The sequence below is a fragment of the Acinetobacter sp. 'aerobic (ED)' genome, from assembly GCF_904886855.1.
In the GTDB taxonomy this organism is placed as follows: Bacteria; Pseudomonadota; Gammaproteobacteria; order Pseudomonadales; family Moraxellaceae; genus Acinetobacter; species Acinetobacter courvalinii.
The window spans coordinates 1-56226 of record NZ_CAJHGI010000002.1 but is presented as its reverse complement, the minus strand read 5'-3'; the positions used below and the strand labels follow the sequence as shown (position 1 = coordinate 56226).

General features: G+C 42.5%; 62 protein-coding genes, 1 other RNA gene and 1 pseudogene (1 of these 64 only partly in view). 28 read left to right on the top strand and 36 right to left on the bottom strand.

Features of this window, described 5'->3' with window-relative positions; translation table 11 throughout:
* A protein-coding gene (locus JO943_RS03785) for a LysR family transcriptional regulator (protein WP_199950317.1) crosses the window boundary here: on the bottom strand, positions 1–878 show its 5' portion. 22 nt of this gene lie to the left of the window's left edge; only the first 878 of its 900 coding nucleotides appear in the window; it begins with the start codon at positions 876–878; its stop codon lies off the left edge, out of view.
* An 88-nt stretch (positions 879–966) separates the two neighbouring features.
* On the opposite strand from JO943_RS03785, the gene aceI reads away from it, so the two are divergent.
* The gene (aceI, locus tag JO943_RS03780) at positions 967–1395 is read left to right on the top strand and encodes a chlorhexidine efflux PACE transporter AceI (protein WP_202740034.1); all 429 of its coding nucleotides are present in this window, start codon (positions 967–969) and stop codon (positions 1393–1395) included.
* Between the two features lie 284 nt (positions 1396–1679).
* Here the strand turns inward: aceI and JO943_RS03775 are convergent, their stop codons facing one another.
* Positions 1680–2249 carry a DUF4291 domain-containing protein gene (locus JO943_RS03775; protein ID WP_199950318.1) on the bottom strand — a complete coding sequence of 190 codons (570 nt, stop codon included), beginning with the start codon at positions 2247–2249 and terminating at the stop codon, positions 1680–1682.
* 235 nt (positions 2250–2484) lie between these two features.
* Here JO943_RS03775 and mfd point away from each other — a divergent pair, with 235 nt between their 5' ends.
* From mfd to JO943_RS03760, 3 genes are all read left to right on the top strand, one after another.
* The gene (gene mfd / locus JO943_RS03770; protein ID WP_202740033.1) at positions 2485–5943 is read left to right on the top strand and encodes a transcription-repair coupling factor; all 3459 of its coding nucleotides are present in this window, start codon (positions 2485–2487) and stop codon (positions 5941–5943) included.
* Positions 5944–6141: 198 nt separating this feature from the next.
* Positions 6142–6576 (top strand): HIT domain-containing protein, encoded by a 435-nt coding sequence (locus JO943_RS03765; RefSeq protein WP_004771663.1) that lies wholly within the window; start codon positions 6142–6144, stop codon positions 6574–6576.
* 50 nt (positions 6577–6626) lie between these two features.
* Positions 6627–8063: an adenylate/guanylate cyclase domain-containing protein gene (locus JO943_RS03760; protein WP_005229749.1), complete on the top strand. Its 1437-nt coding sequence runs from the start codon at positions 6627–6629 to the stop codon at positions 8061–8063.
* Between the two features lie 12 nt (positions 8064–8075).
* Here the strand turns inward: JO943_RS03760 and JO943_RS03755 are convergent, their stop codons facing one another.
* Positions 8076–8531: an Rrf2 family transcriptional regulator gene (locus JO943_RS03755; protein ID WP_202740032.1), complete on the bottom strand. Its 456-nt coding sequence runs from the start codon at positions 8529–8531 to the stop codon at positions 8076–8078.
* 112 nt (positions 8532–8643) lie between these two features.
* Here JO943_RS03755 and JO943_RS03750 point away from each other — a divergent pair, with 112 nt between their 5' ends.
* A complete protein-coding gene (locus tag JO943_RS03750) occupies positions 8644–9525 on the top strand; it encodes an NAD(P)/FAD-dependent oxidoreductase (protein ID WP_202740031.1) in 882 nt (293 codons plus the stop codon).
* 59 nt (positions 9526–9584) lie between these two features.
* On the opposite strand, the gene fdx is transcribed toward JO943_RS03750, so the two are convergent.
* The 8 genes from fdx to JO943_RS03710 all read right to left on the bottom strand — a co-directional run bounded on the left by fdx (position 9585) and on the right by JO943_RS03710 (position 15710).
* Positions 9585–9923: an ISC system 2Fe-2S type ferredoxin gene (gene fdx / locus JO943_RS03745; protein ID WP_005229757.1), complete on the bottom strand. Its 339-nt coding sequence runs from the start codon at positions 9921–9923 to the stop codon at positions 9585–9587.
* Positions 9924–9940: 17 nt separating this feature from the next.
* On the bottom strand, positions 9941–11800 hold the full coding sequence (hscA, locus tag JO943_RS03740; RefSeq protein WP_202740030.1) for a Fe-S protein assembly chaperone HscA: 1860 nt from the start codon (positions 11798–11800) through the stop codon (positions 9941–9943).
* A 38-nt stretch (positions 11801–11838) separates the two neighbouring features.
* Positions 11839–12357: a Fe-S protein assembly co-chaperone HscB gene (gene hscB / locus JO943_RS03735; protein WP_202740029.1), complete on the bottom strand. Its 519-nt coding sequence runs from the start codon at positions 12355–12357 to the stop codon at positions 11839–11841.
* 86 nt (positions 12358–12443) lie between these two features.
* Positions 12444–12764, bottom strand: coding sequence for an iron-sulfur cluster assembly protein IscA (iscA, locus tag JO943_RS03730; protein WP_004661460.1), 321 nt, complete (start codon positions 12762–12764; stop codon positions 12444–12446).
* Positions 12765–12793: 29 nt separating this feature from the next.
* On the bottom strand, positions 12794–13180 hold the full coding sequence (gene iscU, locus JO943_RS03725; RefSeq protein WP_004639432.1) for a Fe-S cluster assembly scaffold IscU: 387 nt from the start codon (positions 13178–13180) through the stop codon (positions 12794–12796).
* A 91-nt stretch (positions 13181–13271) separates the two neighbouring features.
* Positions 13272–14489: an IscS subfamily cysteine desulfurase gene (locus tag JO943_RS03720; protein ID WP_004771672.1), complete on the bottom strand. Its 1218-nt coding sequence runs from the start codon at positions 14487–14489 to the stop codon at positions 13272–13274.
* A gap of 1 nt (position 14490) precedes the next feature.
* A complete protein-coding gene (locus tag JO943_RS03715; protein WP_004771673.1) occupies positions 14491–14964 on the bottom strand; it encodes an Rrf2 family transcriptional regulator in 474 nt (157 codons plus the stop codon).
* Positions 14965–15071: 107 nt separating this feature from the next.
* Entirely contained in the window at positions 15072–15710 is a 639-nt protein-coding gene (locus JO943_RS03710; protein WP_009508596.1) for a hypothetical protein, read from the bottom strand.
* A 209-nt stretch (positions 15711–15919) separates the two neighbouring features.
* Between JO943_RS03710 and JO943_RS03705 the strand changes: the two genes are divergently transcribed.
* The 3 genes from JO943_RS03705 (at position 15920) to JO943_RS03695 (ending at position 18827) form a co-directional block, all read left to right on the top strand.
* The gene (locus JO943_RS03705) at positions 15920–16375 is read left to right on the top strand and encodes a phasin family protein (RefSeq protein ID WP_004771675.1); all 456 of its coding nucleotides are present in this window, start codon (positions 15920–15922) and stop codon (positions 16373–16375) included.
* Between the two features lie 168 nt (positions 16376–16543).
* Positions 16544–16816: an HU family DNA-binding protein gene (locus JO943_RS03700; protein ID WP_004639426.1), complete on the top strand. Its 273-nt coding sequence runs from the start codon at positions 16544–16546 to the stop codon at positions 16814–16816.
* A 139-nt stretch (positions 16817–16955) separates the two neighbouring features.
* Positions 16956–18827: a SurA N-terminal domain-containing protein gene (locus JO943_RS03695; RefSeq protein WP_150953496.1), complete on the top strand. Its 1872-nt coding sequence runs from the start codon at positions 16956–16958 to the stop codon at positions 18825–18827.
* A gap of 65 nt (positions 18828–18892) precedes the next feature.
* Here the strand turns inward: JO943_RS03695 and JO943_RS03690 are convergent, their stop codons facing one another.
* The gene (locus tag JO943_RS03690) at positions 18893–19747 is read right to left on the bottom strand and encodes a YbgF trimerization domain-containing protein (protein WP_202740028.1); all 855 of its coding nucleotides are present in this window, start codon (positions 19745–19747) and stop codon (positions 18893–18895) included.
* 324 nt (positions 19748–20071) lie between these two features.
* Between JO943_RS03690 and ffs the strand changes: the two genes are divergently transcribed.
* Positions 20072–20168, top strand: an RNA gene (gene ffs, locus JO943_RS03685) — signal recognition particle sRNA small type.
* Positions 20169–20178: 10 nt separating this feature from the next.
* On the opposite strand, the gene JO943_RS03680 is transcribed toward ffs, so the two are convergent.
* The 4 genes from JO943_RS03680 to JO943_RS03665 all read right to left on the bottom strand — a co-directional run bounded on the left by JO943_RS03680 (position 20179) and on the right by JO943_RS03665 (position 23030).
* Complete coding sequence (locus JO943_RS03680) at positions 20179–20661, bottom strand: regulatory protein RecX (RefSeq protein ID WP_005284981.1); 483 nt, start codon at positions 20659–20661, stop codon at positions 20179–20181.
* A 46-nt stretch (positions 20662–20707) separates the two neighbouring features.
* Positions 20708–21754, bottom strand: coding sequence for a recombinase RecA (recA, locus tag JO943_RS03675; protein WP_005229770.1), 1047 nt, complete (start codon positions 21752–21754; stop codon positions 20708–20710).
* A gap of 159 nt (positions 21755–21913) precedes the next feature.
* Entirely contained in the window at positions 21914–22342 is a 429-nt protein-coding gene (locus JO943_RS03670; protein WP_202740027.1) for an RNA-binding S4 domain-containing protein, read from the bottom strand.
* Positions 22326–23030, bottom strand: a complete 705-nt coding sequence (locus JO943_RS03665) for an HAD-IA family hydrolase (RefSeq protein WP_202740026.1) — start codon at positions 23028–23030, stop codon at positions 22326–22328. The genes JO943_RS03670 and JO943_RS03665 overlap by 17 nt, the downstream gene beginning before the upstream one ends.
* Positions 23031–23041: 11 nt before the next feature.
* Here JO943_RS03665 and JO943_RS03660 point away from each other — a divergent pair, with 11 nt between their 5' ends.
* The gene (locus tag JO943_RS03660; RefSeq protein WP_199972581.1) at positions 23042–23899 is read left to right on the top strand and encodes a 3'(2'),5'-bisphosphate nucleotidase CysQ; all 858 of its coding nucleotides are present in this window, start codon (positions 23042–23044) and stop codon (positions 23897–23899) included.
* Positions 23900–23950: 51 nt separating this feature from the next.
* Entirely contained in the window at positions 23951–24682 is a 732-nt protein-coding gene (locus tag JO943_RS03655; protein WP_005284993.1) for a histidine phosphatase family protein, read from the top strand.
* A gap of 138 nt (positions 24683–24820) precedes the next feature.
* On the opposite strand, the gene JO943_RS03650 is transcribed toward JO943_RS03655, so the two are convergent.
* Positions 24821–25237, bottom strand: coding sequence for a hypothetical protein (locus JO943_RS03650; protein WP_032872033.1), 417 nt, complete (start codon positions 25235–25237; stop codon positions 24821–24823).
* A gap of 307 nt (positions 25238–25544) precedes the next feature.
* Between JO943_RS03650 and JO943_RS03645 the strand changes: the two genes are divergently transcribed.
* Entirely contained in the window at positions 25545–28343 is a 2799-nt protein-coding gene (locus tag JO943_RS03645; RefSeq protein ID WP_202740025.1) for a M66 family metalloprotease, read from the top strand.
* A gap of 185 nt (positions 28344–28528) precedes the next feature.
* Positions 28529–29797 carry a hypothetical protein gene (locus tag JO943_RS03640; protein ID WP_202740024.1) on the top strand — a complete coding sequence of 423 codons (1269 nt, stop codon included), beginning with the start codon at positions 28529–28531 and terminating at the stop codon, positions 29795–29797.
* A 47-nt stretch (positions 29798–29844) separates the two neighbouring features.
* Here JO943_RS03640 and rpsT read toward each other — a convergent pair whose 3' ends face one another.
* Positions 29845–30111, bottom strand: a complete 267-nt coding sequence (rpsT, locus tag JO943_RS03635) for a 30S ribosomal protein S20 (protein WP_004771687.1) — start codon at positions 30109–30111, stop codon at positions 29845–29847.
* A 213-nt stretch (positions 30112–30324) separates the two neighbouring features.
* Between rpsT and JO943_RS03630 the strand changes: the two genes are divergently transcribed.
* The 5 genes from JO943_RS03630 (at position 30325) to JO943_RS03610 (ending at position 35420) form a co-directional block, all read left to right on the top strand.
* Positions 30325–30990, top strand: a complete 666-nt coding sequence (locus tag JO943_RS03630) for an NAD(P)H-binding protein (RefSeq protein WP_202740023.1) — start codon at positions 30325–30327, stop codon at positions 30988–30990.
* A 12-nt stretch (positions 30991–31002) separates the two neighbouring features.
* Positions 31003–31515 (top strand): ribonuclease E activity regulator RraA, encoded by a 513-nt coding sequence (gene rraA, locus JO943_RS03625; protein WP_005229783.1) that lies wholly within the window; start codon positions 31003–31005, stop codon positions 31513–31515.
* Positions 31516–31527: 12 nt separating this feature from the next.
* A complete protein-coding gene (locus tag JO943_RS03620) occupies positions 31528–32316 on the top strand; it encodes a glutathione S-transferase N-terminal domain-containing protein (protein WP_202740022.1) in 789 nt (262 codons plus the stop codon).
* Positions 32317–32433: 117 nt separating this feature from the next.
* Positions 32434–32787, top strand: a complete 354-nt coding sequence (locus JO943_RS03615) for a hypothetical protein (protein ID WP_202740021.1) — start codon at positions 32434–32436, stop codon at positions 32785–32787.
* Positions 32788–32912: 125 nt separating this feature from the next.
* Positions 32913–35420, top strand: a complete 2508-nt coding sequence (locus JO943_RS03610) for a tetratricopeptide repeat protein (RefSeq protein WP_202740020.1) — start codon at positions 32913–32915, stop codon at positions 35418–35420.
* Between the two features lie 84 nt (positions 35421–35504).
* On the opposite strand, the gene JO943_RS03605 is transcribed toward JO943_RS03610, so the two are convergent.
* Positions 35505–37040: an acetyl-CoA C-acetyltransferase gene (locus tag JO943_RS03605; RefSeq protein ID WP_005285023.1), complete on the bottom strand. Its 1536-nt coding sequence runs from the start codon at positions 37038–37040 to the stop codon at positions 35505–35507.
* Between the two features lie 223 nt (positions 37041–37263).
* On the opposite strand from JO943_RS03605, the gene JO943_RS03600 reads away from it, so the two are divergent.
* The 3 genes from JO943_RS03600 to JO943_RS03590 all read left to right on the top strand — a co-directional run bounded on the left by JO943_RS03600 (position 37264) and on the right by JO943_RS03590 (position 40908).
* Positions 37264–38655: a 3-oxoacyl-ACP reductase gene (locus JO943_RS03600; protein WP_005229792.1), complete on the top strand. Its 1392-nt coding sequence runs from the start codon at positions 37264–37266 to the stop codon at positions 38653–38655.
* Between the two features lie 65 nt (positions 38656–38720).
* Positions 38721–39575, top strand: a complete 855-nt coding sequence (locus JO943_RS03595; protein ID WP_202740019.1) for a MaoC family dehydratase — start codon at positions 38721–38723, stop codon at positions 39573–39575.
* 79 nt (positions 39576–39654) lie between these two features.
* Positions 39655–40908: a serine hydrolase domain-containing protein gene (locus JO943_RS03590; RefSeq protein WP_202740018.1), complete on the top strand. Its 1254-nt coding sequence runs from the start codon at positions 39655–39657 to the stop codon at positions 40906–40908.
* On the opposite strand, the gene JO943_RS03585 is transcribed toward JO943_RS03590, so the two are convergent.
* Both JO943_RS03585 and JO943_RS03580 read right to left on the bottom strand, forming a co-directional pair.
* Complete coding sequence (locus JO943_RS03585) at positions 40905–41423, bottom strand: GNAT family N-acetyltransferase (RefSeq protein ID WP_202740017.1); 519 nt, start codon at positions 41421–41423, stop codon at positions 40905–40907. The two genes, JO943_RS03590 and JO943_RS03585, sit on opposite strands and share 4 nt — an antisense overlap.
* A gap of 7 nt (positions 41424–41430) precedes the next feature.
* Positions 41431–42021: a TetR family transcriptional regulator gene (locus tag JO943_RS03580; RefSeq protein WP_005229797.1), complete on the bottom strand. Its 591-nt coding sequence runs from the start codon at positions 42019–42021 to the stop codon at positions 41431–41433.
* A gap of 126 nt (positions 42022–42147) precedes the next feature.
* Between JO943_RS03580 and JO943_RS03575 the strand changes: the two genes are divergently transcribed.
* Entirely contained in the window at positions 42148–43638 is a 1491-nt protein-coding gene (locus tag JO943_RS03575) for an MFS transporter (RefSeq protein WP_202740016.1), read from the top strand.
* 42 nt (positions 43639–43680) lie between these two features.
* Here the strand turns inward: JO943_RS03575 and JO943_RS03570 are convergent, their stop codons facing one another.
* Together JO943_RS03570 and JO943_RS03565 are read right to left on the bottom strand one after the other, a co-directional pair.
* Complete coding sequence (locus JO943_RS03570) at positions 43681–44274, bottom strand: Maf family protein (protein WP_202740015.1); 594 nt, start codon at positions 44272–44274, stop codon at positions 43681–43683.
* Positions 44274–44657 carry a DUF2237 family protein gene (locus JO943_RS03565; RefSeq protein WP_005229802.1) on the bottom strand — a complete coding sequence of 128 codons (384 nt, stop codon included), beginning with the start codon at positions 44655–44657 and terminating at the stop codon, positions 44274–44276. Before JO943_RS03565 ends, JO943_RS03570 begins: the two co-directional genes overlap by 1 nt.
* Before the next feature lie 140 nt (positions 44658–44797).
* Here JO943_RS03565 and JO943_RS03560 point away from each other — a divergent pair, with 140 nt between their 5' ends.
* Positions 44798–45985 carry a phosphoglycerate kinase gene (locus JO943_RS03560; protein WP_005229804.1) on the top strand — a complete coding sequence of 396 codons (1188 nt, stop codon included), beginning with the start codon at positions 44798–44800 and terminating at the stop codon, positions 45983–45985.
* Between the two features lie 151 nt (positions 45986–46136).
* Positions 46137–46391 carry a hypothetical protein gene (locus JO943_RS03555; protein WP_005285044.1) on the top strand — a complete coding sequence of 85 codons (255 nt, stop codon included), beginning with the start codon at positions 46137–46139 and terminating at the stop codon, positions 46389–46391.
* Between the two features lie 48 nt (positions 46392–46439).
* Here the strand turns inward: JO943_RS03555 and JO943_RS03550 are convergent, their stop codons facing one another.
* The gene (locus JO943_RS03550; RefSeq protein WP_202740014.1) at positions 46440–46823 is read right to left on the bottom strand and encodes a hypothetical protein; all 384 of its coding nucleotides are present in this window, start codon (positions 46821–46823) and stop codon (positions 46440–46442) included.
* Between the two features lie 255 nt (positions 46824–47078).
* Here JO943_RS03550 and JO943_RS03545 point away from each other — a divergent pair, with 255 nt between their 5' ends.
* From JO943_RS03545 to JO943_RS03530, 4 genes are all read left to right on the top strand, one after another.
* On the top strand, positions 47079–47657 hold the full coding sequence (locus tag JO943_RS03545) for a nitroreductase (RefSeq protein WP_199950343.1): 579 nt from the start codon (positions 47079–47081) through the stop codon (positions 47655–47657).
* Between the two features lie 48 nt (positions 47658–47705).
* Positions 47706–48779 carry an NAD(P)H-dependent glycerol-3-phosphate dehydrogenase gene (locus JO943_RS03540; protein ID WP_005229812.1) on the top strand — a complete coding sequence of 358 codons (1074 nt, stop codon included), beginning with the start codon at positions 47706–47708 and terminating at the stop codon, positions 48777–48779.
* Positions 48780–48854: 75 nt separating this feature from the next.
* Positions 48855–49310, top strand: coding sequence for a phosphohistidine phosphatase SixA (gene sixA, locus JO943_RS03535; protein ID WP_005229814.1), 456 nt, complete (start codon positions 48855–48857; stop codon positions 49308–49310).
* A 255-nt stretch (positions 49311–49565) separates the two neighbouring features.
* A complete protein-coding gene (locus JO943_RS03530; protein WP_202740013.1) occupies positions 49566–50585 on the top strand; it encodes a tyrosine-type recombinase/integrase in 1020 nt (339 codons plus the stop codon).
* Here the strand turns inward: JO943_RS03530 and JO943_RS03525 are convergent.
* The 12 genes and pseudogenes from JO943_RS03525 to JO943_RS03470 all read right to left on the bottom strand — a co-directional run.
* On the bottom strand, positions 50582–50872 hold the full coding sequence (locus JO943_RS03525) for a DNA-binding protein (protein WP_202740012.1): 291 nt from the start codon (positions 50870–50872) through the stop codon (positions 50582–50584). The two genes, JO943_RS03530 and JO943_RS03525, sit on opposite strands and share 4 nt — an antisense overlap.
* Positions 50859–51125, bottom strand: coding sequence for a hypothetical protein (locus JO943_RS03520; RefSeq protein WP_202740011.1), 267 nt, complete (start codon positions 51123–51125; stop codon positions 50859–50861). The genes JO943_RS03525 and JO943_RS03520 overlap by 14 nt, the downstream gene beginning before the upstream one ends.
* Positions 51122–51556 (bottom strand): hypothetical protein, encoded by a 435-nt coding sequence (locus JO943_RS03515; protein ID WP_202740010.1) that lies wholly within the window; start codon positions 51554–51556, stop codon positions 51122–51124. The genes JO943_RS03520 and JO943_RS03515 overlap by 4 nt, the downstream gene beginning before the upstream one ends.
* A 79-nt stretch (positions 51557–51635) precedes the next feature.
* Positions 51636–52295 carry a hypothetical protein gene (locus JO943_RS03510; protein WP_202740009.1) on the bottom strand — a complete coding sequence of 220 codons (660 nt, stop codon included), beginning with the start codon at positions 52293–52295 and terminating at the stop codon, positions 51636–51638.
* Positions 52292–52528: a hypothetical protein gene (locus JO943_RS03505; RefSeq protein ID WP_202740008.1), complete on the bottom strand. Its 237-nt coding sequence runs from the start codon at positions 52526–52528 to the stop codon at positions 52292–52294. Before JO943_RS03505 ends, JO943_RS03510 begins: the two co-directional genes overlap by 4 nt.
* Positions 52528–53466, bottom strand: a complete 939-nt coding sequence (locus JO943_RS03500) for a hypothetical protein (protein ID WP_202740007.1) — start codon at positions 53464–53466, stop codon at positions 52528–52530. The genes JO943_RS03505 and JO943_RS03500 overlap by 1 nt, the downstream gene beginning before the upstream one ends.
* A gap of 9 nt (positions 53467–53475) precedes the next feature.
* Entirely contained in the window at positions 53476–53805 is a 330-nt protein-coding gene (locus JO943_RS03495; protein WP_202740006.1) for a hypothetical protein, read from the bottom strand.
* A 200-nt stretch (positions 53806–54005) separates the two neighbouring features.
* Complete coding sequence (locus tag JO943_RS03490) at positions 54006–54290, bottom strand: hypothetical protein (protein WP_202740005.1); 285 nt, start codon at positions 54288–54290, stop codon at positions 54006–54008.
* Between the two features lie 3 nt (positions 54291–54293).
* Positions 54294–55175, bottom strand: coding sequence for a hypothetical protein (locus JO943_RS03485; protein ID WP_202740004.1), 882 nt, complete (start codon positions 55173–55175; stop codon positions 54294–54296).
* A gap of 102 nt (positions 55176–55277) precedes the next feature.
* Positions 55278–55502 carry a hypothetical protein gene (locus tag JO943_RS03480; protein WP_202740003.1) on the bottom strand — a complete coding sequence of 75 codons (225 nt, stop codon included), beginning with the start codon at positions 55500–55502 and terminating at the stop codon, positions 55278–55280.
* Between the two features lie 18 nt (positions 55503–55520).
* Positions 55521–55907: a hypothetical protein gene (locus JO943_RS03475; RefSeq protein ID WP_202740002.1), complete on the bottom strand. Its 387-nt coding sequence runs from the start codon at positions 55905–55907 to the stop codon at positions 55521–55523.
* Position 55908: 1 nt separating this feature from the next.
* Positions 55909–56226, bottom strand: a pseudogene (locus tag JO943_RS03470) (hypothetical protein); the annotation flags it as partial.

The window sequence follows — 56226 nt, the reverse complement described above, 5'->3', positions numbered from 1 at the left end:
TGACGTTGTTTACGGATATGATCAATCAGGAATCTTGCTGCTGCACCGAGTTCACTTTCCCGGCTCCAGACCAGATCGACATAGTATTCAAATTTAGGTGTGAAATCATACAGATCCAGAATTTTTAGTTTTTTACGCAATTCAGGATTTTCATTAAACATCTCTAAAGGCAAAACCCCCCAACCCAGATTACGCACAATCATCATACATGCCGAATGATGATTGTCGGTACGCCAATAATCTTTGGAATAAAGTAATTCAGGTCGAATGGTGTTATCACGACTTGCGACGACAATTTGCCGGGTCTGCACCATTTGCTCAAAGGAAACCTTGTCCAGTTCTGCCAAGGGATTAATTTTTGCAATGACGGGAACAAGTGCTTCTCTTTTTAACTCAACAAACTGTTCGCGACTGTCCAGTTGCTCCCGTTCAAACATCAGGGCGAGCTGAGCGCTTTGATCAAGCAACATTTGCAGAGCATCCTCTTGCGGTGCTGAAACCACATTCAATGACAGGCTCGGAAAGTGTTGATCGAGCAGGGTAATGTAGTCTGTCCAGTTGGTATGTAGCAGCTCCGACACCACCACTATATTTAAGGTCGATTCCAGTCCCGTACTTAGCGCATGGGCATGCTGTTTCCATTGATTCATTTCGATCAGTAATTGCTGGGTTTTTTCATATAAAACCCATGCTTCTGCGGTTGGCGTTGGTTCGCGGCCGATCCGTTCAAATAGTTTCAGATCGAGATCGATTTCCAGATTGGCAATCGACATACTGACCGCTGAAGGAACTTTACCTAATTTACGGGCAGCGGCAGAAAAGGAACCTGTCTCGATGACCGTCTGAAACATGAGAAGTTGTTCTTGATTAATATTCATTTGTCAAAAAAACTGAAAGAATCTGATTGGATTAATCAATATTATAAAAATAAAATAGCCACTATCCAAACAAGAGAGTGTTACAAAAATGTTGATTTCCAAAAGAAGACTCGTTCATGCGATCAGCTATGAAGTGATTTTATTGGTCATCATCGCGATTGCGTTAAGTTTTATTTTCAGTATGCCACTCGAAGTAACAGGTATTCTAGGTACGATCATGGCGGTGATTTCAGTATTCTGGAATATGATTTTTAACCATTATTTCGAAAAAGTAGAGCATAAATATCAATGGGAAAGAACAGTTCCTGTCCGTATTTTGCATGCGATCGGATTTGAAGGCGGCTTGATGCTTGCAACCATTCCAATCATTGCCTATTTGATGAAAATGACTATCATTGAAGCCATCATTTTGGACTTTGGTTTAACCATGTGTATTCTGGTATATACCTTCATCTTCCAGTGGTGCTATGACATGATTGAAGGACGTTTCTTTCCAAATGCCAAACTGGCATCATAATTTATAATAAAGATTAAAAATAAAGCACTTTTCATTATTTGATGAAAGGTGCTTTTTTACATGTTGGCAATTGACTTGATTTGCTTACAGTATCGATAAGGTCAGACCATTCAAGACAGGTCAACCCAGAGTTCATATGAAAATTATTTTTCGTGATTGGCCTGTAGATAATTTGGATATCCCTATTGATCGAATGGTTGTTCGGGAATCCCATTAAAAAATACATTTATAAGGTTCTAAGAACTCAGTAATGAGAGAGTACTTAAAAATATACTAGGGCTTATCTATGCAAGATAAATTGTCTCCTGAGGTAATAATCGGGTGGCTTCATCCAATTTATTGTCTTCTATTAATGCATGAATTTGATGAGCTAGTGGAGTCACATCTGTAATCGATTTAATCCATTCATTAACATATAATTGAACAGCCTCGTGACCAAGCCCTATTTGTATTGCTCTATGATCAAGAGGATTTAATTTCAAATCTCGTTCAGGATCCCACTGGATACGAACAGGAGAACTTGATTTGAGTCGTTGCCACTGTTCCTGACTCATTGATGGATCTGGATGGCTTAAGCAGCTATGTGCCAACGCCCATTCAAAACCTTCACGCGTTATATCGATAGCCAATATTCGGCTTTGTCCCTTATCTTTGAATCCCCAACCAGACCGATACATCATCCAAAGAAATGAGGGTTTAATCCATGTCATTCTTTCCATCTTGAAGGGAGGGGAAACAAAAGTCTGATTTTCTAGTGCGGTGTTGGCAATAACGTCAGAATAAGCCTGGTATACACGTATGGTTTTATCGTTATAGACGGCACGAATTTGATGAGTAGGAATATTAGTTAACATAAACTTGTTCAATTATCTCACTTTTATATATTTAAATATTTGTTTTTTATAATAAAATTAAGTTTATCTTTTTAAAGGTTCAGATTTATTAAACTTAAATTATTGGGTTAAAATAACAAATAAAATAGCCTAAGTAAATTAAAATGCTTTTAATCGAACCGCGAATTTCTTCTTTAACTAAAAAACATCATGCTAAAATAGGGGACTTATCTTTTTAGATTGCATGATTTTCTCTATGTTCCAACAAGAAATCTCTCAATTAAACCTACAACAATTTAAAGCGGGCGAGAAACGCTGGATTGGTTCCTTGCTGGGATCATCGGCTGCATTATTATTCAAAGAAATCGCAACTCAAAGCTCCAATCTCTATGTGATTGTGGCTCGAAATAATCAGCATCTGGCCCAACTGGAAAGTGAACTCGAGTTTTATGGGATTAAGCCGACCATATTTCCGGATTGGGAAATTTTGCCGTATGACCGTTTGTCTCCGCATCAGGATATTGTGTCTGAGCGTTTGGCGATTTTGTCGCATATGCCGCAAAAGGGCATTTTACTGATTTCGGCGAGTACGCTAGCGCAGCGTGTTGCACCTTATTCATGGGTAGTAGGGGAACACTTTGATATTAAGGTTGGGCAAAAGCTCGATTTAGAAGTACAAAAAAAGCAGTTGGTGCAAGCGGGTTATCGTCTGGTAGATACGGTATATGATCACGGCGAATTTGCTGTTCGCGGTAGTATCATGGATATTTTTGCTTCTGGACAAGATCAACCGATTCGGATTGACTTGTTTGATGATGAAATTGAAAGCTTAAAATTCTTTGATCCAGAAACGCAGCGTACGACAGAATCATTAAAAAACTTCACAGTGTTACCTGCGAAAGAATTTCCTTTAAAAGAAGGGCGTTCTATTTTCAGAGACCGTTATGCAGAAAGTTTCCCAACGGCAAATCCAAAGAAAAATCCAATTTATCAGGATGTGCTTGAAGGTATTTCGACTCCTGGATTAGAGTTTTATCTGCCATTATTCTTTGATAAAAAGGTGATGGAAGCGCAAAGTATGTTCACGACATACTTACCAAAGCATTGCGTTGTCATTACAAATAATGAAATTGAAGATGAATTAATCAATTTCTGGAAAGAAGTGATGCGTCGCTATGAAGACCGTCGCCATAACATTGATCAACCGATTTTGCCGCCTGAAGAACTATTCTTGATGCCGAATCATGTATTGCAGGCACTCAATCAGTTCCCAAGAATTATAGCCTCAACAGATGCATTTGAAGCAAAAGCAGGTGTATTAAATCTGGCTGCTGAGCAACCGCCAAAATTGCCCGTTGATCCGAAAAAGCCACAACCTTTCGATGCAGTTAAACAGTATATCGATCAGGCTAAACATCCTGTGTTGTTGGTGGCAGAAAGTGCGGGTCGTCGTGAAACCTTAAAAGATGCGCTACGTTCTGTTTTGGGCGAAATTCAAAATGTAGAGAGTTTTGCCCAGTTTCAGAAAGATAAATTATCGGTCGCTATTACCAGTGCCCCTTTAGATCGTGGTTTGTTGCTTACAGATCAGCTATCGGTCATTTCAGAAAATCAACTGTATGAACATCGGGTGGTGCAGCGCCGTCGTAAGCGTCAGCAGGAAGTTTCAGAAGAATTTTTAATTCGTAGTTTAACCGAGCTAAGCATTGGTGCGCCTGTGGTGCATATCGATCATGGGGTCGGACGTTATGCGGGCTTGGTGACGCTGGAAATTGATGAGCAGGATCATGAATTTTTACAGCTAGATTATGCCGATGGCGCAAAAGTCTACGTTCCTGTCACCAATTTACATCTGATCAGCCGTTATAGTGGCGGGGACCCAGATCTGGCCCCGTTGCATAAGCTGGGTACAGATACCTGGAGCAAAGCGAAACGTAAGGCTTTGGAGCAGATTCATGATGTGGCGGCTGAACTGCTGCACATTCAGGCGCGTCGTCAGTCCAAACCCGGTTTTGCCTTTGAGCTGGACCATACCGGCTATATGCAATTTGCCAGCGGCTTTGCTTATGAGGAAACGCTCGATCAGGCCAATGCCATTGAAGCGACTATTCATGATATGCAACTGGCCAAACCGATGGATCGTCTGGTCTGTGGTGATGTTGGTTTTGGTAAGACCGAAGTGGCGATGCGTGCAGCATTTGTGGCGGTACAGAACAATAAACAGGTGGCGGTACTGGTGCCAACCACCTTACTGGCGCAACAGCATTATGAATCCTTTAAAGACCGTTTTGCCGATACGGCAGTGCGTATCGAAGTGCTTTCTCGATTTGGTAGTAACAAAGCCCATTTAAAAATTATTGAAGATTTGGCCGATGGTAAGGTCGATATTGTGGTCGGCACACATAAAATCCTGCAAGAAAACGTGCAATTTAAGAATCTTGGCCTGATGATTGTGGACGAAGAGCATCGTTTTGGTGTGCGTGACAAAGAACGGATCAAGGCGCTACGTGCCGATGTGGATATGCTAACGCTGACAGCGACACCGATTCCACGTACCTTGAATATGGCTTTCTCTGGCATGCGTGATCTCTCGATTATTGCCACGCCGCCAGCACGTCGTTTAGCGGTGAAAACCTTTGTTCAAGAACATACCGATGATTCGGTGAAAGAAGCGATTCTGCGTGAATTGTTGCGTGGTGGGCAGGTGTACTTCCTGCACAATGAAGTGGATACCATCGAACGGACAGCCGAAAATATCCGTCATCTGGTGCCTGAAGCACGTGTTGCGGTGGCACATGGGCAAATGCGTGAACGTGAACTTGAGCAGGTAATGCAACAGTTCTACCACAAGGAATATAACGTATTGGTGTGCTCGACCATTATCGAGACCGGTATTGATGTGCCAAATGCCAATACCATTATTATCGAACGCGCAGATAAGCTCGGCCTTGCACAATTACACCAGTTGCGTGGTCGTGTTGGACGTTCCCATCATCAGGCCTATGCCTATTTATTGGTGCCATCCATCAAGCATTTAAAAGGGGATGCAGAGAAACGACTTGATGCCATTCAACGTGCTTCAACGCTGGGTGCGGGCTTTATGCTGGCAACCGAAGATCTGGAAATTCGTGGGGCGGGTGAGCTGCTCGGTGAGCAGCAAAGCGGTTCGATGCAGGCGATCGGTTATAGTCTGTATATGGAAATGCTTGAGAAAGCGACCAAAGCAATCCAGAAGGGTAAAACCCCGAACTTTGATGCACCACTGTCATTAACGGCTGAAATTAACTTACATATGCCAGCGTTAATTCCGGATGACTATCTTGGGGACGTACATCAGCGCCTGTTGTTCTATAAGCGCATCAGTAATACCGATAGTCAGGAAAAGCTTGATAACATTCGTATGGAGCTGATTGACCGTTTTGGGATTCCGCCACAACCGGTGAAACAGCTATTTAGCGTACACCAGTTGCGTTTAAAGGCAGAGCAACTGGGTATTACCAAAATTGATATCAACAGCAATGGCGGGTATATCGAGTTTTCTCCAGATACGCCTGTACAGGCGATCAGTATCATTCAACTGATGCAGAAGCAGCCGACGTATTACCGGATGGAAGGCGGGCAACGCTTGAAAGTCATGGTGCAACTAGCGGAATATGACAAGCGAATCCAGTTCATTATTGACCTGCTCAACAAGCTGGTGAGCGAGTTGAATTAGTATCTTGAAAAATGATCGTTGAGTGTTAAATGAGCAAGTTTGATTGTTTGCAAGATCGCGACATGTTTTTGGTCAGATGTTGCTGCAATAAATGAGGAAAATCATTGTTATTTGTAATCAAACGGGTGACTAAGAATATTCACATCAAAACTGATGTGATAGTATTGATCATCATTATTCTGCATCATTTATAAAGATATGTTTAGTTTGCATCCACAACTTGCTCAAGATACATTTTTTGTAGGCGACTTTCCGCTTTCAACATGTCGTTTAATGAATGATATGCAATTTCCTTGGCTGATCCTTGTACCGCGTGTACCAGGTGTTACAGAATTATATGAACTCAGCCAGGCAGACCAAGAACAATTTCTACGTGAATCAAGTTGGTTATCAAGCCAGCTTTCACGTGTGTTCCGTGCAGACAAGATGAATGTTGCGGCATTAGGGAACGTTGTTCCTCAGCTTCATTTTCATCATGTGGTACGTTATCAAAACGATGTGGCATGGCCGAAACCAGTCTGGGGCACACCAGCAGTACCTTATAGTAACGATGTACTCGCGCACATGCGTCAAACACTGATGCTTGCGTTACGTGGTCAGGGTGATATGCCATTTGACTGGCGTATGGACTGATCCAGAAAATAGAATAAAAACAGTATTCTATAATAAGAAAGGAGGACAGAGTGCCACTAGATAGGTTAATTGATAAAGAACCTAGACAGTTCGCTTATTTCCATCGTTTGATGGGATACTCGATTCTGTCACTGATTCTGGTAATTTATACATTTACCTCTACCAGTGCTAGCTATCAACTCTATCTCCTTCCATTATTATTGGCCTATTTTCTGTTTTGCCCGCGTTTGGAAAAATGGCTGCAATATAAATTTGATAAAAAAATAGAAAAAAACGTTCTATTTGCCAATGAAGCCATCCTTATTGCGCTGGTTCTTGCTGCATTACATCTAAGTCTGGTTCCTACATTTACCATCTTGTTTGCATTGCTCTATGTAGGGCTGAACAATAAGATTTCCTTGCCCGTCTCATGTCTGATCGGTTTGATTGGGGTAATGACTTTTTATTTTAGTACCTATGTTATTTTTGGGACTGAAGAGTATTTTGAACCGACCAATCCTGAACTGACTGTCGTGAGTCTGCTTGGCTTGATGATGTTTATCGTGATCGGTAACTATTACCAGCACCGTCGCCTGAATATTCTGGGGCAGCAACGCCAGCATTACCATAATCAGATGACTCGTTATATTGCTTTTGCCAATCAGCTCAGTCGCTATGCACCCTTGCAATTGTGGCAGTCGATCATGCGTGGCGAGGCGGAAGCGAAAATTGAATATAAACGTAAAAAGCTCACGATCTTTTTCTCTGATATTCAAGGTTTTACTGAACTTTCAGAAACCCTGATCCCGGACGATTTAGCCTTCTTGCTGAACGATTATCTGAGTCATATGACTGAGATTGCCAAGCAATATGAAGCAACCGTCGATAAGTTTATGGGTGATGCGATTCTTATTTTCTTTGGTGATCCAAACTCGCAAGGCGTTGAGCAAGATGCAAAATCTTGTGTAGAAATGGCAATTGCGATGCGTCAACAAATGAAATTGTTACGTGAGCGTTGGAAGAAAATGGGCTATCCAGCCTTGCACATCCGCATGGGGATCAGTACTGGTTATTGCCACGTTGGTAACTATGGCGCTTCACATCGTATGGCCTACACCATTGTCGGGCGTGATGTGAATTTGGCTGCACGTTTGCAGTCTGCTGCTGAGGTCGATGAAATCCTGATTGCCGATGACACCCATCAACTGATTAAAAACGAGTTTTTATGTGTGCCAAAAGTGCCGATCTATTTGAAAGGCATTCAAGGCCCAGTGAAAACCTGGCAGGTGATGGAAAAATTCACTGGCAAGAAATCTGATACGCAACAATGGTTTGATTTCGATTATAAAGGCTTCCATTTGGTGCTCAATCTGGAAGAAGTGCAAAACTATGAATATCCGGAACTGGTCGAGATTCTGGAAAACATGGTTCAACGTATCAAAACCCAGCAAAAAATTACCAATGCGCAGGGCATTCCTAAACTCACTTTAGATGATGAAGTGAGATAGGCAATTCAATATTCAATGTTGAATATGGCTATTCTGATGTTCATGCATCGCATATAAATGATCAAATTCTAAAGCCAGCGCTGCCAGCGTGGTGGATTTTAGCTGTCGGGTTAAAATGTGCTGTGCATCCTGAATGGCCTGATCTAAAGCGGCATTTACTACACGCTCAACCAAGCATTCTGGATGTTCTCTTTCATTACCGATTGCAAAAATAGTGGGTTCACCCACAGCCTGATAAATATCCCACAAGGTAATTTTTTCTAAATCTCCGGTTAGCTGCCAACCACCACCAGCACCTTTTTCTGAGTGGACAAATCCTGCTTTTTTTAAACCTGACATCGTCCGTCTGACCACCACTGGGTTGGTTAATAGCATTTGCGCAATTTCATCAGAGGTAAAAGTCTTCTTTTGTCTGGCCATATGTAAAAGCACATGCAGCATTCGGGAGAGTTTACTGTCAGTACGCATCTAATCAATCCAAACGAAATAAGTGAATGATTTAAATGTAACATCAAAAGTTGCAAATTAAAATAAAAAGCATTAATGTAACTTTAAAAGTTACATATAGGTGGTGAATCCTATGCAATATGATGTTGCGATTATTGGTGGAAGTTATGCGGGCCTGGCAGCGGCATTGCCATTGGCGAGAGCGCGCAGAAAAGTACTGATTATTGATGCTGGACAACGTAGAAATCGCTTTGCCGAGTATTCCCATGGTTTTCTGACTCAGGATGGAACGCGGGCAAGTGAAATTGCGCAAATCGCAAAGCAGCAAGTTTTAGCTTATGAAACTGTGGATTGGCAGAATGGCAGTGTAGAGCGCGTAGAAAAAATTGAAGAGGGTTTTGCGGTATGTGTTGATGCAACACATTCAATTACAGCCAAGCGCCTAATTATTGCTGCTGGTATTACAGATCAATTGCCTGATATTGCAGGTTTGACGGAACGCTGGGGCAAGTCAGTCTTCCATTGTCCTTATTGTCATGGTTATGAGTTGAATCAAGGTAAAATTGGCATTATTGCCAGCTCAGAACATGCTGCTCATTTGGCAATGATGCTCCCAGACTGGGGCGAAACCACACTGTTCATAAATGACTATCTGTTGGCTGATGAATTGCTTGAGCAATTAAAGGTTCGTGGTGTTGTCATCGAGCAGCGACTGATTCAGAAAATTATAGGGCAGAGCAATGTCTTGCTTGCAGATGGCACTGTTATTCAGCTAGAGGGTATTTTTGCAACGACCAAGTGTAGTATTGCTCAGGACTGGATTTTTAAGCTGGGCTGTGAAATTGAACAGAATGCGATGGGAGAAGCGATTAAAACCAATGCCATGAAGGAAACTTCGGTTGCAGGAATTTTTGCCTGTGGAGATGTTGCACGTTTAGGAGGTTCAGTATCACTTGTTGTTGGTGATGGTACTCTGGCAGGTGTCGCTGCGCATCGTTCTTTAATTTTTGTTTAATCATAAAAAAAGCTAGAGATTTACTCTAGCTTTTCTATAGCTTGAATCATGACTTGATCTTAATGATTTTCTGAAGCATGGTTGATGGTGTATTTAGGAATCTCGATTTCTAAATCTTCATCCACAATTTCAACCTGGCACGACAGACGTGAGTCAGGCTCTAAGCCCCAGGCACGATCCAGCAAGTCTGCTTCAACATCATTCATTTCTTCAAGGCTGTCAAAGCCTTTACGCACCACCACATGGCAAGTGGTGCATGCTGCAGACATATCACAAGCATGTTCAATTTTAATACCATTTTTTAATAAACTCTGGCATAAATTGGCGTTTTGTTCGACTTCAAATTCTGCACCTTCAGGGCAAATTTGTGCATGAGGAAGAACTTTAATACGTGGCATATTGATCACCTATACCTTTAGTTTGAGTTTGACCAATCTTCAAGTTTCGTACCTTTTAAGGCATGGTCAATATGTCGGTTCATGCGAAGCGCAGCAAAGGCATCGCTGTGAATTTTAAGTTGCTGAACAGCATGTTCAATCGCTGCAAGCTCATCGGTTTTAAGACGGGCTTTTAACGCTTCAGCGGCAAGAATCAAGTCGCGCGCCTGTTGTTGGGAAAGTAGATCGGTATCTGCTTTCAAGGCTTGCTCTAAGGCTTCTAGCTCACGTTGTGCTTCAACTTTGGTTTCTTGCAAGTGGCGAAGCTGTTTATCTTCCTCCGCATGCTGGAAACCTTCTACCAGTAAACGTTCGGTATCTGAAGCGGATAAGCCATACGACGGTTTGATATCGATTTTGGCTTGAACGCCAGATGTAGTTTCTTTCGCAGAGACAGTGAGTAAGCCATCGGCATCGACCTGGAATGTCACTTCAATACGTGCTTGACCCGCAGTCATTGGTGGAATGCCATGTAAGACAAAACGACCTAAGGAACGGCAATGTTCAACCAGATCACGTTCACCTTGAACCACATGGATCAACATCGCTGTTTGGCCATCTTGATAAGTGGTAAATTCTTGACGGCGTGCAACCGGAATGGCGGTATTACGTGAAACCAGACGTTCAACCAAGCCACCCATGGTCTCTAAACCAAGAGAGAGTGGAGTCACATCAAGCAATAATGAACCATCTTGGCTATTGCCGATGAGCTGGTTGGCGGTAATTGATGCACCAATTGCAACCACTTCATCCGGGTTGATGGTACATAACGGTTCACGTTCAAACAGCTCACGTACCGCTTTTTGTACGGCATAAGAACGTGTTGAACCTCCTACAAGAACCACATGTTCAATGTCATCGAGTTCAAGTTTGGCATCACGTAATACGCGTTTGCAGACACTCATGGTTTTGTCGAGTGCGACTTGAATAATCGATTCAAAGGTCGGGCGGTCGAGTGTTAAGCGATCATCCAGTAATTTTAATTCGGCAGATTCATGATCTGTTAAATGTTCTTTGGCTTGACGTGCAGCAATAACGAATACCGCATATTCTTCATCGCTTAATGTTTCGATATTGAGCTGTTTTTTAGCCCATTTTACGATTAAACGATCAAGGTCATCTCCACCCAGTGCAGTATGTCCACCTGTAGCAAGGACTTCAAATACACCTTGGGAGAAACGCAAGATTGAAACGTCAAACGTACCGCCGCCAAGGTCGTAAATCACATAGTTGCGGTCTGTACTGAGATTGGTCTCTTGATCCAGACCATATGCCACCGCAGCAGCAGTGGGTTCATTCAACAAGCGTAAAACATTGAGTCCGGCAAGCTGAGCGGCATCACGTGTTGCCTGACGTTGTGCTTCATCGAAATAAGCAGGAACGGTAATCACTGCACCATTGACAGGATTATTCAGGCTGGCTTCAGCGCGATCTTTTAATTGTTTTAAGATCTCGGCAGAAATTTCGACCGGGGTTTTACGTCCAGCAGCCGTTTCAAATGCCGGCATTTCATTTTCTGCGCCAACAAGGGTATAGGGATGCTGGAATTTAATATCAGCCTGTGAACGACCCATAAAGCGTTTCACTGAAACAACTGTATTTTTGGGGTCGGTCATCATAAACGGTTTGGCTTCATAACCAAGCGTTGTCAAATCTTTCGCGTAATGAACAATAGAGGGAAGTAGAACCCGATCTTGGTCATCATGTAGAACTTTCGGTTTTCCCGATAGCACTGTCGCCACTAAAGAGTGGGTTGTCCCTAAGTCGATCCCGATCGCAATACGATGTTCGTGTGGTGCGGTAGATTGACCTGGTTCAGCAATTTGCAAAAGCGCCATGCGTACGGTATCCCTTGAAAATAATCGGTAACAGCGGATTAAAAATCATCGTCTAGATCGAAGCTATCTTCTTCGTCCAGCATACGATCTTCAGCTTTATCAATATCATTCATGACACGTTGGAAAAAGCGTAGCTTACGAACAGTATCACGTGCCTCAGCCCAGTCTTCGTCTGCATAATCGATTTTGAATTCGCGGACTAAACTATCAATCCATTGCTGAATTTCAACTTTTAGCATACGAAGCTGCTCGGTTGAGGTGGCTTCATCCAGTTGCTCGCGCATTTCGAGTGCAGATTGCAAAAACTCAAAATCGTTGATGGATTGATCAAGATGATGATCCTGTTTTTTCAGGGCGAGCAGATAGGCAGCACGACTATCAACCAGTGACAATACTTTATAAGCCTGATTGATTTCGCTTGACTTGATCAGCGCCTGATCTTTGTCGCTGGCTTTATCCGGGTGATATTGCTGTTGCAAACTTAAAAACTGTTTTTTTAAAGCTGCTAAATCTATATCGAGTGCTTCTGGTAATTGGAACAACTCAAAATGATTCATGGGAGATGAATTCCGCTATTGATAAATACGTTAAAACAGTGCGGAACACACTGTTTTGACGAAAAGAAAGAGAGTAGTGGTTGGGGTTAAACAGTGAATGACTCACCGCAACCACATTCACCTTTTTGGTTTGGGTTGTTAAACTCAAAGCCTTCATTAAGACCATTCTTAACATAGTCCATCTCTAAACCATTGAGATAAACCAAGCTTTTTGGGTCTACAAAGACTTTAACGCCGAGTTGTTCAAATACTTGGTCGTGTGTGTCGATGTCATCGACAAACTCAAGTACATAAGCCAATCCAGAACAACCCGAAGTTTTCACACCAATACGAATGCCTTCACCCTTACCTCGGTTTTGCAGGTAATTGCTGATGTGAGTCGCAGCATTTTCAGTTAAATGGATCATGAAAACTCCAATGTTATTTCGGTCATCAATTAAGCTTTCGCTTTCTTACCGCGATAGTCTTCAATCGCAGCTTTGATTGCATCTTCAGCCAAGACAGAGCAGTGTACTTTTACTGGTGGAAGTGCAAGCTCAGTTGCGATATCAATGTTTTTGATCGCTTGAGCTTCATCAAGGGTTTTACCTTTTAACCATTCGGTTACCAGTGAACTTGATGCGATTGCAGAACCACAGCCATAAGTCTTGAAGCGAGCTTCTTCAATTACGCCATTGTCATCGACTTGAATTTGTAAACGCATTACGTCGCCACACGCAGGTGCACCGACCATACCTGTACCTACATTTTCAGCATTCTTGTCTAAAACACCAACATTACGAGGGTTTTCGTAATGATCAATTACCTTTTCGCTATAAGCCATGTCGCTTCTCCAAACCTCGGGGTCAGCCTAATATTAATATGAGGGTTAAAACATACTTTTCAATGAGATGCTCTATTGAGCACCTGATGAATTAGTGTTCAGCCCATTCAACTGTTGAAAGGTCGATACCTTCTTTGTACATATCCCAAAGCGGAGAAAGTTCACGTAATTTCTCAACAGCAGCTTTGGTAATGGTTAACACGTAGTCAATATCTGCTTCAGTGGTGTATTTACCGAAACTGAAACGGATTGAGCTATGTGCCAACTCGTCAGATAAACCTAAAGCACGTAATACATATGACGGCTCTAAAGTTGCAGAGGTACATGCAGAACCACTTGAAACAGCTGCATCTTTCAATGCCATCATCAGTGACTCACCTTCAACGAAGTTGAAGCTGACATTTAGATAGTTAGCAACGTTTTGTGTTGGGTGACCATTCAAGAACACTTGTTCAAGGTCTTGTAAGCCATTCCAAAGCTTGTCGCGTAACTTGCGAATACGCTCTTGTTCTGCTTGCATGGTTTTGCCAGCAATTTCAAAAGCTTCGCCCATACCAACAATCTGATGCGTCGCTAAGGTACCAGAACGCATACCACGTTCATGGCCACCACCGTGCATTTGCGCTTTTAAGCGAACACGTGGGCTACGGCGAACGTAAAGGGCACCGATACCTTTCGGGCCATAGACTTTATGACCAGAGAAGCTCATCAAATCAATTTTCATGGTTGAAAGATCAATTTCAACTTTACCAGCGGCTTGAGCTGCATCGACGTGGAAGAATGTTTTGTTGGCACGTGTCAATTCACCAATTGCAGCCACATCGGTCACGGTACCGATTTCGTTGTTCACCATCATCAGTGAAACAAGAATCGTATCTGGACGTAAAGCCGCCTGAACCATTTCTGGGGTAATTAACCCTGTACGCGGTTCTGGTTCTAAATAAGTAATTTCGAAACCTTGTTCTTCAAGCTCACGGCATGGATCCAACACTGCTTTATGTTCGATTTTACTTGTAATGATGTGTTTGCCTTTTGAACCGTAGAACTGAGCAATCCCTTTTAATGCCAGGTTGTCAGATTCGGTTGCGCCAGAAGTCCAAACGATTTCGCGTGGATCTGCTTTAATAAGATTGGCAACTTGCTCACGCGCATATTCAGCTTTTTCTTCGGCTTGCCAACCATAGGCATGTGAACGTGACGCAGGGTTACCAAAAGTACCCTCGAACGTTAAACATTCCATCATGCGTTCTGCAACTTCTGGCAGTACGGGCGTGGTTGCTGCGTAATCAAGATAAATTGGACGTTTCATGTCAAATACCTGTAACCGATAGAAGGGCTGAATCTAAACTTGGTGAATTCTGGCGTAATGCAACGGTTTGAACGTTGTCACGCGCAATCAAATCAGCAAGGGTGATTTTTGCAAGATAATCGGCAATATGGTGGGAGAGTTCTTGCCATAAGTCATGAGTCAAACACATTGCACCATTCTGGCAATTACCCTTATGGTCACAACGCGTTGCATCAACAGTTTCATTTACAGCTTCGATGATTTCTAGCACAGTAATTTCACTTGCATTGCGCGCCAGGTGATAACCACCATTTGCACCGCGTACACTTGAAACTAACCCATGACGTTTGAGTTTCGCGAATAACTGTTCTAAATAAGCGACTGAGATGGATTGGCGTGCTGCTATTTCCGCAAGCGTGATCGTTTGTTCAGTTGGCTGCAAAGCTAAATCAAGTAGAGCAGTCACTGCGTAACGACCGCGAGTTGTAAGACGCATGATTCGGTACACATGGTTAGACTAGATGTTTAAATTTTATGAATTCCGACTAAAATAGTCAAGTTTTAAATTGCCATTCTGAGCGTGAAAAGTGAAATATATTGGAATTATTGTATCCACGTATTATAAACAAAAAAGGCGATGAAAATAAAGCTTAAAACAGCAAAGCTAATATTGATCAGGCGTTGACGTTTTTGCAGACGTTGAATGCGGTTTTGGTACTGCTTGACTTCAACCAGTAAGGTGTTAATTTCCGAACGCTGCTGATCGATTTTATCTAGTAGCGGAGCGATGCGTTGTTGTGAAGCAACGGCTTCAGCCTCATCACTAAACCATTGTTTCCAGTTTGCCAGAATACTGGACAGGGTAAGATGCGGGAGGACATCCAGAAATTCTTCTGCATGCGTGGCATCACCGAGAATACGCATATTGGCAATGCTACGCTGATTGTTAAACACAAAAATCTTGATCAGGTCGATCAATGTGCTATTAATCTCCAGATCAATATTGCGATCTAGTGCCTTCATATCAAACAACAGACCCTTTTCGGTAAACTGGATATAAAAGTCGAAGAACGGAATGTAGCTATTAATCCGGATTGTGATTTTTTGATCGATTAACTTTTTGGCGTGCAGACGCAATCCTGCATCATGGGTCAGGATAAAAGAGAAAAAGGTCTCTAAAACAATGATGACAATATTGAGCAACAAATGCGGATGTTTATGTCTTTGTTGCGTATCATTCATAGGTCTGATTTTCCTGGTTAATCAATCAATAAAAACAGAATGTCCGTAAACCTGAGTATCCTTACTCAATTGTTAAAAATAATTTACAGGACTTTCTTGCTTTGTAGAACAGTTTTTTAAAACGATCAAGTCCTAACTTTGATATTATAAAAACATTTTTATGGTTAAATACGACATACTGTTTGTAAAGTGCTTAGGAGTAAGGGTCAATGGATAACTCAAATATAGAAAATCCTAATGAAGAAGCTGAGGTAAAAACTAAGCCAAAATCAAAGAGTTCTAAAAAATCTGCGTTAGATTTCAAAAAATATACACAACAGATTTGGCTTGCTGGTCTCGGTGCTTTTTCGCGTGCGGAAGAAGAAGGCAACAAGTTGTTTGACTCGCTGGTCAAGGTAGGGGAAGAATTAGAATCAAAAACCGTCGATTTCGCCGATAACACGGTTGGCAAAGTCACCGAAAAGGCCAAAGAGTCGGTAACGGATACCAAAGACAAGGTTGAAAAGATTTTAGATACCAGTGTGAATCATTCACTTAACCGGATTGGACTGGTGACACCCAAGGATTTGCAGCATATCGAACAGTTGCTTGTACAGCTGCATATCAAGGTCGATGCCTTAATCGAAGAAAATAACCAATTGAAGGCCAAATTGAATAAAAAGTAAAAAAAATGCAGGTAACTCGTCTGTTTATGTCGTATTTCAGTATTTATTTTAATTAAAAGGCCTTTCTAGTATTGCGTTATCCCCCAAAGCATTGCTATAAAGGCGTCATGGCCTTTTAAACTATAGCCTTGGATCTTAACAAACGATATTAAGAGGATATTTTTTATCATGAATAAATCAGAATTAATTGATGCGATTGCTGAAAAAGGGGGCGTGTCAAAATCGGATGCTGGTAAGGCACTCGATGCGACAATTGCATCAATCACTGAAGCACTTAAAAAGGGTGATACGGTTACTTTAGTTGGGTTCGGTACTTTCAGCGTTAAAGAACGTGCTGCTCGTACTGGTCGTAATCCTAAAACGGGTGAAGAGTTACAAATCAAAGCAAGTAAAGTACCTAGCTTCAAAGCTGGTAAGGGTTTAAAAGATTCAGTTGCGTAATCTTTTTAAATCAATAAACGCACCATTTTGGGTGCGTTTTTTATTTATTGAATGAAAAAGTTAATTTGATCCTTATTCTGCATTCATTCACTTTTGTTTTTCAGTTAAAATTGCCCCGAAATAAAATATTGGAATTCTTATGGAATCGTTTCGTACTCTCATTAAGGGTTGGCTTGGCAAAGTCCTGTTAGTTTTGTTTTTGACTCCTTTAGCACTTGTCGGTATAGAAGGGTATTTTAGTGGTAGCAATAAAGCAGACGTTGCAAAATCAGTAAACGGTCAAGATATTTCTAATAAAGAATTAGAAAGTGCAACCAAAAACTATAAAGACCAGTATTTATCATTGGTGAAAGGTGATGAATCACTTTTGAACTTGCCTGTGATTCAAGAGAAAGCACTCGACGCCTTGGTGGCCCGTTCATTGTTACAACAGCAAGCTGAAAAGCTGGGAATGACACTCAGTGATGTGCAACTTGAGCAAATGTTGGCACAACAACCGAGTTTTCAGGAAAATGGCAAATTTTCTCAAACTTTATATGAAAACTACTTACGTTCTGTAGGGATGACCAATCAGGCCTTGATCAGCAGCTTACGCCAGGATCATGCGCTAAAAATGATTTCAACCTCGTTGATGGATTATGCTTTGGTCAGTAAATCCGATGTACAGCAATTAGCGAATTTACAGACTGAACAGCGTACTTTGCATTTGGCGAGTATTAAGCTGGATGACTATAAAAAAGGCGTAACGGCTTCAAATCAGGAGATCGCTGATTACTACAACAAGCATAAGAATGAATTTAAGCAAGTGGCCAGTGTTGATGTCGATTATGTGGTATTAACCCCGGCATTGTTGCCTAAGGCAAATCTTGCGGTGACTGAAGCTGATTTACAACAAGCCTATAACGCTTTTGTCGATGAGAAGAAAAAAGCGGTTAAACCTCAGGTTAAACATATTCTGATTACCACGGATGCGCGTGACGATGCGGCAGCGCAGAAGCTTGCCAATGACGTTTATGCAAAAATTCAGTCGGGTATGAGCTTTGCCGATGCTGCTGCACAGTTCTCGGATGATCCAACGTCCAAGACGCAGGGTGGTTTGGTTGAGGCTTATGCACCAGGGGCATTCTCGGCTGATTTTGATAATGCAGTGAATGCATTAAAAAGCGGTGAAATTTCAAAACCTGTTAAAACTCAATATGGTTATCACATCATTGAAGCTGAAACGCCAATGCTGAAATTGCCATCATTTGAAGCTGAAAAAGCACGTTTAACGGCTGAAGTCGAGAAAACTAAACTGGCGAATCAGTTCAGTGATAGCGTGAACAGCTTGAATGAAATGGTCGTTGGTAATGATTCTCTAGAGGCTGTGGCTGAGGAAGTGAAGGGTGCGCGTATTGAATCTGCAAATGGCGTAACTTTAGCCACTCAGAACCCTTATTTGAGTGATCTAGGCGTTAAAGCAAAATTATTCAATGATGATGTGAAGAATGGTGACCGTAACGCGTCTTCAAATATTCAACTGGCCAATGGCGATACCATCTGGATCAAAGTCCGTAACTATCATGCTGCCGGTGTTAAACCTTTAGAGCAGGCGACTGCTGAAGTCAAAGCAAAAGTGATCGAAGCGAAAGCCTATAAAGCAGCTCAAGCAAAAATTGCCAGCATCCTGAATGATTTTAAAACCCAGCCAGCGGCACAAGTGGTTGCCAAGTCTCAGGTGAACTTTGAAAATGCGGGTACTTTTGCGCGTTCTCAAGGTTTGAAACGTCCGATTGAGCGTGCTGCCTTCAGTATTCCGGCGCCAGCAAAAGAAGGTTTATGGTCTGCTACGACTGCGAAATTACCAAATGAATTGGTGATCGTGGCGGTTTCAAATGTAAACAGTAGTGTTGCCAGTACTTTGCCAGCAGAGCAGGTACAAGAGTTGAATAAACTGTACCAGCAGTTCCGTGGACAACAAATCCTGGAAGATTACACTGAATATTTAAAATCAAAAGCCAAGATTAAATAATGATTTGATCTAGGTCATAAAAAAGCCAGTGGATATCCACTGGCTTTTTTGTTAAAGCAAAAAGCTTATTTTTTCTGGATAAATTTTGCTTCCTCTGATTGAGGGTATTGGCTGAGCAGCTTGCTTTTATATTGATTGGCTAAAGCTGTGTTTTTATCAACTTCTTTGGCGATACTATAGAGTTGATACACTGCACGAGATGCTTTGGCTGAGTTTGGATAGCGTGTCGCAACAATATTATAGTTTTGTTTTGCCGCTTTATAATCCACAGGCTCAACAGCCAGATAAAATTCAGCTAGCCAAAAATAGGCATTCCCCACATAGATCCCGTTGGGATGGTTTTTAATAAAGTTTTGCATCGGCTGAATCGCCTTTTTTGCGCCACCTTGTTTATAGGCATCCAGGGCTACGGTATACGCCGCTTTTTCTAATTCAATCTGGCTGCTGGCACTCTCTGTTGTTGCTGTATTGGTCTGCGGTTGTGCAGCCGGAGCTTGCGTGGTGGTCGGAGTCGTCTGTTGCGGTACCGGTGCTGCAGGTACGATCGCAGGAGCACTGGTGTCTGCATTGGTTGAGGCAGTTGCAGCCGATGGATCTTGTGCCTCAGGATTGTCCTCAGGCGGATCAATTTTTTGTGACAGCAGTTCCAGGCGCTGATCCAGATCGGTATAACGGTTGGTTAACTCTTTTTTTAATTGCTCGATGGCATTGTCATGTTCTTCAAGCTGACCACGTAACTTGCGGATCTCTTCTTCAAGCTTTTGGTTCTTTTGCATGATTTCCCAGTTCAGGCTCGGCGTACCGGCAACCACATTACTGGCTTGTTGCTGGCTTAAAGCACGCGATTCAATAGGGACGTTGGCATATAAATGTGCACTACTGAGCAGGGCAATAAAAAGTACGGAATGCTTTTTTAGCATAAAAATTCATCCATAAGTTGAAATATAAAGCTGTGGCCGAACAAGTCTTCACTGTTTACTTGCAACACACCAGATATAGATTTTTGATTTAGCCATTAAAACAGCAACTCATTTAAATGCAATAAGCATTTACAATCTTCAAGCACTTTTGAAGAAAATTAATCGGTTGTTGTTGAATGTTTGCACATCTTCAGAGTAAATCGATCAAAAATACAGAGGGTTTGATGATGAATTAGTCAGTTGAGCTAAAAACTCACTGAAAAACAGAGACAAGTCTTGCAACTCAGGCAAAAATCTCTATACTTTGTCAGGCAATGGTAGCCCTGCTGGTAGCTTCGCAATTGTACTCTACGAACCCCGCCAGGACCGGAAGGTAGCAACGGTAGTAGAACTATGATGTGCCGAAGTCATGCTGGTAGGGCTGCCACCAGTTATTCTTCTTCGCTCGTTCGAGCAATTGCTTTCATAATCACACCCATATCAAAGCCACGGTATTGTAAAAACCGGATTTGTCTTGCCTTGATTTTCGGATCAGTTGCGACTTCCTCGCCAAATTTCTTTAGTTTTAGTTGATAGGCCTGATCAAGCCAGTCCACTTCTTGCAATTCCTCTGTAATTAGTTCTGCATCCAGCTGTTTGGCTTTCAGTGCCTGCTTGATGCGTTGTAGGCCTTTCCCTTTTCTTAATTGGCTTGCCAAAGTCAGCTCGGCCACACGCTGGTCACTTTGATAATTATTCTGCGCGAGTTCCTCTACCAGTTTCTCGACTTCTTCGGGATTGATCGCATATAGATTGAGCTTGGCAATCAGTTCTGCCTGTGAATAGTCGCGACGTGTGAGCAGGGCAAAGGCATAAGAACGTAGTCGTGTTCCGGTCAGGGTTTTAGGTTTTTCTGTTTTTTCACTATTAAACAAAATCTATTTCCTCATGAAACAAAAACGCCCCGAAGGGCGTTTTAGCTTAACTTTCTAAAAAGTCTGGTTCTTCTTCATCTTCAGTTTGTGCAGCTTCAACATTGGTTTTAGTCAGAAGTTGCTCGCGAATCTGTTTTTCAATCTCTTGGGCCATGGCTGGATTCTCTTCAAAATGACGAATCACATTGTTTTTACCTTGGCCAATTTTGTTGCCTTGGTAGGAATACCATGCACCCGCTTTTTGTACGATATCTTGCTGAACTGCAAGATCAACCACTTCACCTAGCTGATTGGTACCTTTGCCGTACATAATCTGGAACACTGCTTCTTTAAAAGGAGGTGCCATTTTATTTTTGACAACTTTAACGCGAGTTTCGTTACCAGTAATCTCATCGCCTTCTTTCACTGCACCAATACGACGGATATCTAAACGTACAGACGCATAGAATTTAAGTGCGTTACCACCAGTGGTGGTTTCCGGGCTACCAAACATTACACCAATCTTCATACGGATCTGGTTAATGAAGATCACCATACAGTTAGAACGCTTTGCATTACCTGTGATTTTACGTAATGCCTGACTCATCAAACGTGCTTGTAGACCCATGTGTGAATCACCCATTTCGCCTTCAATTTCGGCTTTAGGGGTTAATGCAGCAACAGAGTCGACAACGATCAGGTCAATTGCACCTGAGCGTACCAGCATATCTGCGATTTCAAGCGCTTGTTCACCGTGATCGGGTTGAGAGACCAGCAGGTTATCAATATCCACACCCAGCTTACGTGCGTATTCTGGATCTAATGCGTGTTCAGCATCGATAAATGCACATGTACCGCCATTTTTCTGACATTGCGCAATGGCTTGCAACGTCATGGTCGTTTTACCTGATGATTCAGGGCCGTAAATCTCGATGATACGGCCTTTAGGTAATCCGCCAATCCCTAATGCGATATCCAGTGTTAAAGAACCTGTAGAAACAGCTTCAACTGCCTGTACAGTGTTATCACCTAGACGCATCACTGTATTTTTACCAAATTGTTTTTCAATCTGGCTTAACGCAGCTTGTAACGCCTTGCTTTTATTATCATCCATCTCAAAACCTCAAAACTTTATTTCTTAACGACTAACCCAAGTGGATGTATTGAATCTCAACTTGTTGGGACTTGAGTATAGTGGCAGATTCTCGTTGTTTATTCTACATCTGATCTCTGTCTATGCGACACAAGATGACGCACCCAAAATTAGAAAATTTTATTCATCATGATAAGACCATGACTGTACATTTTCCTGCTTAAAACGATTGATATCACGACGATCTTTTTTGCTTGGTCGATGATCTGGTCGGGCTAGATTATGCATTTTTCGTTGTGATGCATGCAACTCCCGACGGGCAATACTTTCAGGTGTTTCTTCATAAAGCAGTTGTGCGGCCGGCGCGCCACCACGTACCGCTGAAAGAGCTTTGACTACCACGGTTTTTTTCTCAAAACCTTGCTGGATGGTCAGTTCCATCCCGATCCGCACATCTCTGGAGACTTTAACGCGATCATTATTGTGGTGGACTTTACCACCTTCTATCGCAGCTTTGGCAATTGAACGTGTTTTAAAAAAACGTGCAGCCCAAAGCCATTTATCAATACGCATGGCGTCCATGCTTTCTGGTTCATGCTGTCTTGGCATCTGTTACCTGTAGGTTGGGTTCAAGATAATCAAAAAGTTCAGTTAAATGATCAAGTGCAGGATAGGGTAATTCGGTTGCCACTCTGGCAGTTTTACTGCTTGAGGGCTGTAAAATACTAAACAGCTGAGTAATACCGAAATCTTCTGCGCTTTTGAGCACGGCAACGGTATCATCAATAAAGACGGCCTGAGCCGGATCAAAGGGATGCAATTGCTGTAGTTTTTGCCAAAAAGCGGTTTCCTCTTTGGCGTGCCCAAGTTCTTCACTACTGATCATTACTTCAAAATAGGGGCGAAGTTCCACATTTTCAAGCTTCAATTGCAGGCCTGCACGATCGGCATTGGTCAGTAACCAGCAACGATAACCTTCGGCTTTGAGTTGTTGTAACAATTGATGGCAGCCAGCACGTGGGCCAATTTTCTGGCGATGCTGGTATTGAAGTTGCAGAACATCGACTCCGACTTTAGCCGTCCAGAACGCCGAAGAGTACCAAGATAGTGTATGCTTATATTGTTGGTAAAACTGAAAGAGTTTTTGCTGACTTTGTTCCAGGCTGCATTGATGCACTTGAGCATGTCGCTCGGGCAAACAGTGATTCCAGATAAAGTCGTCAAATGCTAAATCGAGTAAAGTGCCATCCATGTCGAACATGGCAATCGGCTGCTGCTGTAAATCTGAATATGACATAAGGTTGGTCTATGTTTATTAAAACGCTTGCCCCACAAGATCAGTTAATTTCACAACTTGTTCCGATCATGGCGCAGGCTAGTCAACTATTGCTGGAAGAATACCAAAGTTATTGTGCCGGGTGCGAGTTTAATATTCAGGAAAAGAGTGATGATTCTCCGGTAACGCAGGCGGATCTGAAAGTGAATCATTTTTTAATGAAGCATTTAGCGACCATCACCCCGCAACTGCCGGTATTGTCGGAAGAGAGTGATTATTCGGCGCGCGCAGCATGGCAACGCTGCTGGATGCTGGACCCTTTAGATGGCACCAAGGAATTTATCCATGAGCGTGATGAATTCACCATTAATCTGAGTCTGATTGAGGATGACCGGACTACATTTGCGATCATTGCAGTACCATGTGAGCAGGTGATGTATATCGGCTATACCTCACAATTGCCTTATAAATATAGTTTTAGTCGACAAGCATGGTTTCAGTATCAGATTGAAGAACATGATTGTTCCGCACCCTTGCAAATTGGTCTGAGCCATAACAGTAAAAATCCGAAGTATAAAAACTTTATGCAACCGATCTTGCAACATCGTGCCATTGAGCGCCGCGAAGCGGGCAGCGCCTATAAATTTTGTATGATGCTGGAAGGCGAAATTGATATTTATCCTCGCTTTCATCCCACCTCGGAATGGGATACCAGTTCAGGGCAGGCTTTACTGGAAAGCATTGGTGGTGGCCTGATGACGCTGGATCAAAAGCCCTTTTTATATAATCAGCGTGAAACGGTTTTAAATGGCGGTTTTATCGCGTTTCGAGATCAGCATTGCAAAAAAATTGCTTATGAGGCTCTGGCACTTTCTGGCATTTTGGATTGAGAGTGATTCCACTCATGCTATAGTGGATTAAATTCAAAGTTGTGTGTGAATATGGCCCTGCATTTATTGCCGAAAAGTATGTTCGAAGCAATTGATTTATTACCTGATGCTTCAACCCCTGTCACCTTGTTTACCCGACACTCCTTGCGTGAGTTGGTGGATGGGCAGGGCTTGGCGGGTTATGATCTGCAATTGACAGAACCCGGGCGTGATCTGGCTTATGCTTGGGGAGAGTATTTAAGTCAACATAGCGATCGGGCCATTCAGCATTGTATTTCAAGTCCGATTCAACGTTGTGTCGATACCGCAGCCTTAATGATCGAAGGTGCGGACCAGACCCGTAAGGCAGTGAATACTCATCGTATTGAAATTGTGGAACAGCGTTTATTGGTTGAGCCAGGAAGCTTCGTACTAGACATCAAGCAGGCGGCTCCCTATTTCCGTAAGCAGGGCGCTTTGGGCTTTATTAACAGTTTTGTGAATAATGCACTGCCTGGGATGAAACATCCGATCACTGGCGTATTTGATGTCTTGGAACTGCTGTACCATACTCATCCCACCCAGCAAAATAGCCTAAGTCTAGCAGTAAGTCATGACACGATTCTTGCGGCTATCATTGCCGTCATTTCCGGCAAAAACCAGATTGCGCAAACAGATTGGCCAGCGATGATGGAAGGTTTGTTTGTATGGTTTGAAGGTGATGATTTTGCCGAAAGCCAGTTAAAATGGATTTGGCGCGGCGAGAAAAATGTTTTGAATATAAAGCAGTTTTTAAATAGATAGAGGTACAGAAAATTTGGAACTGTAATGTATAAAATGAGGCAGGCGGGATTGCTCTAAATATGCCAACAATATCAGTGTTTACTAAAGCCCAAATATTTTTATTTGGGCTTTGTTCTAAAGACGATTGAAGCAAAAAAGCTAGCGGCATTTACCGGTTTTTTGTCCTTCAATATTGCTTAGATTGGTTTGTAGTTTAGTGGATGCAGAGCACTGCAGATCCCCAGAAATAACCGATTTTTCCAAGTGAATCATGGTTGCAGCCTGCGCTGCCCGTACATCGCCACTCACGCTTGAATTGATTAAGCGAACGGCTTTGGCTTGATTCGCTTGTATGCTGCCCTGAACGGATGAGCTGTTTAGAATCAGGCTGGCATCTTTTTGAATATTTACATCGCCTTCAATGGAGGCATTATTCACCGTACAGGTGGTGCCAGCTGGAATAGTAAGATCACTGAGCGTATCGTTATCGATGGTGCTATTACATGTTGCTGCAAAGGAAAAGCTGCTGCATAAAGCAAAGGCAGTGGGAATAATAACTTTCCAGATTTTATTCATGATGCTCTCCAGCATGTGATATTTAATTATTTATATACACTTCAATTTAAATTAATTTTATTTTCATAAAGTAGAGCGTTTAAGTTATAGAAATGTAGTTGGACATTGGTCTGATCGTGATCTTGTACCCGCGTTTATTATTCTAAAATTACAATAAATTAAGCATGCTATTTCAATATTAAAAATTAACTTCACATTCGATCATTTAAATTGTTACTATGATAAATACATGATTTATATTAATTTTAATTAATTAACAAAATTTATCATTAACGATAATCTGACAAGTTTTTCTTGGGGAAATGTGATGCAATTACAACTTAAACATTTAACGGCCTGTTTGCTGTCCATGATACTGGTGGCTTGCGGTGGTGGTTCAGATGACAGCAGTACAACACATCATACTGAGCCACCGAACAATGATCATACCACGGCGGGAAGTGGCAGTCTGGTGCCAGACGATGGAAGCAGTGAGTTGCCAGGCGATGGGACACCTGAGACACCGAATCAAGGTGGCGCTACGACAACAGAAACGCCATCGATACCTCCTGTTATGGAAAAGTATCCTGAACCTAACAAGGATGTGATCGATGCAGCGGTATTGGGCTTTTATGATTACGATAAACTCGGACTGCCAAGAATATTACGCAATGATTTAAATGGCGGATTTGCGGCAATGTTGCAATTTGCACAAAGCCATGTGGTCAATCCTAACCAGAATGAAAAAGATTCGATGCCACGCTTAACCGCGGAAAAAGATGCGTTGTTACTGGTGACGCCATTGGCAGAAATGGGTGATCTGCAGGCATTAAATGTCGAAATTTATCGGGATAATCAACTGCTACGAACGGTTAAATTGAAAGAACCCTCAAGAATTGCAGCTTCGGATCAATCCAATACCGATGCGCGCCCGCCTGTCAGTTATTCGACGCGGGCATGGACAGTCGCATTGAAATGGCATGAAATCCGAGCGGGTCTGCATCTTCGGGTAATTGATCCACTGAATAATCGTAGTGGTGATTTAGCGGCAGACAAGATTGATCTGGCCGCACCAGGCGAGTTGGTGCTACAGAATATCCGTTTAGGCTTATTAACCGATCCGCCGAAATCAACAGGGCATTATATGCTGCTTGAGCCAGCCAAAGCGGGCACTGATTACTTCCAGACCATTCCGGCAGCGCGTATGATCGTTGCAAAATATGATGATTTAAAACTCGATAAGGTCATGGTCGCAAGTGGTGTTATTTATGATACAGCCAGTGCAACTACGGGTGATGTGTATAGCGGTGATATGCGTGAAAATACCGCCAAGTCGACTTTTGGTGTGGGTATTAATCTGGCCAACTGGGGTATCACCAGTGCTTCAATGGCGAGTCAGGAACAACCTCAGTTGACTCAAAGTGTGGTAGCGCATTATGCGCGCGGGAAGTATAGCAATGGTGAGGCAACGCATGGCCTAAGTGGTGGTAATGGTATGTTGACCTTAATTGATTCTGTGGGCAATGAGTTTAGCCATGAAATCGGCCATCATTATGGGCTTGGGCATTATCCAGGCGCAGTGGGGAATAATATGTTCTGGGCTGCGCACCATGCGGACAGTGGCTGGGGGTATATCGCCTTTAGAAACAAAATGCGTGGCAATCTTAACTGGACCAATACCAGTCTAGGCGATGGTGCCAATGGCGTACCGAACTTCCTGAATAAATATGCCTATGGTTGGGATGCGATGTCGGGCGGTGCAACGGCCAGTAGTATTTCCAAATATACCCATTACACCGGTTATAGCACCTACCTAAAAATTCAGCCGGCTTTTGATCGTTATGTATGGGATGCGAGTTCGCCAACCGGTTATAAAAAGTGGAATGCCAGCACCCGTATGATGGAGGTTGCGCAACCTAAAACGCCAAATTCAAGTAATGTCTGGTATAACCGTGCCGATGGTAACTATCTAAAACCAAGAATGTTTGGTGTGCCTGTGTATACGATTTTAGGTGGTTACGATCCAGAGGCGCAAGTTGGTTTGATTTATCCGGCAGCAAAAGGAAATTGGGGGAATGTATTTGATCTACCGCAAGTAAATCCAGCTGCTGTAACCGCAAATTGCTGGCTCAATGTACAGTTTGCAAGTGCAACACAAAATATAGCTTTGGCACCGCAGCGCATGAATGGTAATGCCAATAAGTTCCATATTAATCTTGCTCAAACTGAGGCACCACAGCAGGTCAAGCTTTATTGTAAAAAGGCCAATCAGGCAGCAGTTTTATTGTCGAGTATGTCAATTCCTGTTAATACGCCTGCTTTAGCTCCAGCAGTTGATATTGGTAAAGAGGCTGAATATTCAGCTTTAAGAGCAATTGAGTTACCGCAGCTGGAACAGGCTTTACTTAATAATAAGAATAAGGCTGTTGTAAATCTTTCACCTGAATCTAAATTGTTGTTTGATTCATATCGAAGCTTTAAGGATCAGTTATCCGCAGATGCACAAATCGAAATGATGCGTTATACCCAGCAGCAAATTAAGCTTTATCGTGTAAATCGCTGGATCAATGTCTATCGCTCGGATTTAAGCAATTTGAATAGTGAAGCGGTAAATGCCTTTCAGGCCTTTATTGAAAAACTGGAACTGAAAGATGATCTGAGTTTTGCATCATGGAGTAGCTTGTTAAACAGAAGCAACTGTTTAAAAGCCGAGAAGCTGGCAAATGGACAGCTCAATACCTTTATTAGTGGAGCGACGGGTTGTGTTGGGGATGATTCGGAAAAATGGGTTTATGATGCCTTGGGCAAAATCCATAACAAGCAATATATCGATCAATGCCTAACCACTACGGCTGGAAATGTGATTAATCTGATGCCCTGTGGTACTGCAAATAGTCAGGTGTGGGAAGTAGATGCTGTTGCGCAGGCAATTAAGCAGTCAAATCAGTGTTTTGATCTGGAAGGTGGGTATCTAAGCAATAATCGTGCGCGCTTAATCCGTTATCGCTGTACCAATGGGGCCAATCAGAAATGGAGTATTCCGGTAATGAATGATAGTTTGCTTCTTGCAGGACTATCTGCCAGAAATTTACCAATCGCCGCTAAGGCTTTATCAGTAATACCTTAATTACTATAGTATCTAAGTTGATTTTATAAATAAAAAATATGAAGCTCTTTGCGGCTTCATATTTTTTTCATCAATAAAATGTCCTAAAAAGTTAAAAATAATAAAAACGGTACTTTTAAAATCAGTCTTTTTTCGTCATGATAGGAAAATAAAAAGAGAAAACCGACACATAATTGGATAAAAAGATGTTATCAAACACAATTTATTTATGGGAGCCTGAGATTTTTACAGGCAAAGTGCCCGCAGAAGATGATTCTCAACAGGTTGCTTTTGAGCTGCATCAGCAATATTGCAACACTTCCAGCCAGGGTAAAACATTACAAGCCTGGTTGGAGTTATTTTCAGATAAAATTTGCGATCCTCAATATCAAGCCTATTTTTCCGAGCCTACTCAACAATGGGTACAAGGGCTCAAGAGTAAGTTTGCTCAAGGATTATGTGCCAGTGTGCAAGTCGAAGTGCTGGCCAATGAGGCTCAAAATGATGCGATGTATCGGGTTTTTTATGAAACGGTTCAAGAGACCGGAGTCGGGTTTTATGAGCCGAATTATAATGTGTGGGCGATTGGTGAATTGCAGTCTCCTGAAAATGCTGTCTCAAATATGCTGCAACCGTATTTATTGGAGCCATTAGAGTTAAAACAAATTCAGCCTGTACAAGATGCGAAATCGCTGTTGCAAACAGGTGATTTTGAGATGCCACATAATATGGCCGCCGCAGAGCAACTGATTGGTCAATGGTTTGAACAGCAGGAGGATACCCGGCATCTCAAGCTTGATGTGTTTAATGTGGCGCATGATTTTATTTCTAACTGGGGGAATATTGGTCGACCGGAGCTGGCGCTGGATACGGGTTATCGGTGTTTTTTATTGACCCAGAAACAGCTGGGTGTGTTTTATCAATTGAAGATGGTGCTGAGAAAACTGACCATTAGTCCGATGCTGTCTTTTGCAATGGATTTTACCGATCGTTTTATTCCTCAGCACTTGCAGGAGCAGTTATCTGAACGGTTGATTTTTAGGCTGCGTTCGATGGATGTGCATCGGCGTGCTAATGGGGAATATAATCCAGAACCTTGTTTTGCACTAACGGGACGTTGGGAAAGCAAGGCCAATATTCAGGATTTCTTTAAACAGCTGGATGCTTATATTGCTTTTATCTTTACAAATCTGGGGCAAGGTAAACTGGAGATACTGCAAGCGTGGGCCTATGGCGATATGCCGGCAGACTTTATGGTGGATCTGGATTTTCGATTTGAGTTAATGATGATTGCACTGAGTCAGGATCATGATTATCTAAATGAGCGCTATCAGTTTTATAAACGGTCTTTTACTCAGCACAATGCGCGTGCGCGTGATCTGGGGTTGCTTGAGGAAAGTTATAAGTTCTGTCAGAAACTGATGCTGCTTGTGAAAGAGGCGGGAACAGGTTTACAGCCATATTTGAAAAACTGAAGACAATAAAAAAGCCCGAAAATTCGGGCTCTTTTATATGCATCAAATTAGTTAGCTAATGCTTTAACTTGAGCATTCAAGCGGCTCTTATGACGAGCAGCTTTGTTTTTGTGGATGATGCCTTTATCAGCCATACGGTCGATTACAGGAACAGCTTTTTTGTAAGCTTCTGTAGCAACAGTATAATCACCAGCAGCGATCGCATTTACAGTACGTTTGATGTAAGTACGAACCATAGAACGCAAGCTTGCGTTGTGTTTACGTGCTTTAACGTTTTGACGAGCACGTTTTTTAGCTTGAGCAGAGTTTGCCACTCGTGCACTCCTTGAAAATAAGTTGGTCTGGGCGGGCTGAAGTTAAAACCAAAATAACATTGGCAACATTCACCAGCCCGTAAACAAGTGCCATATTTTGAGGAAACTAAGCCTCGAAGTCAAGTCTTGTGATACTTTTAAGTACATTTAACAGGTGATAATCGTCCAATAAAACGTTACATTAAGCCTAGTCATGGCTTGGAAGAATTAAAAATGAGAACAGGTGATAAAAAAGCAATTGTAATTGGTGCGACAGGACTGGTCGGTCAGGCACTGGTGGATGAACTGCAACAAGCTGAAGATTTTAATGCTATTACCGTGGTTGTCAGGAAAAATTCAGAAACATTAAACACTTATAGCAAGGTCGCTCAGCTGATTCTGGACGACTTCCTGTTATTAAATGATGAAGATGTCAATGCCTATACCCATGCCTTTAGTTGCTTGGGAAGCACCATTAAACAGGCAGGTTCCAAAGACGCTTTTTATGCAATTGATTATGAAATCAATGCGCATTTTGCTGATTTGATTCAGGACAAAAATATTCATTTATTGCTGGTAAGTGCGTTGGGAGCGAACGCAAATTCGCCAATTTTCTATAATAAAGTCAAAGGTGAACTGGAAAATTACCTGAAGAGCCTGTCAATTTATAAGCTATCAATTTTCCAGCCCTCACTTTTAATTGGCAAACGTAGTGAGGTTCGTCTGCTTGAAGATCTGGCACAGACAGCATTTAAACTGGTCGAAAAAACCTGGACTCGGCCGTTTAAACTTAAACCTGTTACCGCAGAACAATTGGCGCATACTATGCGGGTTGCAGCACAAACACAGACTGCCGCATTCAAACTCTACGATAACCTGAGTATACAACAAAGCAAATAATGGAGAATTTCAGTGACGACAATTCCTTTTGTAACCTGTGATTTGTTAGATGATAACCCGGAAAAAGAGCTACAAGTGGTCATCCCGTCTTTAGATGGAAAATTCTTTAAAAGCTATGGCGCGCGTAAAACCTTTGGCGGTCAAGTGGTGACTGTAAAGTGTTTTGAAGATAACTCACGTGTGAAAGAGCTGTTGGCAACCGATGGTACAGGGAAAGTATTGGTAGTCGATGGTGGTGCATCTATGCGTTGTGCCTTGATGGGAGACATGATTGCCGAGTCCGCAGTGAAACATCGCTGGAACGGGGTGGTAATCTATGGTTGTGTGCGTGATGTGGATGCACTTGCAGAACTGGATTTGGGCGTACATGCGTTGGCTGCAATCCCGCAAAAAAGTAATCGTAAAGGCATAGGCGAAGTCGATGTCAGCTTGTATTTTGGTGGTGTGACAATCAACTCGGGCGATTATATCTACGCAGATAATAATGGCATTGTGATTGCAAAAGAAAAACTGGTCGACTGCTAAAAGGAGAGTGCGATGCTGAATAAGGTGAATCACCAGCTCAAGGTTTTACAATCGGTTGTTGCCAGTGTAATCGAAGGCGGTCGAGGGGCAATGGGGACACCATTCCCTAATCAGCCGGCAAAGGCAATAAAACTGTATGAGTTTGAAGGTTCACCATTTTGCCGCCGTGTCCGTGAAGTGATCACCTTACTGAATCTGGATGTGGAAATTTATCCATGTCCTAAAGGTGGGCAAAAATATCGACAGATCGTCAAAGCCAAAGGTGGTAAAAAACAGTTTCCCTTTTTGATTGATGAAAATACCGGTGACCAGTTATATGAGTCACAAGCCATTATTCATCATCTGTTTAAGCACTATGGCAAAACAGGGAAAACACCGAAAAAGTATAGCCATTATCCAAAACTTCCGTATGTGTCTACGTTGGCCACAGTCGCTAACGCAGCGCGTGGCGTCTGGATTGATCCGCAGATTGTTGATCGTCCGGCACCAGCGCAGTTATTGGAACTGTGGAGTTTTGAGGCGAGCCCGTATACCCGTTTGGTGCGTGAAGTCCTGACCGAGTTAGAACTGCCCTATATTTTGCATAATGTACCGAAAGAACGTTGGCAGGATATGGGGCCAGCCGTATTGCGTTTAAAACCCGGTAAGTATATTCCGTTGCCGAATGGCAAACGTGAAAAGGTGGTTGAGGTGATGGGACGCGATATTCAGGTGCCTTATCTATTTGATCCGAATACAGGTGTGAAAATGTTTGAATCTGCCAAAATTATGGAATATTTAAAGAAACAGTACGGAGCATAACTGTTCAGAAAGCATCTTTTAACAGGTGCTTTTTTTATATCAACTGGGATGGCGGTTGCTTCAATTATGGGTTTAGCGGTTTAATAGGCCTGAAAATAGTCATATGATCACCCCAAAATGTTAAGTCAATTTAGCAATCTCTTCAAAAGTTCTAAACAAACACCCGAGCAACTATTTCTAAAAGAACACGCTCTGTCTTTTGATGCTGAGCAGGGGCCAATTTTAAATGGTGTGGTACTGAATGATTTGGGTTTTCGTCTGGAATATTTCTCAAACCGAAAATTAGAACGATTTGATGATTTAGAAAAGCTATTCCGGATTGCACCACAAATTAATGAAAAAATTGATCTGGAATTACACTCGCAACGTTTTGTTGAGCGGTTGGAAAATAATGAAGAAAATCTCAAAGAACTCAAGCAAGCGATTAAAGTTTTAAATGATTATTATGTGAAGTTTAAACGGGCGAGATAGAGCAGTATAGGTGCAACACTATCTATTAATAGTAACCAACACATATAAGGCGTGGCTACAAAAGTGTAGTCTTACCCTATATTCGAGTATGAACTTTCATAAAGATAATAACTAGAGACAAATGCATGGCACATCGTATTTATTTATATAATGTTAATAAAGATAAACAGCATAGCGATTTGGGCTATCTAGGTGAGTGGAAATATGAAATTCCACAGTTGTTACTTCCGCTGTTTTTTGCACAACCTTCCCGTAAGGGGCATTTGCTGTACTTTGACCGCCAAGGTGGTGTTGAGTACTTACAACGTTTTTACCATTTATTAAATGAACAATATCAATTCAGTGAACAGGTGGGCTGTATAGAGGCCCAGCAGACCATGTTCGAGCTATTACAGCACTTGCCTTATGAACAACTAGAAATGGATGCCACTGATGTCTTTAATATGAATGAGGACAGTCATCGTCAGCAGGCACAGCAATGGCTTGAAGACATCCTGGAGAAAAAAGCCTTGTATGATCAGGCTCTGGAGCAGCGGGATTTAACTGTTCTGGATGCGGTGTTGGCCAGAACGGGCTATGAAAACTTTCTGGATATTTTACAGACAGACTGGGTGCAATGGGGACTGGGCTATTGGGAAGAATCACTTTATCGCGATGCATCGGAAAGCTTTGAGGAAAATGGCCTATGGGGACTCAGAAACCGTCAGGGAGAAGTTGTTCTTGCACCGCAGATGAACGAGATCTGGGCATTTAATGATGAGGGAATCGCCGTATTTGAGCGCAATGCACAATATGGTTATCTGAATCATTATGGGAAGATTCTGCTCGAAGCACAGTTTGCGGATGCCTATGACAGTTTTCAGCTGGAAGGTAAAAATTATGCAGTAGTGCATCCACAGGAAAAGCCGGAATTAGAAGGCCTGATCTGTGTGGAAGATGGTCAATGGATGATTCCCGCCTGCTACGAAGCAGTAGAGCAGCTACGTTACTCTGATGTTTTTAATGTATTTAAAGCAGGCCAGTATCGTCTGGTTAATCTCCAGCATCAGGCTATTGTCGCTGAATCATCGGACCATCCTTTCGATCTGGATTATTTAAATGAACAGGTTAAGCTGTATTACTGTGCTCAAAAAGGCTCGGCAAAAAGACGTTATTTCCTGAGTAACGGGGACTATCTGGGAGAATATATTGAAGATGTACTACAACCGCTCAGTAATGGCTATTTATGGGTCAAGCCGAATAAGTTCCAGCGCAAGATTTGTGTACTAAAACCAAATGGCGAGTTACTGATTGATGATATTGATCAGCTAAAGGAATGGTCGGGTTATGGTTATCGTAGTTTTGCTTATTGCAAAAATAAGCAATGGTCTGTCTATCACACCGAAACCCATTGCTTTTTGTTAGCACAAGGTATGGATAAGCTGATTGAGGGGGAATATCTGCATGAACTCGAGGATATTTATCCTTTTGAACATGCAGGGCAATATGGTCTGTTCGATGCCAAGCAACAGCGATGGCTGATCCCGCTTGCCAATCAGTTTGAGCGTATCCAGCATGTCAGTCACGGCGTGTTCCAGTGCATCACGACAGCGGGAAGCTATTACTACGATGCAAAACAAAATATGCTGGGAACAACAGGTTTTGATTATATTGCGCCGGCAATTGAGCGTTATGACCCGGAACAAGGGCTATTAACTTTATTCAAAGCGCTGAATGTATTTTTTATCAACCCGCAGCGTCAACTGGTACAAGCTGACCCTGATCAGATTGCTCAATTTTATCTGCGGCGCTTTAATTTCCAAGGCAAGGATTTAAGATTTTTCGAGCAGTTCTATTCACGCTGGAAAGCTGCCCAAGGCGATAGCTATTTTGGTCAGCTGAAGGTCAACACCTTGTTAAAAATGGCGCAATCTTTTGAAGAACATCATGATATTGCGCAAGCCATACAATATTATCAGGCTGCTGCGGATCAGGGGGATAGTGAGAGTATGGTGGCCTTGGGCCTGATTTATAATAACGGTGAAGGTGTGCAGCAAGATTATGTGCGTGCGCTGGACTATTACTGGCAAGCAGTGCAACTGGACAATTCGTGGGGCTGGAACAATCTGGGGTGTATGTATCTTAACGGGCACGGGATTGAGCAGGATGTCCAGCTGGCGATTGAATGTTTTAACAAGAGTGCACAATTAGGTAACGGGCAAGCCTGCAAAAATCTGGCAGGGTTTTATTATGACGGGATTGACATTGAACAGGATCTGGAGCTTGCCGCAACATATTATCAACGTGCCGAGCAGCAGTTTTATTTCAGTGGAGAACAGCTTGCTGATATCTACTATCAACAGGCGGCATATGCTCAAGTTGCCAAGCTGATTAAGCGTGATAAAGACGAAGCATATACGGCGATCTATTATGCACTAATGTATGAAGCAGGGCATCAGTTTAAGCAGAATATTAAAAAGGCCATTCAATATTTTGAGAAGGCATTGCAGTATGCTGATTATGCTTATGCATTGAAGCAGTTACTGCATTATTATGCTGAATCGGAACAGTTTAAAAATCCTGAAAAATATCAGCATTGGCAGGAATATATCGTAAGTAATGATATACAACTTGATGAATCTGCATCTGATTAAGCAGGGTATAAGCCTAGTAAAGCACTGAGCAATAAAAAAGCTGAATCAAGTGATTCAGCTTTTTTTGCTTCAGTCGGTGAGCAATTATTTTTCAATAATCGCGGTCACACCTTGACCACCCGCAGCACAGATCGAAACAAGGATACGACCTGAACCTTTTTGGTTTAAGATTTTCGCAGCCGTCGCGATGATACGACCACCTGTAGCGGCGAATGGGTGACCCGCAGCTAAAGAAGAACCTTTAACGTTGAGTTTGCTACGATCAATTGAACCTAAAGGTGCATCTAGCCCTAAACGCTCTTTACAGAACTTTTCATCTTCCCACGCTTTCAAGGTAGAAAGCACTTGTGATGCAAATGCTTCGTGGATTTCATAGTAGTCGAAATCTTGAAGTTTAAGGCCAGCACGCTCAAGCATACGTGGAACTGCATAAGCAGGGGCCATTAATAAGCCTTCTTTCTTGCCCACGAAATCAACCGCAGCAGTTTCAGAGAAAGTCAGGTAAGCAAGTACTTCGTGACCATTGGCTTTCGCCCATTCTTCAGACGCTAAAAGTACACATGACGCACCATCTGTTAATGGCGTAGAGTTACCTGCTGTCATGGTTGCAGCTTCGCCTTTACCAAACACTGGTTTTAATTTTGCCAGTTTTTCAGCAGTTGAGTCAGCACGTAAGTTATTGTCACGGCTTAAACCCAGGAATGGCGTGATTAAGTCATCGAAGAAACCTTCTTCGTATGCTTTTGCCATTTTTTGGTGAGAAGAAGCAGCGAGAGCATCTTGTTCTTCACGTGGAATACCCCACTCAAGCGCAGTGATTGCTTGGTGGTCACCCATTGATAAACCGGTACGTGGTTCACCATTTTTAGGCGCATCCATCAGGTCTTTTACATTTATTTTCGCTAAAGCTTTTAAACGGTCTTTACCTGTTTTGGCAATGTTAAGCTCAAGCAGGGCTTTACGTAAGCCGTCACCGAAAGCGATTGGCGCGTCAGAAGTGGTATCAACACCACCTGCGATACCCACTTCGATTTGACCTAAAGCAATTTTGTTTGCGACAAGGAAAGCGGCCTGTAAACCTGTACCACATGCTTGTTGAATGTCATAAGCAGGGGTTTCTGGTGCAAGTTGCGTATTTAATACACATTCACGCGTCATGTTAAAATCACGGCTGTGCTTTAAGACTGCACCCGCAACCACTTCACCTAGGCGTTGACCTTGCAGGTTGAAGCGCTCAACCAAACCGTTTAACGCAGCTGTAAACATGTCGATGTTAGAAGCTGTGAAATAAGCGCCGTTAGAGCGAGCGAAAGGAATACGGTTACCGCCGATAATGGCAACACGACGCACAGTGTTTTGGCTCATGGTTTTATCCTGTTGAACAGAAGGTTTGGTTGTTTTAGCAGTCGCTGCTTTCGTCGTTGTAGAAGAAGCAGCGCTTTTTGCCGCACCTGCACTACGTGTTGTAGAACGGGCACGCGTTGTTTTTGGTGTCGTGGTTGCTGCTTTTGGAGTTGTGCTCGCAGTTTTACGTTTCGTAGAAGCTGCTGTTGATGTATTTGACACAGTCTCCTGAGCAGAATTGTCGACTGCTGGATTTTCTTGAGTTGTTTTGCTCATAAGGCTTTTCCAAGCATAATTGCGATATTCTTGCTACAAACATACCATATTTCCCATACAGCTGTATTGACTAGAATGACGCTTGCGACCACATTCAGGTCAAGACATCCAGACATGAACTCAAGTATGATTTGTGATGAGTCAATCAGACATTGATTTCATGCCATATCCCAACATGATTCATGTGTTTGTAACAAATTCATTTGTATGAGAGATAATAACCATGACTGATCAATACCAAGCATTTACACAATCACCTTTAGGTAAATTTGTGGTAAAAAATTTAGGTCTGCCATCACCAGTGACGCTAGATCGTTTTGAAAGTGCCCAACCTGTTGTGAATGGGGCAGTATTGCTTGGCGCAGCACCATCAAGTACGGTTTCTGCTGCGATTGCTCAAGTTCTTAGCAATATTCATGCAGATAGTTATGTCGGTAATAATGTTGAGTTACAGCAGACTGCTGCAAAAGTCGGTTTAAATCTGCGTCCATTAAATGCCGATGATAAAGAATCTAAATTCAAAGCGGTTGTATTTGATGCCTCTGGCATTCAGGATTCTGAGCAGTTAAAAGAGTTGTATAACTTTTTCAATCCAATCGCTCGTCAAATCTCAAGTTCAGGTCGTGTGATTGTGATCGGTACCACACCTGAAACTGCAAAAACAGTCAAACAGGCGATTGCACAACGTGCGCTTGAAGGTTTCATCAAATCTGTTGGTAAAGAGTTCAAAAAAGGCATTACTGCTCAAGTGGTTTATGTCGACCAAGGTGCAGAAGCGAACCTTGAATCAACTTTACGTTTCTTGATTTCACCACGTTCTGCTTATGTATCAGGTCAAGTGATCCGTGTATCTAAAGCTGATGTGGCTGATTTAGACTGGGCGAAACCACTTGCAGGTAAAACTGCATTGGTTACCGGTGCAAGCCGTGGTATCGGTGAAGCGATTGCACATGTCTTGGCGCGTGATGGTGCACATGTCATTTGTTTAGACGTTCCACAACAACAAGCGGATCTTGAACGTGTGGCAGGTTCAATTGGCGGCTCAGTATTGGCAATCGACATTACGGCTGCGGATGCGGGTGAAAAAATCAAGACTGCTGCTGCAAAACAAGGCGGTTTAGACGTGATCGTGCACAATGCAGGGATTACCCGTGACAAAACTTTGGCAAATATGAAGCCTGAGCTTTGGGATCTTGTCATCAATATTAACTTGTCTGCCATTGAGCGTGTTAACGATTACTTACTATCTCATGACGGTTTAAATGCCAATGGTCGTATCGTTTGTGTATCATCAATCAGTGGTATCGCGGGTAACCTCGGTCAAACCAACTATGCAGTATCTAAAGCAGGGGTGATCGGTCTGGTTAAATTTACTGCGCCGACATTGAAAAATGGTATTACCATCAATGCAGTTGCACCAGGTTTCATTGAAACACAAATGACTGCTGCGATTCCATTCGCGATTCGTGAAGCTGGTCGCCGTATGAACTCAATGAACCAAGGTGGTTTACCTGTAGATGTAGCTGAAGCAATTGCGTGGTATGCATCTACTGGTTCAACAGGTGTGACTGGTAACGTGGTACGCGTCTGTGGTCAAAGCTTGTTAGGTGCTTAAGCATTAGGGTTTTGAAGAGGGGTGCTTGTGCATCCCTTTTTTATAAAAATATTGAAAGGTTTATTATGAATACACGTCATTTTAGTCAGTTGCCAAAACCTTATTTAGCTTATCCAAAAGTCATTCAAGGTCTCATTTTCAAAAAGCCAAAAGGTGAAAAAGTTCTGCCACAAGTTGAGTATGTGGTAGATACACTTAAAATTGATAGCAAACATTTAGAAAGCTATAACGAGATTTGTGGTTTTAAAAATGATGGTGTCGTACCTGCAATTTATCTGGCGGTTTTGTCGCAAAGTCTGCAAATGCACATGATGACCAGTGAAGCTTTCCCGTTTCCAATCTTGGGTTTGGTGCATATTCGTAACCAGATCAAGCAAATACGTAAAATTGCTGTGAATGAGCAAATCACGTTGTCGTGCAAGTTTGGTGAACTAAAACCGCACGACAAAGGTTTGCAATTTGATTTCATTACCACTGCGAAAGTTGCCGGTGAAGTGGTGATGGAAAGTTTAACCACCTATTTATCACGTCAGAAAACTGAGAAAAAAGCAGGCGAAAAAGCTAAAGATACGCAAGAACCCGCTTATCAATCACAGGCAGAATGGGATATTTCAGAAAATACCGGGCGCCGTTATGCGGTGATTTCTGGTGACTTTAACCTCATTCATATCCATGCGGTGACTGCAAAAGCGTTTGGCTTTAAACAGGCGATTGCACATGGTATGTGGAGCAAGGCCAAAGCTTTGGCGAGCATTGAGCTTCCAGCGGCTTATGAGGCAGATGTCTGGTTCAAACTACCAATGTATTTACCTTCAACGGTTGAGTTCCTTACCGCAGCTGAAGCAAAGCAAACAGATTTCCTGATCCGTAATCTGAAATCTAAAAAGCCACATGTGGCAGGTACAGTGAAGGCACTTTAATCCATTCTTAAATTGTAATGCTCCCTGTTGTGCGCAATAGGGAGACCATAAAAACATAAATATCATAAGGAATTGAGCTTTGATTAAAGAATTATTATTTGCTGATACACAGCATTATCACGGTAGCGTTGATGAACGCTTTATTGATCTGGCTCACCAGTTTAGCCGTTTACAGGATGCACGTAGCCAGCAAGGTGGCGCGGCATTGGTGGTGTATTTTCAAGGGCAGAAAGTTGTTGATATTTATACGGGGAAGAAATCTCAACATGAAGACTGGCAAGCCGATACCTTGGCCATGTGCTATTCAACCGGTAAGGGGGTTCTTGCAACGCTGGCGCATATTTTAGTGAGTGAAGGTGTGCTGGATTATGAGCAGCCGATTACACATTATTGGCCTGAATTCGCTCAAAATGGCAAAGCCAATATTACCTTGCGTCATGTGTTATCCCATCAAAGCGGTTTGTTTGATATTCGCAATATGATTGATGCTGCGACAGAAATGCTGGATTGGTCGCATATGCTGGACGTGGTGGCTGCAGCAACACCACGTTTTATGGCAGGGCAAAGCTATGCTTATCAACCCTTGACCTATGGCTGGATTCTGGGTGGTGTCATTGAAAAAGCAGCCAAACAGCCGTTAAGCTGGCTGATGCAACGTTATCTGGTACAACCGCTTGAACTGGATGGCGCTTATTTTGGAACGCCTGCTTCAGAATTAGATCGTGTTGCACGTTTATTGGAAAAACCCAAAACGGCATCTCAAGCTAAACCGCAGAACAAGAAAAACAGTCAATCCCGTAAAGCCTCTTTATCGGAACGCTTATTGGAGCTTTCCGGGCAAAACCCGCAAGATTTTCAGGATGCCATGATTCCTAAAGGGATGCGCCATTTTAGCTTTTATAGTGATGAGGGCTTACAAGCGGTCATTCCTGCGGCAAATGGGGTATTTACCGCAGATAGTCTGGCTAAAGTGTATGCCATGCTGGCCAATCAGGGGCAATGGCAAGGTCAGCAACTGATTCGACCAGAAGTGTTCAAGCAACTCAGTACGGTACAAAGCAAAGCACGTGATCAGGTCATGCCGATTCCAATGCACTGGCGTTTGGGCTATCACCGTATTCTCACCCTGGGCAAACGTGCGCCACACGGCTTTGGACATGTGGGCTTTAATGGCTCGGGAGCTTGGTGTGATGTTGATCGTGAACTGAGTTTTGCTTATACCCACAATTTTAATGTGACTTCAGCAACCGGTGATTATCGTCTGTGGGGCTTGAGCCAGGAAACATTACGTTGTGCCGATGCAATTTTAAATGGGCGCAAAGGCTGGTTTTAATTCGCCTGAATTTGATAGGGTGGAATGTGATAAATCACTGCTTGATATTTTCTTTCCGTCTTGTAGCCCGCAATAGTACCACCTAAAAATTCAGCCAGTTTACGACTAGACTGATTATTCACTGCTACTGGATATAAGAAATATTGAGCGGATAGATGAGCAGAGGCCCAACAGAAAACCTCAAGGATCGCTTCTTTGGCAAAACCTTGATGGTGGCAATCTTCCCGAATCCATATGCCCAGTTCAGGTGTCGATGTCTGCATGCCATGCACACCGATCAGGCCAATAAAGCGCTGGTCTTGTTTATGGCGCAATACAAAGTGTTGGTCGCTATGCTTTGTTGCTTTGACTAACCATTGCTGAGCAATTGTTTCCTGCTCTGCAAAACTGTGTGCAGGTTCCCAACTCATATAGCGCGTTAGCGTTGTTGTAACGCATGGGTAGATATCAGCAAGATCATCCAGTTGAAACATAAATAAATTAAGTCTTTGGCTTTGTAATAAAGGGTGTCTCATTGTTTGCTCATTTTAGTTTTTTAAACAATTCTGCCTGAATCATGGCTTCGGTATGACGTTTAAAGTCGATTTCATTTAAACCATTCAGCCCAAGTTTGTAAATTCCTTCCAAACCACATACAAATGCAATTAACCGCCATGCAATGTCATGGCTATTGCTCTCAAAATGAAACTCTCCCTGTGCCTGACCTTCATTGATCATATTGACAATGGAAAGATGCCAATCTTGCATGGCGATATTGTAGGCCCGTTTAATTTCTTCATCTTGGTCAATCAGCACTTCAGCTTCATTCCAGAGTCTTAAATAAGGCTGAATCTGTTCAATATTTTCGCAACCCAGCAGGAGGGAAAGACGTTGTAAGGCGTTGGCTGTGCTGACCTGATTTTCAATTTCGTCCAGTTGTTGCATCAGTTTGATAAATGCTTCTGCTTTTAAATGCGAGCTGGAGGCAAAATGATGATGAACTTGTCCTGTCGATGTTTGGGCTTCGGTGGCAATACGGCGTACGGTCATCGCAGAAAAACCTTCGTTTAAGGCGACCTGCATGGCTGCCTGTAGAATCATTTCACGACGTTGTTCGCGATTTAAATAAGCCATTCTTTATTCGCACCTCTACCAAGATATAAATCGGGAACACACTACTCCAAATTTAAAAGTTGGACAAGTGTTCAATTTTGGTTATAATGACATCAATTTGAACAATTGTCCAATTTAGAGGCATTTATGTCACGCAAGTGGTTGATTCTTGCAATCGTTGTATTGATTTATCTCCCGGTATCGATTGATGCAACCGTTTTACACGTGGCGACACCAACGTTGAGTGAGTCACTTTCTTTAACAGCAAATGAGTTGCTGTGGATTATTGATATCTATTCTCTGGTCATGGCTGGTCTGATTTTACCCATGGGTGCATTGGGTGACCGAATTGGCTTTAAACGCCTGATGATTATTGGCGGCATTTTATTTGGTCTGGCCTCATTGGCAGCTGCATTTTCTTCGACTGCTTATGCCTTGATTGGTTCGCGGGCTTTACTGGCCGTGGGTGCAGCCATGATTCTGCCTGCCACTTTATCTGCAGTTCGTAATACTTTTCTGGATGAAAAGCAACGTAACTTTGCGCTTGGCATCTGGGCAACGGTCGGCGGGGGTGGTGCTGCCTTTGGTCCGTTACTCGGTGGTTTCTTATTGGAGCATTTTCATTGGGGCGCAGTGTTCCTGATTAATGTGCCGATTATGCTGGCTGTATTGGCTTTAACGGTCTTCGTGATTCCCAAACAGGCAGGGCAACCAAAACAGAACCTTAATCTGTTACAGGCGATTGTGCTGGTGGTTGCAATCCTGAGTATGATCTATGCCGTTAAAACCGTGATGCATGGTTTTAGCATCTGGTCGGTGTTGATATTTGCGGTGGGCTTTAGTTTGCTGGTGGGCTTTATCCGTAAACAGCTCATCTCAACTTCGCCAATGATCGATATTCAATTGTTTAAACATCCGGTGATTGCAACGGGTGTAGTGATGGCAATTGTCTCCATGATGGCGCTGGTCGGTTTTGAATTGCTGATTTCACAGGAACTACAATTTGTTTACCAGCTTTCACCATTGGCTGCGGGTGCATTCATTTTACCGTTTATGGTGGCGATCAGTCTGGGTGGTCCAATTGCCAGTATGCTGGTCAACCGTTTCGGTCTGCGTTCAGTGGCATCGCTGGGGATGTTGATGAGCGCTGTCAGTTTGTGGGGCCTGGCCAATACAGACTTTATGCAGGCGAAGATGCAGGTCTGGAGCTGGATGGTTGTGCTGGGAATCAGCGTAGAAATTGCTTTACTGGCATCCACCTCGGCCATTATGTCGTCAGTGCCGCCAAGCAAAGCCACGGCAGCAGGGGCAATTGAAGGGATGGCCTATGAATTGGGTGCAGGTCTAGGCATTGCCTTTTTTGGACTGATGTTGTCATGGTTCTATGCCAACTCGATTGTGGTACCAGCCGATGTGCCGTCTAGCATTATTGAACAGGTGAGTAGCTCGATTGGTGAGGCAGTTCAAGCTGCCAAGCAATTACAACCCATGATTGCTGAGCATGTGATTGCAGCTGCAAAACAGGCTTTTAGCCAATCGCATCGTTCCGTGTTGAATGTGGCAGCCTTATTATTCTTGATCTTGTCGATCTTTATCTGGTTTGCTTTACCAAAGCGAGTCAAGGTTGTTGAGGAATAATGATTAACTCTGATCTAAAGTAGTTTGGATCAGGGTGTTTTTTTAAGGCGTATTTACCCCAAACTGACGTAAAATTTTACACAACTGAATCATCGGCAAGCCCATCAAGGTAGTTTGATCATCACCCACCATTTTCTCAAATAAGCTAATGCCTAGGCTTTCACATTTAAAACTGCCGGCACAATGCAAGGGTTGGTCAATTTCAATATAGCGCTCAATTTCTGCCAAGGTTAGCTGACGAAATTTGACTTGGTAATGTTCGACCAGTGTCGTTTCAAAGCCAGATTGTACATGTTGAACACTGAGCGCAGTACTGAAAAACACGGTTTGACCCGAGTTGGCCTGTAATTGCTGAATGGCATTTTCAACACTTAGCGGCTTACCAATGAAATCATAAGGTGCATGTTCACGCCAAGCGACCTGATCGGAACCAATCACAATCGCATCTGGATGTTGTGCAGCAATCACAGCTGCTTTCTCAAAAGCGAGACGTTTAGCCAAATCATCGGCATGTAATTCACCTGTTGCAGATTCATCAATATCAGGAGAGATACAGCGATAATCCAGCCTTAAACGATCCATGAGGTCTTTACGGGTCTGGCTGCCGGATGCCAGAATCAGTTCATATTGACGCATTACACTGCATATTCCACAAGAATATTGAGCGGTACATAGTGTAGTACCGCGTTGTGGCATGCATTCAGTTTAATCGGCGGTGCATGCCCAGCCTGATAGGCTTCAACCCAGCGCGTGACACAGATACACCAGAAGTCACCCGGTTTAAGTCCGGGAAAGCCGACTTCAGGTAAGGGGGTGATCAAGTCATTGCCGACCTTTTGCGAAAAATTCAGAAACTCAGAGGTCATTTGCGCGCACATGGTATGTTGGCCTGAATCGGTGACCGCGGTATGACAAAAACCATTACGGAAATATCCGGTTAAGGGATCATAACAACAGCTGGCTAAAGGTTCGCCAAGCACATTTAAACGATTAATTTTAGGATCTGGATGAATAGACATAATAATAATAAAGATCGAGTGACGTTGATTATCATAATCAAAAGTGACGGCTTCGGCAGCTTTTCTGCAAAAAAACTCACCTTTATTTCAGAGAATCATTTAAAATTGTGCCGTTTTTAAAATCAACTAGAGAGCCATCCATGAATTTTCAGCGCATGACTGATCTTGATTTAGCAGGTAAACGTGTCCTTATTCGTGAAGACTTAAACGTTCCTGTAAAAAATGGGGAAATTACCAGTGATGCACGTTTACGTGCGGCATTGCCGACCATTAAAGCTGCTTTAGAGAAAGGCGCGGCAGTGATGGTATTTTCTCATTTGGGTCGTCCTGTAGAAGGTGAGCCAAAACCAGAACAATCACTTGCGCCAGTTGCTGCTTATTTAAGTAAGGCTTTGGGTCAAGACGTTAAATTATTCACAGACTATCTAGATGGTGTGGACGTTGCAGCAGGCCAGGTGGTATTACTTGAAAACGTGCGTTTCAACCACGGTGAAAAGAAAAATAACGAAGAACTGGCAAAAAAATATGCAGCGCTTTGTGATGTATTCGTAATGGATGCATTTGGTACAGCGCACCGTGCAGAAGCATCAACAGAAGGTGCTGCACGTTTTGCACCAATTGCAGCAGCAGGTCCATTACTGGCTGCTGAGTTAGATGCGCTTGGTCGTGCCATGCAAACCCCAGAAAAACCAATGGTGGCGATTGTTGCCGGTTCTAAAGTATCAACCAAGCTTGATGTATTAAATTCATTGTCTACCATCTGCGATCAATTGATTGTTGGCGGCGGTATTGCCAATACCTTCCTGGCAGCAGCAGGTTATAACGTGGGCAAATCACTTTACGAAGCTGATCTGGTTGAAACGGCAAAACAAATTGCTGCAAAAGTCAGTGTGCCATTGCCAACGGATGTTGTGGTTGCAGATGCTAGCCAGATCAACTTTGAGGACTTCCTGGGTTCATTGGCAAGCGCGCAAGCTGTTGTGAAAAATGTTGCAGATGTGACTGACACCGATATGATTCTGGATGTTGGTCCTGAAACGGCTAAAGCATTTGCAGAAATCCTGAAATCTTCAAAAACTATTCTTTGGAATGGCCCAGTGGGCGTATTTGAAGTGGATCAATTCGGTGAAGGGACCAAAGCACTTTCTTTGGCGATTGCTGAATCTGCTGGTTTCTCGATTGCAGGTGGTGGTGACACATTGGCTGCGATTGATAAATATGAAGTTGCTGACCAAATTGGTTATATCTCAACGGGTGGCGGTGCTTTCCTTGAGTTCGTAGAAGGCAAGACTTTACCGGCGGTTGCGGTTCTACTTGAGCGTGCTTAATCAAGACGTAGCGCTTTGATTAAATAAAGAAATAAAAAAGAGTCGATTTAAATCGGCTCTTTTTACTTTTGGATAACATGGCCGTCATTAAAGTGTCATATATCTGAAATATGCTTGTCACAAGTTAATCAAGTTACTGTGGAAAGCCGTGATGAAATTTAAATTGACCCTTGCCGCGCTAATCATTGCTCCAATCATGCTGACTGCATGTGCGAAGAAAGATGAATCGAAGAATGCTGAACAGCAAGATCAGGCAGCTTCTGCTGTATCTACTCAATCGACACAGACCACTCCAGAACAACAAGCTGCAATTGATGCCATTGATAAGCCCAATCTAGATGAACATAATAGCGATGTTGCAGAGCATGGGGCGGCTTCAGAAGTTGCTGCGAGCCAAGCTCACTAAGCCATACAGAAAATAAAAGCCGATGTAGAAACATCGGCTTTTTTGTATTTAGGCGTTGGCCTTGCAATAGAAGGTGAGGGTAGTCTGGTAATCATCATCTTTAGCTAATGAGGCATTTTTACCTGTAATGGTGCCAATCACACCTGCGGCGGCTTCAACCATCTTGCCAGTTTGCTCATCCACCACACCTTTGAGTACGCCTTGATAGGCTGTTTTTTCATCTACAACAACAGGTGCGGTATTGCGGGTACAGGTTTTTTGAGCAGCGCTAATCGCATTATTTTTGGCGATCAGGTTGGTTTTACCAATGCCCGTCACTTCAAACTGATTATTTTCTTTTTGAATGGCCAAGGTATTGGTCGGTGTAGATGCACATGCCGTCAGACCCAATGCCAGGCCGCCAAGTAAACTCATGATGAAGGTTTTTTTCATTGCTTGTTCTCAAGTGATTACGTAATCATATTATTTGAACATATAATTTATGGGTGCTTTGGCAGGTTATGTACAGTTTGTGCAGAGACTCTGTTAATTTTGTCAAATGAATGATGAGCTTAGTAATCATGAGGTTTTCCATTTATTGACAAAAAAGCAATATAACCCATCCTTACAAGCAGGAATTAGGCATAGTGGAATTGATTCAGATTATGCTAATCTAGCGCCATCCTTGTGTTAGTTAGATTCATTTCAATGACGGACTCAAATATAGAGACAATTCATCAAAATATTCATCAACGTCAATCTATTGGGCAACTCATTGAGCCTGCACCGAATACAGAACAACTTGAAAAAGCAGTGCAAGCTGCGCTGACTGCCCCAGATCATCATCGTTTAAAACCGACCCGTTTTGTCATCGTTACTGCTGAGCAACGCGCTGCTTTTGGTGAGCATCTGGCTAAAGCCTTGGCAGACCTCGGAGAAACAGATCCTGCCCAGCTCGATCGGGTCAAGCAGCATCCGTTCCGTGCACCGTTGCTGGTTCTGGCTTTAACGACGCTTCAGGATCATCCCAAAGTACCGCACTTTGAACAGATCCTGAGCACGGGCGCAGCGATTCAGAACTTCTTGTTATCTTTACAGGCCCAAGGGTTTGCCAGCATGTGGCGTTCAGGTGCCGTCGTTGAGTCAAACTGGTTAAAACAGCAGTTGGGTTTAAAAGAGCAAGATTTAATTTCAGGAATTATTTATATTGGCACTGCGGCAAAGGCGATTGCACCACGTGCAGAAATAAACAGTCAGGATTTTGTCAAGGTGTGGCAAGCAAACTAAGCTCGGTTTGTAATGATGAAAGAAAGAAAACAGGTTTCAGGATAAAAAATGACAGAGTTAAAATTTAGCGATTTAGTTGAACCGGTGGCTGTAGATCAAAAAACAGCATTAAGAATTACAGTATTGGGTGGTGGTAGTTTTGGTACAGCCATGGCTAACCTGGCCGTGCGTAATGGCTGCGATACCATGATCTGGATTCGTGATGCTGCCGTCGCAGAAGAAATTAACCAGACTCACGTCAATAAACGCTATTTACCTGATTTTACTTTGGAAGCCGGATTGCGTGCAGTCGCTGATCTGGAGCTTGCAGTACGTGACCGTGACATTATTCTGGTGGCGATTCCGAGCCATTCATTTCGTGATGTGTTAAAGCAGATTGCACCGTTTATTACTTCTCAGGCTGTAGTTTCATTGACCAAAGGGATTGAGGCCAAAACCTTCAGTTTCATGAGCGATATTATTCGCACAGAATTGCCGGAAGTACCCTACGGTGTGTTATCGGGTCCCAACCTTGCCAAAGAAATCATGGCAGGTATGCCATCAGGTACGGTGATTGCCAGTGATTCTGAACTGGTTCGCTATGCCGTTCAGCATGCCTTACACAGTGCTTTATTCCGTGTGTTTGGTAGCGATGATGTGCATGGTGTGGAATTGGGCGGTGCATTGAAAAATATCTATGCCGTGGCGATGGGGATGGGGGATGCCTACAAGATTGGTGAAAATACCAAGAGTATGATCCTGACCCGTGCCTTGGCTGAGATGAGTCGTTTTGCGGTCAAGCAGGGTGCCAATCCTTTAACATTCTTGGGATTGTCGGGTGTCGGTGATTTATTCGCAACCTGTAATAGTCCATTAAGCCGTAATTATCAGATTGGCTTTGCGCTGGGTTCAGGTAAAACACTGGATCAGGCAAGCAAAGAATTGGGGCAGACCGCTGAAGGGATTAATACCATTGTTCAGGTGCGTACCAAAGCACAAGAACTGGATGTATATATGCCGATTACCAATGCGCTATATGAAGTGATTTTTGAAGGCGCACCACCCATGAATATTGCATTGTCGTTAATGAAAAATGGTCATCGTAGTGATGTAGAGTTTGTTTTACCTCATCATGAAGTCTAAGCAAAATCATGAGATGTATCAAAAAACTGTCATCTATTCGCGTTATGATACCGCTATAAAAAATAAGGTCGTTTTATGCAGTTAACTTTAGTTCGTCACGGTGAAGCGTCTCCAGCCATTAATGGAAACGATATGCAACGCCCCTTAACCCAGCGTGGTCATCAGCAGGCTGAGCAAACCGGGCAGTTTTTAAAAGATGTAATTCAGCCAGACATCTTTGTGGTGAGCCCTTTGTTGCGTGCCCAGGAAACTTTGGCCCATATCAAGGCACATTTTCACGGTATTCCCGTATTGATTTGCGATAAAATCAAACCGGATGATGATGCCAAAGATGCGATTGAATGGTTGTCAAAATTACCGTATGAGTCAATTGCAGTGGTCTGTCATATGAATGTGGTGGCACATATTGCTGAACAGTTGACCCATGAGAACTTTAATCCATTTGCATTGGCAGAAGCCCGTATTTATGATCAAGCTGTGATCGCGAATGGACTATCGACACAAAACAACCGTTTTACGCCAACATTATAATTTTTATATATCCGCGTTAGGATAAGGGTACTGAACACCGATGCTGTATTTATGGATGCCTTTGTGTCTATAAATACAGCATGTTAGTCGTTTTATTTGTTAAAAATATAATAAAAACAATAAATTATATTTTTTTTGAGGTTTGTTTATTAAGTTCTAGTCACCTATATTTACATCAAAAACACCACTATTTTTACTATTTTTTCAGCATTATTGTTAGAATTGAAAATTATCTACACCAAATCTGCACCAAGAATGAAGCTACCTAAACCCATTAAACGTGGTGAAACTTATCGCATCACTGTGACATATGAGAAGAAGCGCTACTCATGCACACGAGACACAATTAAGGAGTGTGAACAATGGGCTGCCATGAAACTTTTAGAGCTTAAAACTGGGAAAGCTTTAGAAGAGCAAGGCGTTAAACCAAATTTACCATTCAGAAGTCTTTGTGAGCGATATTACTTAGAAAAAGGTTTAAAGCTGAAATCTAAAGATGGTATACGAAACAAATTCGACAATATTGATAAGATACTTGGGGAGCTTGCAGATAAATCTATTTTTGATATTAAGCCAAACGATATTGTCAAATGGAGAAACAAACGAGTTAAAGAAGTGCAAAGTAGTACAGCACTATACGAATTTTCTATATTTTCTTCTGTTTTTACATACGCTCAAAAAGAATTATTTTTAATTGAAAGTAATGTATGGCAATCAGTTGTAAAGCCTGAAAAGGGGAAAAGCAGAAATCAGCGCATTACAGACGAAGATTTAACTAAAATACTTAAACAAGCTAAGTGGGACAACACAACTATACCTTTTTATGTGAAGCACTATGTGTGTTGGGCATTTTCATTTGCCCTAGAAACTGCGATGAGGCAGGGTGAAATTCTAGCTATGAAAAGAGAAGACATAAAAGAGGGATTTATACATTTGCCCATTACTAAAAATGGTGATTCTAGGAATGTACCTTTATCAGCTGAAGCAAAAAGGCTTTTAACCCTCATACCCACTGAAAACGATCTTTTACTCCCAGTAAATATCAAAACATTTAAAAGAACCTGGATAAAAATAAGAGATGCAGCAGGATTAGATCAGATCAACTTCCATGATACACGCCATGAAGCTATTACAAGAATGGTTAGAAATCGGAAGTTACCAGTAGAAGTTTTGGCTAAAATCACTGGGCACAAGACAATTGGCGTCTTAATTAATACTTACTATAATCCAAATGCACAGGATTTGGTTGCGATGTTTAATGGTGAAGAGAGCTAATTAGCTCTCTTTCTACCACGTTTAGGACTTTCCTTTTGTGTTAGCATCTGGTGAGCTAGTTCTGGGTTGTACATGTGCTTACCACCAGTGCCTTGATTAATAGTGATCAATTTGTCTCTGATAGTTGGCACGCTCCAATTATAAATTTTAGCTAACTCAGCTGCACTTACCAGCACTTGCTTTTCCTGCTCAAGTTTGGTGACAATAGCACCACCAAGATTCTGTCCGAGTAGAATATGTGGAGGAGAATCAGCCTCTACAGTGATAGTGTATTTAAATGCGCCCATCTTCACCCTCCGCATCCGCTTTCAAATCAATTCTTAGTTCTCTACCATCGTCACTATAGAAGCTATGTCGTTGGTCTTTCTTTTGATCATCATGCCAAGTGATTTCATCAAGGCCATTGTGAATATCTAATGCTTCACAATTAGCTTTGAAAGCTATAATCCCATCAGCAAGCTCTGCCATACAGTCATGTAATCTGTCAGATGGAACCTTTAACAAGTCAGTCAAGGTTCGAATTTCATATGATTTAATCATTTTCCGCCCCTTGCTGCTTCTACATCTGCCTTATATTCATCAAAATCACAATTTGTAGGATCAGTATTTGTTAAAAGCTCTTGAATCTGGCAAGCCACATACCACCATTCTTTAATACGTGGATTGTTCGACTCAAAAGGAAACAGGCAATCAGGATCACGTTGAAAGCGATTTGTCGAAGTTGCAAGGAGGTCCATTAACTCAATCGTCTGATCAATGATTTCATTATCAGAGCGAACCGGTACCACCACGCAGCCTTCAAGCTTTTTATTAAAATCTCGCTGAGCATACAATTCACCCAATTTCATGGATAGCTGAATAAGCATCTCAACATCTTCTTCATCAAATTGTTCTGAGAACCTAGCTTTGATTGCATCAATTTTGCAATCTAGGTTATGTGCTTCAATTTCGATTTCTAATTTATTTTCCATCACCAAACTCCCACCACAGCAATTAATAAAAGCCCAACCGCCAAATCCAACAAAATTGATAAACCTAAAGTGAGTTCTTTCATGGGGTAACCTTCGCTTTAATACGCTCTTGATATAGTTTTGAGTAGTACTCTTGAGCGTGTGGAATTTTGTCTTTTATCTTTTGAATCATTGACTCATCACGTTCATAACGAACAGTTGTCAGGCGCTCACGCAAATCAATCTGCTCAACAAGATCAATCAATTGTTCTCGATCATCCCAATCATTTGTAAGCTCAACTGGGCAAGGGAATAGCCAGAAATCGACCTCAGCTGCTTGGCAATCGTAAAGCCACATATAGCCCTGCATCTGCCAGTCATAGCCAGCCTTTTTCGCCTTCTCTTGTGCCTCATCATGAAAGAATGGGTGAGTGCCGATATCCCAAGTGCATTTCGTGTCGATGATCAAACTGTTGTTTAGATCCAGCACATCACATTCACCGGTGATCAAATCATTGTTGACTCGGCCACTGTGTTTCTGAAGTTGACGAAAGCGAACCTTTCCAGATAAATCAATCGCAATATCTTCAAGTGCATTGCCTTTGGCTGTGTACTGGTTTCCCTTGAATGACTTGAACGTGGTCAAGTCCTCCTTAACTGTTGTTCTGATCTCAGTCTTAGCTGTATCACTAAGAACTGAGCCTTTAGTTTTAGAGTCGCCTACAAGTTTATGTAGGCTTGAGCATCTAAATAACTTCATTTGATGCGCTCCTGAATTGCTATATAAGCAAGCTCAGCCATTTCTTTTGTTGCCGAAGATGCAGCCAATCTTTTATTTGAATCAACATGTAGCCCACAAATAAAGCGTCCATTTTTAGCTTGTCGTACGCTTGAAAAACCGTTGTACCTAATAGTAGCGATATATTCCTTAAACCTTTCTAAATCACTACTGGTATCAACAGAATAAAACTCATCAAAGTATTTGCGTGTCATTACTGATCCTCCACCGCTATACGCTGAGCTTCAGTAAGCGCATAACCTTCTAAAACGTAGTCCTTAGAGATTGCATCCGCTTTGAGCTGCTCAATTAGAGAAGGGAAGTCCTGTTCTGATACAGTAGGCTTTTGCACTTCAACTTCACCAACATCTTTAGATAGTGCATTTTTAAACCAATCCTTTGGCGTACTCATGCCATCACGTAGACTTGTGAAAATCTTTCGCAAAGCCACAATGTTGGCAGCGGTGATTGCTTCAAGACGACGCTGAATATAATCCTCAATGTCCTTCTTGCTTACACTGAACTGCTCAAATGCTTGGACAAGTTTCTGTACTGCTTCTGGTGAAGTATCAGCACTTGCATGAATTGTTCTTTCACATTGAGCAACTGCATCATCAATAACATCACCTGGAATAACACCCAATATACATGCCCGAAGTCGACGCGCACCGTTGTTTGCCACCAACTCGTAAATATCACGAGGATCAGAAAGCTTTTTAGATCCATTGCGGGTGTAACGCATATGTGGCACTTGGAACACTTTGGTTTGACGTGTATTTGTCTCCACATCCCAAGCAAATGCCTCAACGGTAGATTCACCGTTTTCAGAAGATAGCTCCCGGATACCGTACTGAATATTCCCCCAATTCTGAGCAAGCATTTCAGCCAAACGGATTGATGGTCCGGTTACTGAGCTTCCACCACGGGCATAAGAATAAACAGCAGATTGAGCCAAGCCTGAACGCTGGCATGCATTCATAATCTTGTCATAAGCTTCAATTGGGTTGCGTGGAAACTGTTTTGCAATAACCAAAGCAGCCTGAACCTCTGCAATTGCACGTTGACTATCTGCTTGAACAGTCGACATAGCTTGGGTAGTAGGAGCTGATACCGCAAAAGGATTCTGTCCTACATGTTGTACTGGCGCATTCATAACCTTCTCCTAAGCCTGTTCAGCTAATTTCTTGAAGTGCTGGCAAACATTCCGTACAATCTTGAACAACCACTTTTCTTCTTTTTGAGTAGTGTGTCTTGAGGTTGTATGGAATAACTGAATAATGTGTTCATGGCATTCACGTTCGTACCAGTTGTATAGAAAATATTCCTCAATTGAATCGTTGCCGCAGCTACCACGGTAGGCTGTCCAAGCACAATCCCAACAACGAATAGTGATTTGAAAAGCCTGTTCACCATACCAAGCAACAAAAACATCAATAGGATCGACACCATTTGCAGCAGGAATATGATGCGAATGAACCTTTTTAACTTCCATCGTCATCTCCTAAGCCGCTAAAACTTTGACTAAAGCTTTTGTGTAAGATTCACTGCAAGACCAAACACGTTGATTAACTCCGCATTTGCAATGCCATGTGTAGCCGCCTTTAGATAGAAAACGACTGTTAGTAGTTGATCCGCAAGCCTTGCAAACATAAGACTCAGACTTGATTAGGCTTTCTAAGTTGACTTGAGCGTTCATTGGTTTTTCTCCAAAAGCTCTTGGTATCTTTCCTCAGTTACTTGAACTGATTTCTTAGCATTCTCTACAGCCCATTCAGCTCTCAATAACTCCAGCTTCTTGAAATCAAAGTCAATCAATTCGCCTTCTTCGTCAGGCTCTGTCATTACCAGCGAACCTGTATTGATGACTCGACAAACAAGCATCCCAAAGCCATTAATGCCAGTAATAAAGCATGCTGAAGGCTCTTGAAACTTATTGCCTCTGCGAATACAAATTTTTCCAATGTAGTTTTTATCCATCCCTTAATCCCCCCTCAGCGCTGCAACAACTTGCTTGATTTCTTCTTCGGTGCGCCATGCTCCGAATTGAGTGTATTTAGGCTCTGCTGAATTAAAGAACAAAGGGCCATATCCACATTCTCTATGAACATCTAGAACCCAGACTCGATCGTCATCCTTCGGCTCAAAAGGAGCTGGAATCTCTAGCTCAAGCTTTATGGTGCGGGGTTTGAGGCGGAATAAATTGTCGCCATCTTCAAAAATACTTAAAGTATCTTTGGCTGTAATATCGCGCCAAGAGTAAACATTTGGTGTTGGTTTTAACTGCACAATATCACCCTTAGCCCAAGCCAGTTTTGCATCAGCCCCACTAATCAGGCCTTGTTCTTGGATTGGCTCGCGGAACCATAAGATTTCTGCACCTGCATCACCTTTCTTGATTTCCTCAACAGAAAATGAACATGGATTCCATATGCCGTCTTTATAAAAACTCTGACCTGATTGAAAGTTATGATCGCCATTAAGAGGCCAATAAACATATAGTTCAGCACCTTTTGGCACTTCAATCATCCAATGTGTTGCATCAGAGGGATTGATAAGGCATAACTTGTAGTTGTCGTTTGGATCTAAATACTCACGCACTTTAGACTTTCTTTGTACAACAAGGTCTCTAAGCTGAGGGAGGGTGAGTTCTTTGTTTTCATCTGAATTGAAAAAATCTAATTTTTCTGGTCCTCCAGATAAAATAGAACCATCTTCCTCTGCATATAAAAAACCAATAGGTTCCTCATTAAAGATCTTTTTACCTAGGTTTTTATATTCCCACTTATACCCAAGTTGGAATAACAACTCCTGAGCCTCTTTACTCTCAGCCTCATCATTCACTTTGATTTTGTAGTTATTCATCTCAAGCTCCCACTAATCCGAAGTAATGTAGAATTGCCATCAAAGCAGCGACAAACAGTAAAAACCAAACAACCATAAATGCGCTAAACGCTTGCCATGGAGTCATTGTGGTTCTCCCGGGCGTTGCTCTAGGGAGTCTTTCCAGTGCAAATTAGGAAGACTTAAGTGGAATTGCCTGAAGGACTTAACATTAATAGTGTCGTAATACCCGCCATGATTTGACATTGGTACTGGTTTATTTTCATACCCCCATACACAACCAAGTGAATCCTTGGCCAGCCAAAGCACATTATTTGGAACATTTGACCAATCATATTTAGTAGTCATTCTTCTTCTCCGAAGCCCTTAAGCGGGCTTTCTCAATTCTTGTTCGATTACTTGGACGATTTCTTGAACATCCCGGCTGTCTAAGTAGTAGTTTTCTACCAAGCCATCTTCGTCATAGATACGAGGTTCTTTAATCTCTTTAACTTCAACTTCGTTCCAGCTTCCGCCTACGCTATTGCTGTGAGTAGAGAAGTCAGCCACATACTCAAACTCAACAACGTATTGTTCATTTAGAGTCTCTACAGCGGCTTTATTTGACTTAACGTTGATTGATTCAAGTTTGAATGGAGCAGTGATACTAACCGGTTCAGCTTCTGGCGCTGGGCCGAATGCATAAGCAGCAATTGCCGCGCTTACAACGCTCGCACCTACAGCCAGTTTGACTACGTTCGTTTTTATGTTCATATCAAGCCTCTACTTCAACGAATTCGCCATTCTCATCAAGCTGATACCAGGTATTAGCTTTAATACCGTTCTCACCAACTTTTGAAGCACGGATGTGGATAATTTCATCTTGCATGTTTCGATATGTCAGAACGATTGCACCCGTATCACAAGCCATAGCTTTGTTATTCCAGCCTAATCCACATGCAACTGAGTGTTCACCAGTAGCTGACGCTGCACCTTGATAACCAGTAGCTGACGCTGCACCACGATTACCAGTAGCTGACGCTGCACCATATTCACCAGTAGCTGACGCTGCACCTTGATAACCAGTAGCTGA

Excerpts from the sequence above, each read along its gene's own strand:
- aceI (WP_202740034.1), top strand. The coding sequence starts at position 967 with ATGTTGATTTCCAAAAGAAGACTCGTTCATGCGATCAGCTATGAAGTG.
- JO943_RS03775 (WP_199950318.1), bottom strand. The coding sequence starts at position 2,249 with ATGTTAACTAATATTCCTACTCATCAAATTCGTGCCGTCTATAACGAT.
- mfd (WP_202740033.1), top strand. The coding sequence starts at position 2,485 with ATGTTCCAACAAGAAATCTCTCAATTAAACCTACAACAATTTAAAGCG.
- JO943_RS03765 (WP_004771663.1), top strand. The coding sequence starts at position 6,142 with ATGTTTAGTTTGCATCCACAACTTGCTCAAGATACATTTTTTGTAGGC.
- JO943_RS03755 (WP_202740032.1), bottom strand. The coding sequence starts at position 8,531 with ATGCGTACTGACAGTAAACTCTCCCGAATGCTGCATGTGCTTTTACAT.
- JO943_RS03750 (WP_202740031.1), top strand. The coding sequence starts at position 8,644 with ATGCAATATGATGTTGCGATTATTGGTGGAAGTTATGCGGGCCTGGCA.
- fdx (WP_005229757.1), bottom strand. The coding sequence starts at position 9,923 with ATGCCACGTATTAAAGTTCTTCCTCATGCACAAATTTGCCCTGAAGGT.
- hscA (WP_202740030.1), bottom strand. The coding sequence starts at position 11,800 with ATGGCGCTTTTGCAAATTGCTGAACCAGGTCAATCTACCGCACCACAC.
- hscB (WP_202740029.1), bottom strand. The coding sequence starts at position 12,357 with ATGAATCATTTTGAGTTGTTCCAATTACCAGAAGCACTCGATATAGAT.
- iscA (WP_004661460.1), bottom strand. The coding sequence starts at position 12,764 with ATGATCCATTTAACTGAAAATGCTGCGACTCACATCAGCAATTACCTG.
- iscU (WP_004639432.1), bottom strand. The coding sequence starts at position 13,180 with ATGGCTTATAGCGAAAAGGTAATTGATCATTACGAAAACCCTCGTAAT.
- JO943_RS03720 (WP_004771672.1), bottom strand. The coding sequence starts at position 14,489 with ATGAAACGTCCAATTTATCTTGATTACGCAGCAACCACGCCCGTACTG.
- JO943_RS03715 (WP_004771673.1), bottom strand. The coding sequence starts at position 14,964 with ATGCGTCTTACAACTCGCGGTCGTTACGCAGTGACTGCTCTACTTGAT.
- JO943_RS03710 (WP_009508596.1), bottom strand. The coding sequence starts at position 15,710 with ATGAATGATACGCAACAAAGACATAAACATCCGCATTTGTTGCTCAAT.
- JO943_RS03705 (WP_004771675.1), top strand. The coding sequence starts at position 15,920 with ATGGATAACTCAAATATAGAAAATCCTAATGAAGAAGCTGAGGTAAAA.
- JO943_RS03700 (WP_004639426.1), top strand. The coding sequence starts at position 16,544 with ATGAATAAATCAGAATTAATTGATGCGATTGCTGAAAAAGGGGGCGTG.
- JO943_RS03695 (WP_150953496.1), top strand. The coding sequence starts at position 16,956 with ATGGAATCGTTTCGTACTCTCATTAAGGGTTGGCTTGGCAAAGTCCTG.
- JO943_RS03690 (WP_202740028.1), bottom strand. The coding sequence starts at position 19,747 with ATGCTAAAAAAGCATTCCGTACTTTTTATTGCCCTGCTCAGTAGTGCA.
- recA (WP_005229770.1), bottom strand. The coding sequence starts at position 21,754 with ATGGATGATAATAAAAGCAAGGCGTTACAAGCTGCGTTAAGCCAGATT.
- JO943_RS03670 (WP_202740027.1), bottom strand. The coding sequence starts at position 22,342 with ATGCCAAGACAGCATGAACCAGAAAGCATGGACGCCATGCGTATTGAT.
- JO943_RS03665 (WP_202740026.1), bottom strand. The coding sequence starts at position 23,030 with ATGTCATATTCAGATTTACAGCAGCAGCCGATTGCCATGTTCGACATG.
- JO943_RS03660 (WP_199972581.1), top strand. The coding sequence starts at position 23,042 with ATGTTTATTAAAACGCTTGCCCCACAAGATCAGTTAATTTCACAACTT.
- JO943_RS03655 (WP_005284993.1), top strand. The coding sequence starts at position 23,951 with ATGGCCCTGCATTTATTGCCGAAAAGTATGTTCGAAGCAATTGATTTA.
- JO943_RS03650 (WP_032872033.1), bottom strand. The coding sequence starts at position 25,237 with ATGAATAAAATCTGGAAAGTTATTATTCCCACTGCCTTTGCTTTATGC.
- JO943_RS03645 (WP_202740025.1), top strand. The coding sequence starts at position 25,545 with ATGCAATTACAACTTAAACATTTAACGGCCTGTTTGCTGTCCATGATA.
- JO943_RS03640 (WP_202740024.1), top strand. The coding sequence starts at position 28,529 with ATGTTATCAAACACAATTTATTTATGGGAGCCTGAGATTTTTACAGGC.
- JO943_RS03630 (WP_202740023.1), top strand. The coding sequence starts at position 30,325 with ATGAGAACAGGTGATAAAAAAGCAATTGTAATTGGTGCGACAGGACTG.
- JO943_RS03620 (WP_202740022.1), top strand. The coding sequence starts at position 31,528 with ATGCTGAATAAGGTGAATCACCAGCTCAAGGTTTTACAATCGGTTGTT.
- JO943_RS03615 (WP_202740021.1), top strand. The coding sequence starts at position 32,434 with ATGTTAAGTCAATTTAGCAATCTCTTCAAAAGTTCTAAACAAACACCC.
- JO943_RS03610 (WP_202740020.1), top strand. The coding sequence starts at position 32,913 with ATGGCACATCGTATTTATTTATATAATGTTAATAAAGATAAACAGCAT.
- JO943_RS03605 (WP_005285023.1), bottom strand. The coding sequence starts at position 37,040 with ATGAGCAAAACAACTCAAGAAAATCCAGCAGTCGACAATTCTGCTCAG.
- JO943_RS03600 (WP_005229792.1), top strand. The coding sequence starts at position 37,264 with ATGACTGATCAATACCAAGCATTTACACAATCACCTTTAGGTAAATTT.
- JO943_RS03595 (WP_202740019.1), top strand. The coding sequence starts at position 38,721 with ATGAATACACGTCATTTTAGTCAGTTGCCAAAACCTTATTTAGCTTAT.
- JO943_RS03585 (WP_202740017.1), bottom strand. The coding sequence starts at position 41,423 with ATGAGACACCCTTTATTACAAAGCCAAAGACTTAATTTATTTATGTTT.
- JO943_RS03580 (WP_005229797.1), bottom strand. The coding sequence starts at position 42,021 with ATGGCTTATTTAAATCGCGAACAACGTCGTGAAATGATTCTACAGGCA.
- JO943_RS03575 (WP_202740016.1), top strand. The coding sequence starts at position 42,148 with ATGTCACGCAAGTGGTTGATTCTTGCAATCGTTGTATTGATTTATCTC.
- JO943_RS03570 (WP_202740015.1), bottom strand. The coding sequence starts at position 44,274 with ATGCGTCAATATGAACTGATTCTGGCATCCGGCAGCCAGACCCGTAAA.
- JO943_RS03565 (WP_005229802.1), bottom strand. The coding sequence starts at position 44,657 with ATGTCTATTCATCCAGATCCTAAAATTAATCGTTTAAATGTGCTTGGC.
- JO943_RS03560 (WP_005229804.1), top strand. The coding sequence starts at position 44,798 with ATGAATTTTCAGCGCATGACTGATCTTGATTTAGCAGGTAAACGTGTC.
- JO943_RS03555 (WP_005285044.1), top strand. The coding sequence starts at position 46,137 with ATGAAATTTAAATTGACCCTTGCCGCGCTAATCATTGCTCCAATCATG.
- JO943_RS03550 (WP_202740014.1), bottom strand. The coding sequence starts at position 46,823 with ATGAAAAAAACCTTCATCATGAGTTTACTTGGCGGCCTGGCATTGGGT.
- JO943_RS03545 (WP_199950343.1), top strand. The coding sequence starts at position 47,079 with ATGACGGACTCAAATATAGAGACAATTCATCAAAATATTCATCAACGT.
- JO943_RS03540 (WP_005229812.1), top strand. The coding sequence starts at position 47,706 with ATGACAGAGTTAAAATTTAGCGATTTAGTTGAACCGGTGGCTGTAGAT.
- sixA (WP_005229814.1), top strand. The coding sequence starts at position 48,855 with ATGCAGTTAACTTTAGTTCGTCACGGTGAAGCGTCTCCAGCCATTAAT.
- JO943_RS03530 (WP_202740013.1), top strand. The coding sequence starts at position 49,566 with ATGAAGCTACCTAAACCCATTAAACGTGGTGAAACTTATCGCATCACT.
- JO943_RS03525 (WP_202740012.1), bottom strand. The coding sequence starts at position 50,872 with ATGGGCGCATTTAAATACACTATCACTGTAGAGGCTGATTCTCCTCCA.
- JO943_RS03520 (WP_202740011.1), bottom strand. The coding sequence starts at position 51,125 with ATGATTAAATCATATGAAATTCGAACCTTGACTGACTTGTTAAAGGTT.
- JO943_RS03515 (WP_202740010.1), bottom strand. The coding sequence starts at position 51,556 with ATGGAAAATAAATTAGAAATCGAAATTGAAGCACATAACCTAGATTGC.
- JO943_RS03510 (WP_202740009.1), bottom strand. The coding sequence starts at position 52,295 with ATGAAGTTATTTAGATGCTCAAGCCTACATAAACTTGTAGGCGACTCT.
- JO943_RS03505 (WP_202740008.1), bottom strand. The coding sequence starts at position 52,528 with ATGACACGCAAATACTTTGATGAGTTTTATTCTGTTGATACCAGTAGT.
- JO943_RS03500 (WP_202740007.1), bottom strand. The coding sequence starts at position 53,466 with ATGAATGCGCCAGTACAACATGTAGGACAGAATCCTTTTGCGGTATCA.
- JO943_RS03495 (WP_202740006.1), bottom strand. The coding sequence starts at position 53,805 with ATGGAAGTTAAAAAGGTTCATTCGCATCATATTCCTGCTGCAAATGGT.
- JO943_RS03490 (WP_202740005.1), bottom strand. The coding sequence starts at position 54,290 with ATGGATAAAAACTACATTGGAAAAATTTGTATTCGCAGAGGCAATAAG.
- JO943_RS03485 (WP_202740004.1), bottom strand. The coding sequence starts at position 55,175 with ATGAATAACTACAAAATCAAAGTGAATGATGAGGCTGAGAGTAAAGAG.
- JO943_RS03480 (WP_202740003.1), bottom strand. The coding sequence starts at position 55,502 with ATGACTACTAAATATGATTGGTCAAATGTTCCAAATAATGTGCTTTGG.
- JO943_RS03475 (WP_202740002.1), bottom strand. The coding sequence starts at position 55,907 with ATGAACATAAAAACGAACGTAGTCAAACTGGCTGTAGGTGCGAGCGTT.